Raw genomic sequence first — 57671 nt, 5'->3', positions numbered from 1 at the left:
ACTCGCGAGTAATCCACAGATTCCCGTTCGCCCCGGTCATCACCACCCCTCACGGAGCAACCTGGACCAGCACACCCGCGACCTGGAGGCGAACCCGATGTCCTGGAATTCCACCGTGATCACCGTCGTTGGAACTGTCAGCAGCGACGTCACCTACAAGCACGGCGAGGACGGGAAGACGAACGCGTACTTCCGCGTCATGTCGACCGAACGTCGCTACAACACGGCGATCGGCGACTGGGAGGACGGCGAGTCGGTCTGGTTCGGCATCTCCTGCTGGCGCAGGCTCGCCGACAGCGTCAAGACCACGCTCTCCAAAGGTGATCCGGTGATCGTCCAGGGCAAGCTGCGCATGCGCTACTACGAGAAGGACGAGGCGAAACGGCTGTCGGTCACCCTCGACGCGCAGAACGTCGGGCTGGATCTGAGCCGGGTGCAGTCACTGGGGTCCGCCGCCGTCGTTGAACCGCGGGTCGGCGAAGATCTCGTCGAAGAGGCGATCCCGTTCTGATCTTGCGACGTTCGGGGCAACCCCGCCTCAGAGTTCGGGAACCCGCCCGATCCGGCGGTGCCGCCGGAGAAGATGTACGCACCGCAATCCACGAAGGAGGGAAAGTCGTAGATCGGGGCCGCTGAGGCCCGGTCGCCGAGAGTCGTTCACGTTCGAACGGAACGGGCTGGTCACCGAGTCGCGTGACGCTCGATCCGGGGGTGGACGCGGGCTTGTCGGCGACCGAGGTCAGGAGCCTCTGAGCACCGCTCTACGATCGCCGCCATGGCCGAGTTCATCTACACCATGAAAAAGGTGCGCAAGGCGCACGGTGACAAGGTCATCCTCGATGACGTCACGATCATGTTCTACCCCGGCGCGAAGATCGGTGTGGTCGGTCCCAACGGCGCCGGCAAGTCGAGCGTGCTCAAGATCATGGCGGGGCTGGACCAGCCCAACAACGGCGAGGCGTACCTGTCTCCCGGTTACACCGTGGGGATCCTGCAGCAGGAACCGCCGCTCAACGAGGAGAAGACCGTCCTCGGCAACGTCCAGGAGGGCCTGGGCGAGATCAAGGTGAAGCTCGACCGCTTCAACGAGATCGCCGAGCTGATGGCGACCGACTACTCCGACGAGCTGATGGAGGAGATGGGCAAGCTCCAGGAGGAGCTCGACCACGCCGACGCGTGGGACCTCGACTCCCAGCTGGAGCAGGCGATGGACGCCCTGCGCTGCCCGCCGCCGGACGCCGACGTCACCAAGCTCTCCGGTGGTGAGCGCCGCCGCGTCGCGCTGTGCAAGCTGCTGCTGAGCAAGCCCGACCTGCTGCTGCTCGACGAGCCCACCAACCACCTGGACGCGGAGAGCGTCCTGTGGCTGGAGCAGCACCTCGCGCAGTACACCGGCGCTGTCCTCGCCGTCACCCACGACAGGTACTTCCTCGACAACCTCGCCGAGTGGATCCTCGAGATCGACCGGGGCCGCACCCACCCGTACGAGGGCAACTACTCGACCTACCTGGAGAAGAAGGCCGAGCGGCTGGCCGTCCAGGGCAAGAAGGACCAGAAGCTCCAGAAGCGCCTCAAGGACGAGCTGGACTGGGTGCGTTCCGGCGCCAAGGCCCGCCAGGCCAAGTCCAAGGCGCGTCTCGACCGCTACGAGGAGATGGCGGCCGAGGCGGAGAAGACCCGCAAGCTCGACTTCGAGGAGATCCAGATCCCGCCGGGCCCGCGTCTGGGCAGCGTCGTGGTCGAGGTCGACAAGCTGAAGAAGGGCTTCGGCGACCGCGTGCTGATCGACGGGCTGTCGTTCACGTTGCCGCGCAACGGCATCGTGGGCGTCATCGGCCCGAACGGCGTCGGCAAGACCACGCTGTTCAAGACGATCGTCGGTCTCGAGCAGCCGGACGCCGGTGGCGTGAAGGTCGGCGAGACGGTGCTGCTGTCGTACGTCGACCAGAACCGCGGCGGCATCGACCCGAAGAAGAACGTGTGGGAGGTCGTGTCCGGCGGACTCGACTACATCCACGTCGGCAACGTCGAGATGCCCTCGCGCGCGTACGTCAGCGCGTTCGGCTTCAAGGGCCCGGACCAGCAGAAGCCCGCTGGTGTGCTGTCCGGTGGTGAGCGCAACCGCCTGAACCTCGCGCTCACGCTCAAGCTCGGCGGCAACCTGATCCTGCTGGACGAGCCGACGAACGACCTGGACGTCGAGACCCTGGGCTCGCTGGAGAACGCTCTCGAGCAGTTCCCCGGCTGTGCCGTCGTGATCTCCCACGACCGGTGGTTCCTCGACCGCGTCGCCACGCACATCCTCGCGTGGGAGGGCACGGACGAGGACCCGTCGAAGTGGTACTGGTTCGAGGGCAACTTCGAGGGCTACGAGAAGAACAAGCTCGAGCGCCTCGGTGCCGAAGCGGCCCGCCCGCACCGCGTCACGTACCGCAAGCTGACACGGGACTGAGAGGGCAACGGCGACGTCGTGGCGGCGAGGGGCGAGACGCAGGCGAACGTCGAGGTGAGCACGCTGGTCGTGCCCGCCTGGCGGCTGCGTTGGCGGGCACCGGAGCTCGCTCTGGTGCTGGGTGAGCGCGCACTCGCGCTCGCCTCCGCCCGTCACGACGAAGCCGACCGGCTCCGTGCCGAGTCGCTGGTGGTCTTCGCGGGCAACCGCGTGGGCCGCGGCGTCCGCATCGCCGACAGGGCGATCGACGCGCTGAAGGCGGCCGAGGCCGCCGGTGAGCACGAGACCGCGTGGCTGCTGCGAGTCGAGCTCGCGGCGTGCGCGCGGTCCGTGGGCGCCCCTCTGACGGGCTTCGCCGCGGTGACGCCCGTGCTGGAAGCCCAGGACGTGCCCGCGGAACTGCGGGCGTCGGCTCTGGTGCAGGCCAGCGAATGCCTCGTCACGGTGGGCCGCGGCGACGAGCCCACGCTCGCGCTCGCCGAGGCGGACCAGCTCTACGTCGCCGACACGACGCTCGACGAGGACACCCGCCTGCTGCTGCGCGGCCTGATCCGCGCGGTGCAGGCGGCGCAGCACCGCCGGTGGGGCGACATCGCCGCTGCCATCGGTGCCGCGCGCGAAGGCCTCGACCTGCTCAGCAGGTTCGCCGACCCGTCGGCGGACAGCGGCCAGGGCATGGGCCGACTCACGCTGGAGCTGGTGCTGGCGTTGATGGACGCGAACCGTCTGCTCGACGCGAGCGAGGTCGGCACCCCGATGCTCGACCGCCCGGTGCGCGCCCCGTCGGCCTCCACCACGGGCTGGCTGCGGCTGGCTCTGGCGACACGCGTCCACCTCCCGGCGGGCCGTGTCGCGCTCGCCCGCGAGATGCTGCGCGAGGCCGCCGCGAGTGCCGAACGCCATCAGCTCGACACGCTGCTGGCGGAAAGCCTGCTGGCGCTGGCGCACGTGCACGAGGTGTCCGGCGAACTGGCCGACGCGCTGACGAACCTGCGTTCCGCGCACGCCGCCGAACGCCGCAGAGCCCGCGCCGTCTACGCGGTGCGCGCCAGGCTTGCGGCCGAGTTCTCCGGCGTCCACCGCCAGCCCGCTGATCTGCACCAGCAGCTGGCGAGCCTGCTCCGCCCGGTCGAGGGCATGCAGATCGTGACCGACGGCGTCCTGTCCGCCGCTTTGAAACAACAGCTCCGCACGTGGCGCCCGGTCCAGGTTCGCAAGGGCGATGGCCTGAAGGTCAAGCGCGTCCGCAGAGCTGCCGAAGACATGACCGTGGAGGGTTTGTCCGCGGCACGCCAGCACGCCGCCGAGAGGTGGCGCACGGTCCAGCCGTTCGGCGAACCAGACGAGAAGACCCCGGAACCCTTGGAACCCCCACCTCCTGCCGTGCCTTCTTCCGACCGCACAGTCCCCGCCTCAGGTCTGATCGCCTCCGCCGGCGCCATGGTGAGCGGCCGCCGTCGCGCGGCTCGCGTGGCCGCGGGCGAGATCGACGAGGACCAGCCGACCTCCACCCCCGCCGACCCTCCCTCAGCCCCTGAACCCGAGGTGCTGAGCCCGGAACAAGAACGCAAGCGCAAGGTCGAAGCCCAGCTCATGGAGCTGCAGCGCGAGGCCCGCCGCCAGATCGAGGCCGAGCGCCAGGCCCGTGCCGAGCAACGCGCCCAAGCCGAACGCGAGGCGGCCGAGGAAGCCGCGCGCCAAGCCGCGGCTCGCCAGGAAGCCGAGCGCCAGGAGGCGGCCCGCCAGGCCGCGGAACGTGAAGCCGCCGCTCGTGAGGCTGCCGCCCGCGAGGCGATGGCCCGCGAAGCCGCCGCCCGCGAGGCTCTGGAACGCGAGGCCGCCGCCCGCGAGGAAGCGTCGCGCAGAGAAGCCGCCGCCCGTGACGAGGCATCGAGAGCCCAGCCGGAAAGCGTGCTGGACATGCTCAAGGCCCTGGGCCTGAGAGCAGGCGGCCGCCGTCGAGCCCCGGACGCCGAGACGTCGTCGGATGCTCCCTCCTGGCGAGTGGAACCGCCGTCCCGTCTCCGTCAGGACGAGCCGGCCCCGCAGTCCTACTTCAGCGGCCAGGACCACCCGGACGCCCCGAACTACTTCGCCGACCCGAGCAGTCCGGACGCGCCGTCCCGCTCAGGCCTCGCGGCAGCGTTCTCGCGCCCTCCCGCCGCCCCGGACTTCGGCCCGCACCTGGACGACCCGGCCCCGGCCTACCCGCTCCACACCCCGGCCGCGGGCTTCCCCGCGGCCCCGGCCGACGAGCGCAAGCTCCCCGAACGCGACTACACGAGCCTCGACCTGGCCGCCCAGCAGTGGTCAACGGCCTCGATCCCGACGCCGGAACCGGAACCGTCTCCTTCGCCTGAACGCGAGCCGGAACCCAAGCCACTCCCGCCGATCCCGGACCCGATCCCGTCGGTGCCGACCCCGGACGAGATCCCGCACCCCGCGGAGCCGGACCTGCTCTCGACGTCGTTCCTCAGCTCCGCCGACGTGGAGCCTGAGGACGTCCCCACCACCCCGGTCCAGCTGGACCACCTCGGCACCGGCTTCAACCAGCCGACGTTCGGCACGCAGACCAGCTTCGGCACCCAGACCTTCGGAACCCAGAGCTTCGGCACCCAGCCCACGTTCGGCACCCAGACGGGCTTCGGCACCCAGCCCGACCCGTCCCCGGCGGCCGACCCCGACTCCACCCGCCCGCCCGAGCCCGAAACCCGCCCAGACCCGGCGGGCTGGGCCAACTTCGACATGGGCCCGGACTTCGACGTCGACCCCATCGTCCGGATGTCCACGCCTCCACCGGCCGAAGACCTCGACCAGCCGACCCCGGCCTCGGACCCCGACTCGACCCCGCAGTACGACTTCTTCGCGACGGAACCAACCCAGGAAGAAGAAGCCCTGGCCGTCGCAGAACCGGCCCCCGCCCCACTGACCGACTACGAGGCCGCGGGCATCGTCAGCCCCTCCGAGCCCAAGGACGAGCCCGGCACCCGATCCGGCCGCCCGAGCAGCCGCCGCAAGCCCAGCGACCTGAGCCTCGCCGACCTGCTCGCCGAAGCCCTCGTCGCCTACGAAACGGGCCGCCGCTCCGACGAGGAGCAACTGGACGCCACCGTCCTGGCAGTCCCGGACTGGTCAGCCACCGACACCGAACAGCCACCGCCGGCCCGAGCAGCAGAGGACCAGTCCAGCGCGGACGCCCTCTTTCAGCCAGGCCAGCCCTTCGGCGCGCAGCCAAGCTCGGACGCGGACTCGTTCGGCTCGCCCCAACGACCCGACGCGGACACCCGCATCGAGCCGGGTCAGCCCTTCGGCGTGGCGTCGGCAGACCTGGCGGGCGAGGGCCGCACCAGCACGGACGCTCTCTTCGATCCGAGCCAGTCGTTCGGTCCGTCGCAGCCATCGGCAGGCCTGACCGGAGAGGGCCAGTCCAGCGCGGACACCTTCTTTCAGCCCGGCCAGTCGTTCGGTACCCAGCAACCCAGCACGGACTCGCAGCCGAGCACGTACTTCGGTTCGCCCCAGGCCTCCGAAAGCCAGAGTGCGGAGTCGGCCTTCACACCAGGCCAGTCGTTCGGCACTCAGCAGCCTGTTGCCGCTGCCCAGCCCGGCACGGATGCACAGCCGAGCACGTTCTTCGGCTCGCCTCAGGTCCCCGAAGGCGCGCCGAACGCCGAGTCGGCCTTCACCCCAGGCCAGTCGTTCGGGATCCAGCAGCCTGGTGCCGGTGCGGACTCGCAGGCGAGCTCCTACTTCGGCTTGTCCCAGGCCTCTGAAGGCCAGAGCGCGGAGTCGGCCTTCGTCACGGGCCAGGCGTTCGGCACCCAGCAGCCCGATGCCGGAGCCCAGCCCAGCGCGAACTCGCAACTGAGCCCCTCGTTCGGCTTGCCTCAGACCTCCGAAAGCCAGAGCACGGAGTCGGCTTTCGCCCCAGGCCAATCGTTCGGCACCCAGCAGCGCCCCACCACGGAGTCCACGGACCTCCCGGCCTCCTACTTCCTCCCAGACCCGCCCTTCACCCCGGACCGGCCCTTCACCGCGGACTCGTCCTTCACCCTGCAGCCACCCTCCGCAGACCCGACCCCGGAGCGGCCGCAGGAGAAGACCGGCCCCATCAAGCCGGTAGGCACCGCGCCGGACAGCGAGACCACCGGCCCCATCCGGGCTGTCCCGTCGGACGGCTGGACGTTGCCCGGCGGGTGATGGTGGCCAGCGCCACACCTCAAGCCTTCCCCAACCCGTCCGCCCGTGCGACGCGGCGACCGCGCCGGGTCGGGCGGGGAAGCGGCCGGGGAGAGGCAGCGCTTGTGCGCCATGCGATCGCGGATCGGACCGGGCGGAACTCGAGGAGCGCTCGGTGCGTCCACGATGCGGAATGCGTTGGAACCACTGATGATGTGTCTCGATTCAGCCCACGATTCAGTGGTCTGTCAGTGCCCCTCCCGTTGCCGGTGACGGCCGCCACCCCATCTAGGGTGGGGGCGGACCCGGCACACAGAGGTGCCGGATAGCGTGGAGTCGCCTGAAGATGACCTCGACTGGAGCCCCGACCCGTACCGACGCCACCGATGCGGCCCCGACCGCGGATGGTGGAAGTCGACCGGCCAGTCCTGAGCAGGTCCGTGACGAGCTGATCGAACGGGCCGCCGCCAATGCACCCGAACTCGCTGATCTGATCCACCTCTTCTACCGGCACGTGCCCGCCGAGGAAGTCAACGACGACGACCCGGTGGACCTGGTCGGAGCGGTGCGGTCGAACTACGAACTGGCCGCGAGCCGCGTTCCCGGACGGGCCGCGGTGCGCATCCTGAATCCGACCCGCGGGGCCGATGGCTGGCAGTGTCCGGTCACGGTCGTGCAGGTCGTGACCGACGACATGCCGTACCTCGTGGACTCGGTCGCGTCCGAGCTCACGCGTGGTGGCGTGCAGGTGCAGCGCGTTGTGCACCCCATCGTCGTCGTGCGCCGCGACCCGGTGACGGGTGAGCGCACCGAGGTGCTGCCGACCGCCGACCCGGCCGACCCGCCCGCCGACGCGCTGGCGGAGTCGTGGATGAACATCGAGGTCGACCTCATCACGGACGCCGACAGGGCGCGTGAGCTGGAGACCCGGCTGCTGACGGTGCTGACCGACGTCCGCGAGGTCGTCGAGGACACCGACCGCATGACCACCACGGCGACGCAGCTCGCCGAGGAGCTCGAGAAGGACTCGTCCGAGGCCAGCACGGACGCCGCGAAGCTCCTCAAGTGGCTCGCGGACGGGCACTTCACGTTCATGGGCTACCGGCAGTACGAGCTCGTCAACGAGGACGGCGAACCCGCGCTGCGGGCCGTGCTCGCGAGCGGTCTCGGCGTGCTGCGCCAGGACAGCCTCGCGGCGCGCAGCCTCACCGCCGGGCCGGACAACGGCGCGCAGGCGCTCAGCCCCGAGCTGCTCGTGCTGACCCAGGCGAGCGCGCAGAGCAGCGTGCACCGCAGCGTCTACCCCTACTACGTGGGCGTGAAGACGTTCGACGCCGAGGGCAACGTCTCCGGCGAGCACCGGTTCCTGGGCATCTTCAGCACCACGGCGCTGCACGAGGACGTGCTCGACATCCCGGTGATCGAGCGCCGGGTGCGCGACGTGATCCACCGCGCCGGCTTCCCGCTGCAGTCCTACTCGGGGCAGCGGATGCTCGAGGTGATCCAGAACTACCCGCGCACCGAGCTGTTCTCGGTCGACGGCGACACGCTCTACCAGACCACGACAGGCGTCATCGCCCTCGCGGAACGGCGCCGGCTGCGGTTGTTCCTGCGTCAGGACCCGTACGGCCGCTTCTTCTCGTGCCTGGTCTACCTGCCGCGCGACCGCTACACGACGACGAGCCGTCTCGCGATGCAGGAGGTGCTGCTCGCCGAGCTCGGCGGCCTGAACCTCGAGTACAGCGCGCGCATCGGCGAGTCCGCGCTCGCCCGCGTGCACTTCATGGTGCACACGGACCCGGCGCGCACCCTGGACCCGGACACCAACGCGATCCAGCAGAAGCTCGCCGAGGCGATCCGCAGCTGGGACGACCGCATGGTCGAGGCCGTCGTCGGCGACAGCGGCGACCTGGGTGCCGAGTCGGCCACCGAGCAGGGCCAGCGGTTCGCCGCCGTGTTCCCGGAGGCCTACAAGGAGGACTTCCCGGCGAGCATCGGTCTCGGCGACTTCCGCCGGATCGAGGCGCTCGCCGAGGGCGACCTCGACATGGTGTTCTACGTGCCCGAGGACGCCGAGCCGGGGGAGCGGCGCTTCAAGCTGTTCGTGACCGGCGACGGCATCACCTTGTCGGACGTGCTGCCGATGCTGCAGCGCATGGGCGTGATCGTGGTCGACGAGCGGCCGTACGAGATCACCCGCGAAGACGGCGTGCAGTGCTGGATCTACGACTTCGGCCTGCGCATCGACCAGAAGGCGCTCGAGCAGCTGTCGGAGTCCGACCTCGAGCACGTGCGCGAGCGGTTCCAGAACGCGTTCGCCGCCGTCTGGCGCGGTGAGGCCGAGGTCGACCGCTTCAACTCGCTGGTGCTGCAGGCCGGGCTCACCTGGCAGCAGGCCGCGATGCTGCGCGCGTACGCGAAGTACCTGCGGCAGGCGGGCACGCCGTACTCGCAGGACTACATCGAGGACGCGGTGCTCGGCCACACGAGCGTCGCGATCGCGCTGGTCGCGTTGTTCGAGGCCCGGTTCAACCCGGTGCTCGACGAGACGACCCGTGCCGCGCACACCGAGACCATGGTCACCGAGATCGGCAAGCTGATCGACGACGTGACGAGCCTCGACGCGGACCGGATCCTGCGCAGCCTGCTCACGCTGATCAACGCGACGCTGCGGACGAACTACTTCTTCCGCGACGCCGACGGCAACGGCCGCCCGTACCTGTCGGTCAAGCTCGACCCGCAGGCGATCCCGGACCTGCCCGCGCCGCGGCCGAAGTTCGAGATCTTCGTGTACTCGCCGCGGGTCGAGGGCGTGCACCTGCGCTTCGGTTCCGTCGCGCGTGGTGGTCTGCGCTGGTCCGACCGCCGCGAGGACTTCCGCACGGAGATCCTCGGCCTGGTCAAGGCGCAGGCGGTCAAGAACGCGGTGATCGTGCCGGTCGGCGCCAAGGGCGGCTTCGTCGTCAAGCGCCCGATCGCGCCGACGGGTGACCCGGGGATCGACCGCGAGAACTTCATGTCCGAGGGCATCGCCTGCTACAAGATGTTCATCTCGGGCCTGCTCGACCTCACCGACAACCTGATCAACAACGAGGTCGTGCCCGCGCCGCAGGTCGTGCGTTACGACGGCGACGACACGTACCTGGTCGTGGCCGCGGACAAGGGCACCGCGACGTTCTCGGACATCGCGAACGGCGTGAGCCAGAGCTACGGCTTCTGGCTCGGCGACGCGTTCGCCTCCGGTGGCTCGATCGGCTACGACCACAAGGCCATGGGCATCACGGCCAAGGGCGCGTGGGAGAGCGTGAAGCGCTCGTTCCGCGAGCTCGGGGTGGACACGCAGACCGAGGAGTTCACGGTCGTCGGCATCGGCGACATGTCCGGTGACGTGTTCGGCAACGGCATGATGCTGTCCGAGCACATCCGGCTCGTGGCCGCGTTCGACCACCGGCACATCTTCATCGACCCGAACCCGGTCGCGGCGAGCTCGTTCGCCGAGCGCGTGCGGTTGTTCAACGTGCCGCGTTCGTCGTGGGACGACTACGACCGCACGCTGATCAGCGAGGGCGGCGGCATCTTCCCGTTGTCCGCCAAGTCGATCCCGCTGTCCGAGCAGGCCCGCGTCGCGCTCGGGCTGGACGAGGGCGTCGACAAGCTGTCCCCGCCGGAGCTCAAGAAGGCGATCCTGCTCGCGCCGGTCGACCTGCTCTGGAACGGCGGCATCGGCACGTACGTGAAGTCGTCGGCCGAGACGCACGCCGACGTCGGTGACAAGGCGAACGACTCGATCCGCGTCGACGGTGCCGACCTCCGGGTCAAGGTCGTCGGCGAGGGCGGCAACCTGGGCCTGACCCAGCGCGGCCGCATCGAGTTCGCGCGCGCCGGCGGCAAGGTCAACACCGACGCGCTCGACAACTCCGCCGGCGTCGACTGCTCCGACCACGAGGTCAACATCAAGATCCTGCTGGACCACCTGGTCCGGGAGGGCTCGGTGGAGCAGCAGCAGCGCAACGAGGTCCTCGCCGAGATGACCGACGAGGTCGGCGAGCTCGTCCTGGCGGACAACTACTCGCAGAACAACGTCCTCGGCGTCAGCCGGGCGCACGCGGCCCCGATGCTCTCGGTGCACGCGCGCCTCACGGCCGATCTCGAAGCTCGCGGTGCTCTCAACCGCAAGCTGGAGGCGTTGCCGAGCGCGGTGGAGTTCAAGACGCTGGAGAAGAACGGCGAGGGCCTCACCTCACCGGAGCTGGCGACGCTGCTCGCGTTCACCAAGCTCACGCTCAAGGAAGAGCTCCTCCAGAGCGACATCCCGACGATCGACACGTTCAAGAACAAGCTGCCGGACTACTTCCCGACGCTGCTGCGCGAACGTTTCGGCGCCGCGATCCCGAACCACCCGCTGGCGAAGCAGATCATCACGACCGTCGTGGTGAACGAGGTCGTCGACGGTGGTGGCGTGTCCTTCGCCTTCCGCCTCGCGGAGGAGATGAGCGCGTCGGCCACCGACGCGGTCCGCGCGTACGCCGTCGTCACGCAGGTGTTCGACCTGCCGGCGATCTGGCGTGAGATCGAGACGCTGGACAACGTGGTGTCGACGGCGGTCCAGGACAACCTGGTGCTGGAGACCCGCCGCCTGCTGGACCGCGCGTCCCGCTGGCTGCTGTCGAACCGCCCGCAGCCGCTGGCGGTGGGCTCGACGATCAACCGCTTCCGCGGCGTGGTCGAGGAGCTCAGCCCCTTCGCCTTCGAACTGTTGAAGGGCAAGGAGCTCTACGTGGTCGCCGGCAAGGCGGACACCTTCGTCGAGCAGGGTGTCCCGGCCGAGCTCGCCCGCAAGGTCGCGGCGCTGCTCTACATGTACGGCCTGCTCGACGTCACCGAGATCGCCGAGCTGGCCGAACGCGAGATCGGCCCGGCCGGTGGCATGGGCCCGGAGCGTTCGCACCGGGAGACCGCCGAGCTGTACTTCGCGCTGTCCGACCACCTCGACATCGACCACATGCTGGACTCGGTGACGAGCCTGGAACGCGGCAACCGCTGGCACGCCCTGGCCCGCCTGGCCCTCCGCGACGACTTCTACTCGTCGTTGCGGGCCATCACGATCGACGTGATGCGGGCGAGCGACGAGGGCGACACGCCGGCCGAGAAGATCTCCAAGTGGGAGCAGGCCAACGCCTCCCGCCTGGCGCGCTCCCGCGGCGCGCTGGACGAGATCAACCGGGTCCACCAGCTGGACCTCGCCACCCTGTCCGTCGCCGCCCGCCAGGTGCGGAGCATGGTCAGGTAAGTGCCCGACGAGCTGGAGCAGGTCAGACGACCTGCTCCAGCTCGGCACGCTGCCCGATCGCGCGCCGCAGCCACTGCCGCCCGATCACCAGCAGCAGCACCACACCGATCGCCGCGACGGTGCCGACCGCGGACCCCATCCACAGCCCGATGGTCTCCATGCCGTCGGCGGGCGAGGGAATGTCGGCGAACGTCACATACACGAACAGCCAAGCGAGCACCACAGCCGCGGCAGCGACCGCGCCGATCGCGATGTTCGTCCACGTGAGCGCGCCGGACTCGAACACGGTCCCGTTCGCCGCCCGCTGCAGCACACCCCACAGCGCCACCAACATCAGCTGGCAGCACGCGATGAAGACGATCGCGGACGTCACGAACGGCACCCGCACGGACTCGTAGGGCGGGAAGAGCGCGACCTCGTCCGCCGCGGTCGTCGGGATCACCACGACCTGGGCGAACAGCCCGCCGAGGAACGCGAACGCGAGCAGGGCCTGCAGAACGATCACCAGGACACGAGACATAGATCGAGTATCGACAGCTGCCTATCGACTTTCAATCGGCTTGGCGTGGAGATCCTGTGAAGGTTCGGGCCCACAACACCAGCACCACGGTCATCCCCGCGAGCGTCACGAACATCGAGCGCTCGACCAACCCGATCGCGAGACCCGCGAACCGGTCCGTGCCACTTCGAGTCGTGAAGGCGATCACGAACGGAATCAGCATCACGGCCACGATGACCGCGAACGCACCGATGGTGTGTGCCCACGCCCGCCTCAACGGGTCTGTCCGATGGCGCCACCACAGCACACAGGCCAGCGCGAGCTGACTCGTGCACGTCAGCACCGTGCACACCTGATGCACGATGCCGTACCAGGTTGTCCGGGCGCCCATCGGATCCTTGAGGAAGACGGTCAGTCCGAGCAGGCTCACCAACGACACCACGAACAGCGACACCGGCAGCCGGCCGCGCAGCAGCCCCGCGCGCATCATGAAGTTCCCCGCGAGCGCCGCCGCCGCGTTCGCGCTCAACAACGCCAGCACGTACGGCACGCCGACGAGGTGCGACCGCACCGGGTACTCCGACAGCAGCTGGTTGACCGGGTCGACCCCACCCGCTCCCGGTAACAGGTGCAGCAGGACCAGCGTGACGAAGCTGAGTCCGCCGAGTGCCGCCGCCACGGGCGTGTTCCCCATGTGCCCCGACGCTAGGCGGCGGCGACGGCGTGGACGATCGGGGCAGCAAGAGGGTTCGGGGTGGGGATGGCCCTACCGCTACGGGTGGGTAGGGTCCCTGCATGGGTGTCTTCGTCACGGGTGTGCGGCCGCGTTGGTCGGACATGGATGCGTTCGGCCACGTCAACCACGCGAACACGGTGACGTTGCTGGAAGAGGCCCGGATCGAGCTGCTGTTCACCGAGGCTGCCCGCCACGGCGTGAAGGAGATGGCCGAGGGGATGGTCGTGGCGAAGCTCTTCGTCGACTACCTCGCGCCGATCGTGTTCACCGGCGAGCACATCGTCGTCGAGATGTCGGTGCGGGAGCTCAAGTCCGCGTCGTTCACGCTCGACTACGTCGTGCGCGGCAGCCGTGAGGCGGACAGCCCCGTGGTCACCAAGGCGGAGACGCTGATGGTGCCCTACAACGTGACGACCGCGCGGCCACGTCGTCTTACCGAGGCCGAGCGCGATTTCCTCGCCGGGTGGCGAGCAGGGGGTAATGGTGCCTGAGCTGGTGCTGGCCGACGCGGCCGAGAGAGACGACCTCGGCGCGTTCGCCGCGCGTGCGGTGCGGCTGGACGGGCAGTCGGTGGTCCGGCTGCGCAACCGCAACGAGGAGTTGCTGGACGCGTGGGTGGCCACGCCGTTCGACACGCTCGCGACGCGAACCGTTGCGGGGCAGGCGAATCCGGCCGACGTCACGGTGTCGGGCTCGGAGCTGCTGACGGGGCTCGCGGTCATGCGCGACGAACGCATCGACCCCGGTCCGGCCAAGGATCTGATGTGGCGCTCGGCCCTGCCGCCCTGGGAGGGGTGGCTCATGGTCGACATGCTGCCCGTCGAGGTGATCTCGAAGCTCGCCGACGAGGGTGTCGCGGTGGCGCGGGAGAACACCGGGCCGCAGGGCACGCCGCCGGCGTCGTTGCTCGACCAGACGGTGCTCACGGTGAGCGGGTCCGGATTGGACGTGAAGATCCCGCTGCGGTGCCTGTTCGCGTTGTCGGGCATGGGTTTCCTCGGTGAGGACGGCGAGGTGCGGGTGACCGCGACCGACTCGTGGCTGCGGATCGACGCCAAGTACGGCGCGGTGGTGCGGCGCCGGCACTCGATGCTGCCGCTGCTCGTCTGACCTGGAGTTAGGTCCAGGTCGGTTCGGGGAATTCGGGGCGCCGCAAGCGGATGCGCGTGGCACGATGTCGCGCGTGTCCGCTGAAACGCCGCAAACACACGAAGAGACCGAGTACCGGGTCTCGACGCTGGAGCTGTTCTTCGACCTGGTCTTCGTCTTCACCATCACGCAGCTGACGAGCACGCTGGCCGACGACACGTCGCCGCTCGGGTTCGGGCAGGTCGTGATCATGCTGTTCGTGATCCTGTGGATGTACTTCGGGTACGTCTGGCTCACGAACTCCGTGCCGCCGCACACCACCCTGCGCAGATTGCTGCTCATGGCGGGCATGGGCGGGTTCCTGGTGATCGCGCTGGCGATCCCGAACGCGTTCGACGAGGCCGGGGTCGCGTTCGGCATCGGCTACCTGATCGTGAACCTGGTGCACTCCGGCCTGTTCATCTCGGCGGGCGGACCGGGCTCCGCGGCGGCCATGGCGCGCCTGGCGCCGTTCAACCTCGGCTCGGCGGGCCTCGTGTTCGTCGGCGGGTTCCTGCCGAGCACGTGGCGTGCGGCGGCGTGGACCGCGGCGGTCGTGCTCATGATCGTGTCGCCGTACGTGAACCGGCGGCAGGGCGAGTTCCGCATCAGGTCGGCGCACTTCGTGGAGCGGCACGGCCTGGTGGTCATCGTGGCGCTCGGCGAGTCGATCATCGCGATCGGCATCGGCGCGGCGGGCCTGCCGCTCAACCTGCAGCTGGTCGTGGCCGCGCTGCTCGGTCTCGCACTCGTCTACCAGCTCTGGTGGTGCTACTTCGGCGCGGAACAGGACCTGCGCGCCGAGCACAGCATGGCGGCCATGACGCCGTCGGATCGGGCGAGGGCCGCCCTGTCCGCGTTCGGGTGGGCCCACGCGCCGATCCTGCTGGGCATCGTGGTCGTGGCGGTCGGCGTGAAGAAGACGATCGGGCACGCGACCGACCACCTGTACCTCAGCGGAGCGCTGGCGTTGGGTGGCGGCGCGGCGATCTTCCTCGCAGGACAGATCTTCTTCCGCTACCGCTTGAAGATCGGCAGCAACAAGTGGCGGATCATCGCGGCCCTGGCGGCTCTCGCGACGGTGCCGGTCGGACTGTGGGTGGCGATCGCTCAGCTCGCCGCGCTCGTGGTCGTGTTCGGCGTGCTGCTCGCCGCGGACGACAAGCAGCACGCATAGAACGTCAGACCAGCCAGACGGCCGTGTCGGGCGGCAGCTGGTCGCCGTCCATCGGACCGGACGACAGCAGCACCTGACCGGGCGGCAGCGGCACGGAAGCCCCGGACGTGTTCAGCGCGCAGATCAGGCCGCCACCCTTGCGCCGGAACGCGAAGCAGCCCGCCGGGGCGCCGTACCACTCGAGCTCGTCGCCGGCAAAGCCAGAGTTGGACTTGCGGTGCTCCAACGCCTCCCGGTACAGCGACAGCATCGAACCGGGGTCCTCCAGCTGGGCCTCGGCCGTGAGGTGGTCCCACTCGTTCGGCTGCGGCAGCCAGGTGTTCGCGGAGGTGGAGAACCCGAACGGCGGCGTCGTGCCCTCCCACGGGATCGGCACGCGGCAGCCGTCGCGTCCGCGCTCGGTGTGGCCGGAGCGCTCCCAGGTCGGGTCCTGCAGGGCCCAGTCCGGCAGCTCCACGTTCGGCAGGCCGAGCTCCTCGCCGTTGTAGAGGTAGATCACGCCCGGCAGCGCCAGCTCGACCAGCGTCATCGCGCGGGCCCGCTGCTCGCCCAGCGCGCCGCCGCCGTAACGGGTCACGTGGCGCGCGACGTCGTGGTTCGACAGCGTCCACGTCGCCGAGGTGCCCGCCAGCGCCACCGCGCCCAGCGAGTGCTCGATCGCCGAACGGACGGCGTCGGCGTCGAACTCGGCCTCGACCAGGCGGAAGTTGAAGCCCAGGTGCAGCTCGTCGGGGCGGACGTAGGCGGCGAAGCGCTCGTCGTCCTTCACCCAGATCTCGCCGACGGCCATCGTGCCGGGGTAGCCGTCCATGACCTTGCGGATCATGCGGTGGATGTCGTGCACGCCGTCGTTGTCGAAGCGCGGGTCGTGCGCGTCGTCGGACAGCACACCCGGCGCCTGGGCGTGGATCTCCATGTCCGGCAGGCCTTCCGGCTTGGCCATGCCGTGCGCCACGTCGATGCGGAAGCCGTCGACACCGCGATCCAGCCAGAAGCGCAGCGTGTGCTCCAGGTCGGCGCGGACCTCCGGGTGCTCCCAGTTGAGGTCGGGCTGCTCCGGCGCGAACAGGTGCAGGTACCACTGGCCGTCGGGCACGCGGGTCCACGCGGGGCCGCCGAAGACGGAGACCCAGTTGTTCGGCGGCTGCGAGCCGTCGAAGCCGCGGCCCTCGCGGAAGATGTAGCGGGCGCGCTCCATGCTGTTCGGCCCGGCGTGCAGGGCCTCCTGGAACCACTCGTGCAGGTCGCTCGTGTGGTTCGGGACCAGGTCGACCGTCACGCGGATGTTGTGCTCGTGCGCGTCCGCCACCAGCCGGTCGAACGCGGCCAGGTCGCCGAACAGCGGGTCCACGTCGCGCGGGTCGGCGACGTCGTAGCCGTGGTCGGCCATGGGCGAGCGGTAGAACGGGGTGAGCCACAGGGCGTCGACCCCGAGCAGCTCCAGGTAACCGAGACGGGAGCGGATGCCCTCGAGGTCGCCGACGCCGTCGCCGTTGGAGTCGGCGAACGAACGCACGTAGACCTGGTAGAAGACGGCGTCACGCCACCAGGCGGACTCTTCGGCGATCTCGGGGGTGAGGTCGGAGGATCGGCGCACGGGGGGTCATCCTGCCTTACGTCTCGCTGCGAAAGGACCCGAACGGGTGATGGGCGCTCACGACCAGCTGTTCATCAGACTGTTCGCGGCCATCTCCAGGTACTCCCAGAGCTGCTTGCGGTGGGGCTCGTCCAGGCCGGCCTCGTCGACGGCGATCCGCATGCAGCGCAGCCACGCGTCGCGCTCGATCGGTCCGATCTTGAACGGCACGTGGCGCATCCGCAGCCTCGGGTGGCCCCGGTTCTCCGAGTAGGTGTGGGGGCCGCCCCAGTACTGCATGAGGAACAGCCGCAGCCGTTCCTCCGCAGGTCCGAGGTCTTCCTCCGGGTACAGGGGCAGGAGGATCTCGTCGGCCTTCACCTCTTTGTAGAAGCGCGCGACGATGCGGTGGAACGTCTCCTCGCCACCGACCTGTTCGAAGAAGCTCACGGGGTTGCCCACACACCCATCCTGACTCACGCGAGCCGGGTAGTGCAGGCCGCCCCGCTGATTGGGCGTCTCGAATGGGTGTTCGACGTCACTTGGCCGTGAAGCCGGCTTCCTCCAGAGCCGCCACGAGCTGCGCACGAAGGTTGCGCTGCACCGCCCACTGGCGGCCGGGCCGCGTTTTGACGGTCACTCGCAGCGTGATGTTGTCCGGTGTGAACTTCTCCACACCGAGAACCTCGGGCTTGGCCGTGATGTCCGTCTTGACCGGATCCATCTCGGCGACCTGGGCGACCTTGTGCTCCAGCACCTTGGTCGCCTCGGCGAGGTTCGCGCCGTAGCTCAGCGGCAGGTCGACGACCGCGACCGCGAAGCCCTGCGACGAGTTGCCGACGCGCAGGATCTCGCCGTTGCGGACGTACCAGACCGTTCCGCCGGTGTCGCGGATCGTCGTGGTGCGCAGCGCGACCGCCTCGACCGTGCCGGTGATCGACGGGCCGAGGTCGACGACGTCGCCGACGCCGTACTGGTCCTCCAGCAGCATGAACATGCCGGACAGGAAGTCCTTCACCAGGTTCTGGGCGCCGAAGCCGATGGCGACGCCCAGGATGCCCGCCGACGTCAGCACCGGCGTGATGTCCAGGCCGACCACGATCATGATCTCCAGGAACGCGATTCCGAAGATCAGGATCGTGACGATGGACTTCAGCACCGAGCCGATCGTCTTCGCCCGCTGCTCGCGGCGCTCGGAGATCAGGTTGCCGAGCGCCTGCGGAGCACGTTCGCGAAGCGGCTTGAGCAGGCCGGGCTTCTTGCCTTCCTTGCCCGGGATCGTGATCCGGTCGATGACCTTGCGCAGCAGAGCCCTGATCACGAAGGCGGCGATCAGGATCACGACGATCTTGATCGCGCCCGCGAGGATCATCGGGCCGTACTTGTCCACGAAGTTGACCGCCTCGGCGGCCTTGTTCGTGACGTCATCCACGGGACTGGTCGCCTGCACGTGGTCGTGCCCTCCTACAACTCCATGCCGGTGGCATTCGCGAGAAACGTCAGCTGGTCCACGGCGAGAGCGACCGTCCGGCTGACCGACCTGCCCGCGTGACCGACCTCGGTCTCGCGGCGGATCAGCACCGGGTGCTTGGTCGGATCACTTGACGAAGCGTGCTGCAGTGCCGCGCACATCTTCCTGGCGTGGTTGGGGTCCACACGAGAATCCGACTCGAACACCGTGAACAACACAGAAGGGTACTCAACGTCCGTTACCACTTGGTGATAAGGAGAGTAGGACAGCAGCCAGCCGAGCTCCTCGGAAACGCTTGCGCTGCCGTACTCGTCGGCCCACAAGCGTCCGAGCAGGAAGTTCTCGTAGCGCACCATGTCGAGCAGTGGCGCTGAGCACACCACGGCGGCGTAGAGCTCCGGGCGTTGCGTCAGCGCGGCTCCCACGAGCAGGCCGCCGTTCGAGCCGCCCATGATCGCCAGCTGCTGCGGCGTGGTCCAGCCGTCGCGCACCAGGCGTTCCGCGGCGGCGTGGAAGTCGTCGAACACGTTCTGCTTGTTGGCACGCATGCCCGCGACGTGCCACTCCTCGCCTTCCTCGTCGCCGCCGCGCAACGACACGTGCACCCACACGCCGCCTGCTTCGACCCACGCCAGCGTCGTCGCGCTGTAGCCGGGGCCGCGGCCGATCGCGAAGCCGCCGTAGCCGGTGAGCAGCGCCGGACGGGGCAGGTCGGGCTTCTGCTCGCCGCTCACGACGAACATGCGGACCGTCGTGCCGTCCTTGGACGTGTACGCGATCTGCTGCGTGGTGACGGCCGGCAGTTCGACGTGACCGGGAGCGGCCTCGTGCAACACGGTCTCGCCGGAGGTCTTCGAGAACTTGAACACCGACTGCGGCGTCACGAAGTCCGTCCACCCGAACCACACCGCGTCCCGATCGCGGTCCGTCTGGGCGTCCACAACGGACATGCCGTGCAGCGAACCCGTGCCGGGCAGCGGAATCTCCTGCTGGTGCGCGCCGGTCGCGGCGTCGTGCAGGTGCAGCTCGGACACCGCGTGCCTGGTCCTGAGCACCACGAGGTCGCCGTCGAGCCAGCGCACGCCGTCGAGCACCGAGTCCGGCTCCTCGCCGATCAGCTCGGTCCACTCGGTGGGGTTCGCCGGGTCGGCGACGCAGAGGCGCTGCCGGGGCGCGTTGTGGTTGGTGTGCAGGTAGAGCCTGCCGTCGCGGGCGACGGACGCCGAGCACTGCACACCGGCCTCGGTCAGGATCACCGGCTTGAGCGCGCCGTCGCCGTGCAGGTCCGCGATCCACACCGAGTCGTGCTTCATCGTGCTGGGGGCGCCGCTCACGACCAGCCAGCGGCCGTCGTGCGAGACGTTCAGCGTGTAGTAGAAGGTGTGCGCCTGGCCGTCGCCGTGCACGTTGAGGTCCGTCTCCGGATCCGTGCCGACGCGGTGGCGCCACACGCGGCGGTGGAACAGCTTCTCGTCCTCGGGCAGCAGGGCCGGGTCGAGCTGCCGCACGTAGAAGAACTCCTCGCCGCCGGGCAGCCAGCCGATCGAGGAGTAGCGGCACCGGTCGATCGGGCCCTCGATGAGCTCGCCCGAGTCGACGTCCATGACGTGCAGCAGCGAGTGTTCGTTGCCGCCCACGGACACCTGGTACGCCAGGCGCGTGCCTTCGAGGCTCGGGGACCAGCCGTCCAGAGTGGTCCTGCCCGACGGGTCGAGCGAGCTCACGTCGAGCAGCACGCGCTCGGTGCCGTCGATCTCGCGCACCAGGACGACGGGATGGTCCTGCTCGGGACCGCGGCGGGTGAAGAACGCCCTGCCCGCGCGCCAGGCCGGCGTGGACACCGAACCCGTGCGCATCAGCTCCTTCATGCGCTCGCCCAGGCGCTCGCGGCCGGGCATCGCGTCCAACCAGGAGCGTGCGAGCACGTCCTGAGCCTGCGACCACTCCGCGGTGCGGGGGTCTGCCGTGTCCTCGAGCCAGCGGTACGGATCGGCGATGTCACGACCGTGAATCCGCTCGACGAGGTTTAGCCGCTCGGCGACCGGGTAAGAGATCGTCGCAGGCAGCGGAGTGGAAGGAGCCTCTGTCACCTTGTCAAGAGTAGCGGGCGATGAAAACCATCTCCGTTAGGGAGCTGGTTAACCCCAGGTTTGATCACACATCCATGACGCGTCACTTATCACACGTGATTTTTTCCTGGTAAGTGTGGTCTCCTATGGCTGAACCGGTGGAGGTGGTCGCGTGCCAGACCGACAACCGACCCCTATCGGCGCCTCGCCACCAGGCGAGATGGTGCCGACGGTCCCCCCATGCCGAAATCAGCCCGAGCTCCGGGCGGTACCGGATGGGGATCGAGATGGGGGAGGTTCCGGTCCGACGCCGGCGGTTTTCCCCTGGGGAAGACGCAAAGTTCTGCTGCTGAACGCCACGTTCGAGCCGCTCACGGCCTTGTCACTGCGCCGGGCGGTCGTGCTGGTGGTGTGCGGCAAGGCCGAAGTCGTGCACGGGGACGCCTCCGGGCTGGTGCTGCACTCGTCGAAGTCCGAGGTGCTCGTGCCGTCCGTGATCCGGCTGAGCACCTACGTTCGCGTGCCTTATCGCGGTCGCGTGCCGATGACCCGTGCCGGGCTCATGCACCGCGACCGTTATCGCTGCGCCTACTGCGGCGGGCGGGCCGAGACGATCGACCACGTCGTGCCGCGCTCGCGTGGCGGACCTCACACCTGGACCAACTGCGTCGCCTGCTGCGCGAAGTGCAACCACCGCAAGGCGGACAAACTGCTGTCCGAACTGGGGTGGCGGCTGCGCGTCGTGCCCGCGGCGCCGCGTGGACCGCACTGGCGGCTGCTCGCCGGGGTGGCCGAGGCTGATCCGCAGTGGTTGCCGTACCTGGGTGAACCCGCGGCCTGATCTGCCGGTGTGGGTCAGGCCGCGAGGGAGAAGTCGTCCTGGCGCGCGGTGATGCGGACGGAGTCGTCCATCGTGATGCGCACCGAGTCGTCGTGCGCGGTGATGCGAACGCTGTCGTCGTGGGCCGTGATGCGGACGGAGTCGTCCATGGTGATCCGGACCGAGTCGTCGTGAGCCGTGATGCGCACGGAGTCGTCGTGAGCCGTGATGCGCACGGAGTCGTCGTGGGCCGTGATGCGGACCGAGTCGTCCATGGTGATCCGGACCGAGTCGTCGTGCGCGGTGATGCGGACCGAGTCGTCGTGGGCCGTGATCCGGACCGAGTCGTCCATCGTGATCCGCACGGAGTCCTCACGCGCCGTGATCCTGACGGAATCCTGCTGAGCGGTGATCCGAACGGAGTCCTCACGGGCAGTGATACGCACCGAATCGGACATCGTGATCCTGACCGAATCGCTCGCCGTGATGCGGACCGAGTCTGCCATCGTGATGCGCACCGAGTCCGAGGCAGTGATGCGCACCGAATCGGCCGCAGTGATCCGAACGGAGTCACGCGCCGTGATGCGAACGGAGTCACTTGCCGTGATACGCACTGAATCGTCCTTGTAGCTCGGAAGAGTGATGGACAGTGCCTGGGGGCGGGTCGTCGTAAGCATGGTGTGTCCTCCAGGACGCTCGGGACGGCTGCGCAAGAGCCGTATAGGTGAAAAGCTAAGAGGTGGGTGTTCCGGGAACAAGACCCCAAACCGGCACCCGTTCGCATCCGACCGGGTGAGGCCTGACCGGGTGTAACCGCTGCGCCGCACGAGAGCACTCATTGCCCTTACTGGCCGGTATGGACACGCTCTGTAGCGTTCAATCTGATGGAACGTGACGTGCGTCATACCGCAGAAGGCCTGCACGGACGTGGTTTCCGAGCGCTTACCGGAGCGTGGGCGGTGTCGCTCGTCGGGGACGGCGTGCGCATCGTCGCGCTGCCCTTGTTCACGGCCGCGAGCACTCGCAGCCCGCTCGCGGTGTCCGCGGTGGCCGTCGCGACGACTCTGCCGTGGTTGCTCATCGCGCTGCCCGCCGGCGCGCTCGTGGACCGCTGGAGGCCGCGAACCGTTGTCGTGGTGGCACATTGGCTGCGTGCCGGGGTGACCGGACTGCTCGCTCTCGCGGTCCACACCGGACACGCCACGGTCGTCGTCTTGTGCGCCACGGCTTTCGTGCTGACCTCCGCAGAGACGTTCGCGGACTCGGCGTCGCAGGTGCTCCTGGTCGAGCTGGCGGGGCCGGACGAGCTGGAGGCGGCGAACGGCAGGTTCGTCACGGTCGAGACGGTCGGCATGGACCTCGCCGGGCCGCTGGCCGCCGCGGTGCTGTTCTGGTGGGCTCCGGCGGCCTGTTTCGCGCTGGACGCGGCGTCGTTCGTGGTCGCGGCGGTGCTGGTGTCCCGCGTGCCAGACGTGGCACCGGAACGATCAGGGGGCGATCTTCGGGGGCAGCTCGTCGAGGGCGCGCGGTTCCTCGTCACCACCCCTGGCCTGCGGTCACTGGTAGTTGCCGTGGCAATCACAGCTGTCTGTGCGGCCGCGATCAACGCCATGCTGGCCCTCTACTCCATCCAGGTGCTGGGCCTCGCCGAACCGGTGGTTCCCGGTCTTGTCGTGTGCATGGCGGCCGGTGCTCTGCTAGGCGCGTGGTCGTCCCCGAGGCTCGCGTCGCGCTGGGGTCCGGGACGGGTGATGGTCGGCTTCCTGGCGTTGCTGGGGGCGGCGTTCGCGTTGTTCGGCCTGGTGCCGTGGCTCGTCGTCGCGGTGGTGGCCTGCGTGCTGTTCGGCGTCGCGTCCGCAGGGTGGAACGTGCTGTCCGCGACCCGCCGTCAACGCCTCACGCCAGGACCGATGATGGGCCGCGTGACCAGCGCGTACAGGGTGCTCGCGTGGGGCCTCTCGCCACTGGGCGCGGGGCTCGCCGGACCACTGGCGGCGGCGACGTCGCTGGGGACCGTGTACGTCGTGGCGGGCACGATCGTGGGATTGACCGCGATCTTGCTGGCCCGGCCTCTCACACGCGCGTGAGTTCGGCTACCGTACCCGCCGTGACCATCGTGGAGACCGTCCTCGTCTTCGCGCTGATCCCGCTGGCTCTGTACGGCGTGATCGCGCTGCTGACGGTGAGGCCAAAGGCCACCCGGATTCCCCGGTACCGGCCCGGCCAGGAGTGGGGCTACGCCCCGGTGTGGTGGAGCGCGAACCCCGGCGGGTTGAGCTCGGACCACCACAGCACCACCGAGCCCGCAGTCTCGGGCTCGACGGCCAAGGGAGGCGCTCGTGGCAGCTGGTAAGGCCATCGAGGCCGTCGACCCGTCGACGTTGCCGCTCGGCGCCGTCGTGACGAACAGCGGCCGGGTCTCCGCCGCGAAGATGTACGAGCCGCACGCGCCGGAGCTGCCGTTCACGCCGACCCAGCTCGCGCAGCTGGACGAGGCGCTGACGCTCTCCAGCCGCACCACGGGCCTCGACTTCAGCGTGTACCTGGGGGAGCTGGGCTCCTCCTCGCGCGAGCGCGCCGAGGAGCTGCACGGCGCCACCGAGCGCCCGTCGCACCACGTGCTGGTGGCCGTGTCGCCGGGTGAGCGCGTCGTCGAGATCGTGACGGGCGAGGAGTCGCACCGCCGCGTCGCGGACCGCGGCACCAAGCTCGCCGTGATGAGCATGGTGGCGTCCTTCAAGGAGGGCGACCTCGCGGGCGGGATCGTGTCGGGACTGCGCATGCTGACCGACCAGGCGGGCAACCGCTCCTGATTTCTCGGCTGTCGAACGCCCCCAGGTCGCTGACCTGGGGGCGTTTTCTACGCGCTGACGTCGTTGCGCGCCACCACGAGGTCGGAGATCTTCTCCCAGCCGAGCTTGCGGTACAGGTGCACGCCTTCGGTCGACGAGAACAACAACCCGGTCTTCGCGCCGTCCTTCACCGCCTCGCGCGCCAGCACGCCCATCACGACGCTGCCGAGCCCACGCCGCCGATGCGCCTCCGCGGTCTCGATGCGGTGCGCCACAGCGTCTTCGCCGACCACGGCCATCAGTCCGCTCGCCGCCTGCTCGCCGTCCTTCAGCACGCGCACCCCGATGACCTCGTTCCTGGTCACCTCCACGGCATAGCCCCCATGGAGGTCCGGCAGCGGGTGCCCGGCCAGCGCGCACCGCATGAACGTCTCGTCCGGCCTGGCCACGACGAGTCCGGCCGCCTCGATCTCCGCGACCACCTTCTCGGGGTCGTTCGTCGGGACGCTCAGCCAGTTCGGTTCCCCGGACGCGGCCACGATCCGCGCCATGGCACCGGTTTCCGCGTCGTCCGTGGCGACCCACTCGTACTTGCGGCGCGACCTGTTCACGTCGACGACCAGGTAGCCGTCGCGGTACTCGGACGTCAGCCCGTCGGCCGCGATCCAGCCGCGGTGCCAGCGCTCCACCAGTTCACCGATCATGCTTCCCCCTTGGTGTTGGACGCGATCACCACGTCCGAAACGACTTCCCAGCCCAGCTTCCGGTACAGCTGCAGGCCGTCCGCGGTCGCGAACAACAGCCCGTCGACCGCACCCGCCTCGACCGCCTCCCGCGCCAGCACCCCCATCACGACGCTGCCGAGCCCGCGCCGCTGGTGCGCGGGCGACGTCCGGATGCGGTGCGGCACAGCGTCTTCCCCGACGACGGCGATGAGCCCGCCCGCGGCCTCCTCGCCGCCGGCGGTCACCACGACCTCGATCACGTCGCCCCGCGTCACCCGCACCTCGTAGCCCTCAGGTGCTTGCGGCACCGGGTGATCCGCGAGAGCACGCCGCATGAACGTCTCCCGCGGCTCCGGTCTCAGCCCTGCGCCGGTGAGGATCGAGGTCACGTCGTCCGGAGTGGTCGTCGGCACGGTGATCCAGTCGTTCTCCAGAACCTGCGTCGTGCACCAGACCGCCGCGCGCTCGTCGACCAGAACGTGCTCGATCCGTCTCTCCGGCTTGTTCACGAGAACCTTCCTGGACTTGTGGAACGGTTCCGCGGTCACGCCGGCGGCTTTGGTCCAGCCCTCGACCCAGCGTTCCGTGAGCGCCGCCAGCATCATGCGCCTGTCCAGCTCGCGCACGCCGTCCAAAGTGGAGGACGACCTCAGCACGACGGTGACGCCGAACTTCCGCAGCAGCTCGAGGACGTCCAGGAAGTAGTCGCGGATCGCGTCATGAGCCACCTGTGCGTCGTTCCACACCAACGTGAAGCCGGGTTTGACGCCCCAACCCCCGTGGAGGCAGTCCTTGAACCCGTTGAACTCCCGGCCGAAGTAACCGCCCGGTCCGACCAGCGCTTCGCTCATCGCGAGGTGCAGGCCCGGCTCGTCGGTGACGTACCGGCCGTCGAGTTCGTACGTACCGCCCATGTGGTCAGTGTCGAACTCCGTGCGTGCGAGAAAGGTGAGGTCCTTCCAGTCCCTGCGGCTGTCGGTGTCGAACCGGGCCCACAGGTTGCGTTCGGTGGGCACTCCCTCGCGCCACACGTCCCACACCGCCTGTGCCGAGGGCGCCGGGCGTTCGCGGAAACGGGGAGGGGTGTGCGAGGGCGGTTGATCGAGCACGACGTCGAAGAGCCCGTTTCCCGACGCCGACGGTGTCACCGAGCTGATCTCCAGGTGGATCGGCACCTCGGCCATGACCCGGCCGTGCCGGTCGAGTGCGCGCAACCCTCCTTCGTGCGCCCATCTGCGCACCTGCTGGATGCGTTCCGGATGCTCGACACCGATCAACGTCACCGGTGGCCACTCGTGGCCGGGCCACGGCCGCGGAAGTCCCTCGGCCGAGACCAGGTCACCCACCATCAGGTTGTCCTGGAAGAGGATGCATCGTGGTACCGGTCCGAGGGCGGGGCCGTCCTCGGACAGTCGCAGCGCGGCACTGGCCACCACGTCGACCAGGTCTCCGTTCGGCACAGTGCCGTGCACGACCAGGCCGGTCAGATCCCACCACTGGGTTACATCGCTCCCGGACACTTCGAGCTGGAAGTCCCCAGCGAGTGCGGCGAACTCGGGCGGGCAGCCGCGCAGCACGACGCGCTCGCGTTCGACCGGCACCGGGTCGCTGAACAACCCGTCGGCGTCCACGGCACGGGTCAGGACCTCCGTGACGTCCTCGTGGTCTTCGGTCACGTACCGGTGCACAACCTCGTAACGCACTCGTCCCCCCAAGAGACGGGAAGGCCCCGTGCCGCCATCAAAGCGCCACGGGGCCTTCACCACCAAGCGATTTCAGGAGCGGTCGAACTCCTGAGCCGCCAGCGCGCGCACGATGCCCGCGCGCCCCTCGGAAACCAAGCGGCGCAACGCCGGCGGGTGCTCGTCGGCGAGCCACGCGTCGGCAGCCTCCACAGTGGACCGCGCGATCGACCACGCCGGGAACATGCCCACCACCATGGACTGCGCGCGCTCGGACGTGCGGCGGTCCCACACGCCCTTCACGTCGGCGAAGTAGCGCTCGACGTACGGCGCGAGCAGCTCCTTCTGGCCGGGGTGCGAGATGCCCGCGATGATCGCCTCGCTGACCGCGTTCGGCAGGTCGTCGTCGTTCACCGCCCTGTCCCACGCCTCGTCCTTGGCGGCGACGGTCGGGCGCAGCGCACGGGCCGACTGCGCGCGGCGGTGGCCGGTGGAGGTCGGGTCGCGCTCCTCCTCGGCGGTGATCTCCGCCAGGTCCGCCCTGCCGTGTGCCACCAGGGCCTGCAGCAGGCGCCAGCGCAGGTCGGTGTCTACGTCGAGGCCTTCGAGAACCGCCGAACCGTCGAACCAGCCCTGCAGCACGTCCAAAGTGGACTCGTCCAGAACGGACGACGCCAGCGCGTTCACGAACGCCAGCTGGTGGTCCGAACCGGGCTCGGCCGCCTGGGCCAGCCCCAGCGTCGTGGCCACGAACCGGCGCCAGCCCTCGGCACGCCACGAGTCGTCCGCGTAGGACGACAGCGAGGTCTGCGCCTGGAGCAGAAGCCGTTGCACCACACCGACCTCGGACTCGGCGTGCAGTCCGCCGAGCACCAGGTTCACGAAGTCGCGGGCCTTCAGCTCGGCCTCGCGCGTCATCTCCCACGCGGCCGACCAGCACAGCGTGCGCGGCAGCGGCTCGGCGATGTCGGAGATGTGGTCGATCAGCGCGGCCAGCGAGTCCGGGTCGAGACGCATCGTGCAGTACGTGAGGTCGTCGTCGTTGACCAGCACGATCTTGCCGCGGTGCACGCCGACGAGCTCCGGCACCTCGGTGCGGTCGCCTGTCACGTCCAGCTCATGACGGTGCGTGCGAACGAGCTTGCCCGAACCGTCGTCGTCGTACACACCGATGGCGATGCGGTGCGTGCGCAGTTCGCCCGCGCCCGGACGCGCGCCGCCCTGCAGCACGGCGAACTCGGTGAACTTCCCGTCCGCGTCAACGGTGAACTTGGGGCGCAACAGGTTCAGGCCGGTCGTCTCCAGCCACTGCGCGCTCCACCACGACAGGTCGCGGCCGGACGCCTCCTCCAGCGCGCCGAGCAGGTCGGCCAGCGTCGCGTTGCCCCACGCGTGCTTGGCGAAGTAGACCCGCAGGCCTGCCAGGAAGTTCTCCAGGCCGACGTACGCGACGAGCTGCTTCAGCACGGAAGCGCCCTTGGCGTAGGTGATGCCGTCGAAGTTGACCTCGACCGCCTGCACGTCGGAGATGTCCGCGGCCACGGGGTGCGTCGAGGGAAGCTGGTCTTGCCGGTACGCCCACGACTTCTCGATCTTCGCGAACGTCGTCCACGCCTGGCGGTACTCGGTGGCCTCCGCCTGCGCGAGCACCGACGCCCAGGTGGCGAACGACTCGTTCAGCCACAGGTCGTCCCACCAGCGCATCGTCACGAGGTCGCCGAACCACATGTGCGCCATCTCGTGCAGCACGGTCTCGGCGCGGCGCTCGTAGAGGTAGCGGGTGACGCGGCTGCGGAAGACGTAGTCCTCGAGGAACGTGACGCAGCCCGCGTTCTCCATCGCACCGGCGTTGAACTCCGGCACGAAGCACTGGTCGTACTTGCCGAACGGGTACTGCACCCCGAACGCCTTGTGGAAGAACCCGAAGCCCTGCTTGGTCTCCGTGAACAGCCGCTCGGCGTCCATGTGCGGGGCGAGCGAGGCACGGCAGTAGATGCCGAGCGGGATCTTGAAGTCACCCTCGACGAACTCGTCGCGCCACTCCGCGTACGGGCCGGCCACGAGCGCCACGATGTAGGTCGACATCGGCTTGGTGGTGGCGAACGTGTGCACGTCCGCGCCGCCCTCGCCGTCCTCGGTGGCGATGATCTCGCCGTTCGAGATGACCTTCCAGTCGTGCGGTGCCGTCACCTTCATGGAGTAGACGGACTTCAGGTCGGGCTGGTCGAAGCACGCGAACATGCGCTTGGCGTCCGCGGTCTCGAACTGCGAGTACAGGTACACGCCGCCGTCGACCGGGTCGACGAACCGGTGCAGGCCCTCGCCGGTGTTCATGTACCGGCAGTCGGCCTCGATGGTGAGCTCGTTGGTCTCCGCGAGGTCCGGCAGCCTGACGCCGTCCTCCTCGCGGTATCCGGACACGTCGAGCTCGCTGCCGTTGAGGACAGCGCGGTGCACGGTCGCCGCCACGATGTCGATCCACGAGGAAGCACCCGGAGTCCTGCTCCGGAACACCACGGTGGTGGTGGAGCGGAACGTGTCCGAACCGGGCTTTCCGCCGCCGTCGGTCAGGTCCAGCTCGATCCGGTAGGACTCCACTTCCAGCAGCTCAGCACGTTCCTGAGCCTGGTCGCGGGTGAGGTTGGGCGCGGCCACTGGTCACCTCGTCTGCCGCGCGTGTGGTTACGCGCTGACGTCGTCGGGAATGGTTATGACTCCCGCATCCAATCACGGAACCGCCGTACGGGAAGAGATGAGCGGGTGATCTGGTTGGTCTGATGGGGCGATAACCCCACCCACTGTGACTGAAGGGGCACGCATGGCCGACAAGGCGAAGGTCGACTTCTACTTCGACCCTCTTTGTCCGTTCGCCTGGATCACCTCGCGGTGGATCCTGGAGGTGGAGAAGGTCCGCGACATCGACCTCAGCTTCCACGTGATGAGCCTTTCCGTGCTGAACGAGGGTCGTGACCTGCCCGAGCAGTACAAGGAGCTCATGACCAAGGGCTGGGGCCCGGTCCGCGTCGCGATCGCCGCCGAGCAGAAGTTCGGCAACGAGGTGCTGCCGCGCCTCTACGCGGCGATGGGCACGCGCATCCACAACGAGGGCAACAAGGACTTCGACGAGATCATCAAGCTGTCGCTGGCCGACGCCGAGCTGCCGGCCGAGCTGGCCGAGGCGGCCACGTCGACCGAGTACGACGAGGAGCTGCGGGCGTCGCACCACCGCGGTATGGACCCGGTCGGCATGGACGTCGGCACCCCGACGATCCACATCGACGGCGTCGCGTTCTTCGGCCCGGTGCTGACGAAGATCCCGCGGGGCGAGGAGGCGGGCACGGTCTTCGACGGCGCTCGCATGCTGGCCGGCTTCCCGTACTTCTTCGAGCTGAAGCGGACGCGGTCGGGAGACCTCGACTTCAGCTGACGATTTTTTGTCGGTGGTGCTCGCTAACGTCCTGTGACATGAGCCACCACCTCGTCGAAGTCGCCGTTCAGGGTCCTTGGTCGCTGGGCATGTCCCGTGCGTTCTGGGAGGGCTTCACGCCGTTCCGGTTGCCGCAGCACGCGGGAGATGCCCTGCGGGCGTCGTTCCTGACGGAAGGTGAGTGGCGCCGCGCTGAGGTCTCCGTGACCCAGCGCGGCGCCACTGCTGTTCTGGAGCTGTCCGGGCCTGGTGATCTGGAGCTGGCGGCGGCGCAGGTGTGCCGGTTTCTCGCGCTGGACGTCGACGGTCGGAGCTGGCCCGGCGTCGGGGCGCGAGATCCGGTGATCGCGGCTGCCCAAGCCGAGCTGCCTGGGTTGCGGCCGTGCGGTTTCTACTCGCCGTACGAGGCGGCGGCGTGGGGCGTGCTGTCGCAGCGGATCAGCATGGTGCAGGCGGCGCGGCTGAAGGCCGGGCTGTTGCGGGATGGCGTGTTCCCCTCACCCTGGGAGTTGAGGTCTCTTGATCTCGACTTACCCGGTCGCAAACCCGAATACCTGCGTGCGGTGGCCGAGGCGGCGCTGGACGGGCTGCTCGACGGCGTGACGTTGCGCGCGATGAAGCCCGCCGCGGCGGTGCTGGCGGTGCAGCAGATCAAAGGACTGGGGCCGTTCGGGGCGGAGCTGGTCGTGCTGCGCGGGGCGAACGCGCCGGATGCCGTGCCGCACAACGAAGCCAGGCTCACCGACGAGGTCGCGCACCGGTACGGCCGGCCGCTGGCGGAGGTGTCCGAGGCGTGGCGGCCTTATCGGACTTGGGCGGCTGTGCACCTGCGCGTGCTGCGCGAGCGGCGGCTGGGAGGTGCGATGGCAGCTGTAGGCGGGTGAGCGCTGACAGGGCCGCGGCGTCGCTACCCGCACCTGCTCACCTCGCGCCCTCACCCCATCGCGGACGTGACCTCCGCCCACCGATGTGACAGGCTGACCCACAATCAGTCGTTGGGTGTCACATCCGCCTGGAGGGCCGTCGTGATCGAGGTCGTCAACCCCGCCACCGAGGAAGTCATCGGCACGCTCGCCGAAGGCGCCCCGGCCGACGTCGACACGGCCGTGGCCGCCGCGGTTGCCGCCTTCCCGGCGTGGTCGCAGACCTCGGTGGACGAGCGCGCGAAGGTCGTCCGGGCGATCATCGACGGCCTGCGCGACCGGTCCGACGAGCTCGCGCGAGCCATGACGGCCGAGATGGGCACGCCGCTCACGTTCAGCCAGAAGGTGCAGGTCGCGAACCCGATCGCCATCGCGGAGGGCGTTGCGGCCGTGCTGGAGTCCGGCTACTTCGAACCGGAGGAGATCGGCAACTCGCTGGTCCTCAAAGAGCCGGTCGGGGTGGTCGCCGCCATCACGCCGTGGAACTTCCCGCTGCAGCAGATGGTCGCGAAGGTCGTGCCGGCGCTCGCCGCGGGCAACACCGTCGTGCTCAAGCCGAGCGAACTGGCGCCTCGCACCGCGGACCTCCTCTCCGAGATCATCTCCGCGGTCACCCCCGAGGGTGTGTTCCACCTCGTCCACGGCACCGGGCCGGTGGTCGGCGAGGCGCTCGCGAAACACCCGGACGTGGACATGGTGTCGTTCACCGGGTCGACGCGGGCGGGGCGGCAGGTGTCCAAAGTGGCGTCCGAGACGGTCAAACGGGTCGCGCTGGAGTTGGGTGGCAAGTCGGCGTGCATCGTCCTCGACGACGCCGATCTCGGGCGTGCGGTGAAGATCGCGGTCGCGAACGCGTTCATGAACAACGGCCAGGCGTGCAGCGCCTGGACGCGCTTGCTGGTGCCCGCGGACCGTCACGACGAGGCCGTCGAACTGGCCGCTCAAGCCGCTGCCAAGTACACGTCGGCCGACCCGAGCGAGCCGTCGACGCGCATCGGCCCGGCGGTGTCGAAGGCGCAGCGCGACCGCGTCGTCGGCTACATCCGCAAGGGCGTCGAGGACGGGGCCCAGCTCGCCGCCGGTGGGCCGGAAGCGCCGTTGGAACAAGGCTTCTACGTCAAGCCGACGGTGTTCGGCGGCGTCACGCCGGAGATGACGATCGCCCAGGAGGAGATCTTCGGGCCGGTCCTCGCCGTCATGCCGTACGCGGACGAGGACGACGCGGTGCGCATCGCCAACTCCACGATCTACGGCCTCGCGGGCGGCGTGTTCTCGGCTGATGCCGACCGGGCGATGCGGGTGGCACGGCGCCTGCGCACCGGCCAGGTCGACATCAACGCCGCCGCGTTCAACACGAGCGCGCCGTTCGGCGGTTACCGCCAGTCCGGCAACGGTCGTGAGTTCGGGAAGTTCGGCCTGGACGAGTTCTGCGAAATCAAGTCGATTCAGCGTTAAACAATGCGCACTGAATTGTGCGCGGTGGCCGGGCCGTAATCCGCGGTCCCGGTCACCACGGCGTCGAACCCGAGCAGCAGCACGAGCACGAGCTGCGTCTGGTCGACCTCGGCGTCGCAGGACGCCTTGCCACCGCTGTCGGTGTGGTCGGTGCACAGCACGTTGCCGGTCGTCGTGCGGAACGAGACCAGCACGTTGTTCATGTTGGCGCCGTTGGTGGCGTTGCGGGCGAACGCCTCCATGTGGATCTCGATCGGCGTGGGGATCACCTTCGCGGTGCCGGTCTCGGCGACCAGCTGCACGGGGACGGGTGCGGCCGAGGCCGTGGAGGAGGTGGCGAAAAGAATTGTCGCGGTGGCCAAGAAAGCGATGAAAGCTCTCATTTCTGCTCCTTTGTGGGGGCTGGCGCGGCGATTTTTCGCTTTTTCTACGGCTGATCGCCACCTGTGAACGTTCCCGATGAAAACGATTGTTTTCGAGGTCGGCTGGACTGGGAGGCCGGAAACTGAGCTGCGAAGCGAGCTGCGACGGCGTATCACTGCTGCCATGGCCGACTCAGCGCTGAGCATCAGGACCGTCGACGAGTCCGACCTCCCCGAGTTCCAGCGGGTGATGGCGTGGGCGTTCCTCGACGACTACGAGGGCGTCGACAGCAAGTGGCTCAAGGTGCTCGAGCGCGACCGGACGCACGTGGTCGTCGACGGCGCCGAGATCGTCGGCACCGGCGGGGTTCTCAGCCGGGAGATCACCGTTCCGGGTGGTCTCCAGGTACCGGCCGGCGCGGTCACGGTGATCACCGTCAAACCTGGGCACAGGCGGCGTGGCGTCGCGTCGTTGCTGATGAAGACGCAGCTGCACGGCCTGCACGAGTCGGGTGAGCCGCTCGCGATCCTCTGGGCGTCCGAGGGCTCGATCTACCGCCGGTTCGGCTACGGCGAGATGGCCTCCAGCCTCAACCGGATGACGATGCCGACGCGGATGCCGTTCCACCCCGGTGTCTCGGTGAGCGACGCGCGGATCCGGCAGGTGACCCGCGAGGAGGCGCTGCCGTTCATGCGCGAGATGCACGACAGGGTGCGGCGCACGCGGATCGGCTGGCTGAGCAGGGTCGACGCGACGTGGGACGTGCAGCTGGCGGACCGCGAGGTCGACCGCGACGGCCTCACGTCCTACCGCTACTGCCTGCATCCCGAGGGGTACGTCGTGTTCCGGGTCAAGGGCAGCGGCAGTTCGCGCGGACCGGCCGACGAGCTGCACGTGCGGGAGCTGGTGTGCGAGACCGAACAGGCGTACGTCGACCTGTACCGGTTCCTGCTGGACATCGACCTCGCGGCGGAGATCTCCTTCTACACCGCCACCGACGACCCGATCGTGCACATGGTCGACAACCCGCGGAAGGTGGGGCGTGACTTCGGCGACGCGCTGTGGCTGCGGATCGTCGACGTCGACCGCGCGCTGCCGTCACGCCGCTACTCGTCCGATGTGGACAGTGTGATCGAGGTCGAGGACTCCTTCTGTCCGTGGAACTCCGGCCGCTGGCGCTTCACCGTGAAGGACGGGGAAGCGGTGGTGACGCGCACCGAGGACGCCGCGGACGTGTCGCTCGACGCCGCCTCACTCGGGTCGGTTTTCCTCGGTGGCGTACGGCTTTCCGTGCTCAAGCGCGCACACCGCGTGGTCGAGCACACGCCTGGTCATGTCGACGCGCTCTCGTTGGCGTTCATCGGCGAGCACGAGCCCCATTGCCCGGAAGTGTTCTGACGGAACTACGGCCGTCGTTCACTCGTTGACGGTTTACCTGGTGTGGGAGGTAAGCCGTGGGCGCCATCGTGTGGGTGGTTGTACTTGTACTGCTGGTCGCAGGGGTGTTCTACCTGGTCAACCAGAGCAACGCGCGCAAGGCGCGGGAGCTCGACGACGCCAAGGCGGAGGCTCGCCGGTGGGTCGAGCGGCTCGGCGGGCAGGTGATGAGCCTCACCGGGTCGAACGCCGCGTCCACGCAGGCCATGGCCGACGCGTCCGAGCGCTTCACCGCGGCCGGGTCGCAGATGGAGCAGGCGCGCACGATTCCGCAGGCGCGGCTGGTCACCGAGACCGCCATGGAGGGGCTGCACTACGTCCGCGCGGCGCGTGAGGCGATGGGCATGGACCCCGGACCCGCGCTGCCCGAGAGCGCCGGCCAGAAGCAGGCGGGTGCCGTCAGCGAGGACCGCCAGGTCAGCGTCGAGGGTCACGCCTACGCCGCGTCGCCGCACTCCGGTTCCGGCACGCCCTACTACTACCCCGGTGGCATGGTCGCCGGACGTCCGGTGCCGCGTGGCTGGTACTCCGAGCCGTGGTGGAAGCCCGCGCTCGTGGCCGGTGCATGGGGCGTGGGCACGTTCCTGCTGATGGACGCCATGTTCTCCGGCATGCACGGCATCGGCGACTACGGGATGGCCGACATGGGTGCCGCTGACTTCGGTGGCGGCGACATGGGCGGCGGCGACTTCGGCGGTGGCGACGTGGGCGACGCCGGTGGCTTCGACTTCGGTGACATGGGCGGATTCGACTTCTAGTCGATCTTGCGGCGGAAAGGTGCTCATCAACTGAGCACTTTCCAGCCGCACCCCAAAAGCTACCGACCAATTTTTTTCAGGGCTGGCAGCCGGGGCACCAGAAGAGGTTGCGACCAGCCAGTTCCGCGGTCATGACCTCGGTGCCGCACACCAGGCACGGCTCCCCGGCGCGGCGGTAGACGTACACCTCACCTCCGTGCCGGTCGACGCGCGGCGCACGTCCCATGGCTTTGGGCATGTGCTCACGGCGGACGGTGTTGATCTGGCCGACCTTCACGCCGTCCTTCATCAGCACGACCAGGTCGTCCCAGATCGTGTCCCAGAGCTCGCGGCTGACCTTGTTGCCGACCAACGTCGGGTTCACGTTGTGCCGGAACAGGACTTCGGCGCGGTAGACGTTGCCGACGCCCGCGAGGATCTTCTGGTCCATCAGCAGCTCGGCCAGCGACTTCTTCGACCGGAGGATGCGTTCGTAGGCCAGGTCCGGGACGGCGTCCCTGCGCAACGGGTCGGGGCCGAGCCGCTTCCGGATCGCCGCGACCTCGTCTTTGTTGAGCACATCGCACTGGGTCGGGCCGCGCAGGTCCGTCCAGTGGGTCTCGCCGACCATGCGCATCCGGACCTGGCCGATCGGGAGCAGTACCGGGAGCGGTGACTCGGTGAAGGTCCCGATCAGGCCGAGGTGGACGTGCACGATCGCGTCCGGGCCGTAGACGTGGAAGAGGTGCTTGCCGTGCGCTTCGGCGCGGACCAGCTTCCGTCCGTCCACAAGGGACGCCGCCGCGGCGAAACGTCCCTGTGGACTGGTGACGGACACGGGCTTGCCCGCGTACCGGCGCTGGTGCAGCCGCGCGAGGCGGTGCAGTGTGTGGCCCTCAGGCACGGTTCTCGTAGGCGCTGACCTGGTCGATTCGGCGCTGGTGCCGCGGCTCGCCCGAGAACGGCGTCTCCACGAACGCGGTGACGATCGCCGTCGCCTCGTCGGTGGTGTGCTGGCGGGCACCGATGCCGACGAGGTTGGCGTCGTTGTGCTGACGAGCGAGCTGCGCGGTGTCGATGTTCCAGGCGAGTGCGGCGCGAGCGCCCTTCACCTTGTTCGCGGCGATCTGCTCGCCGTTGCCCGAACCGCCGATGACGACGCCGAGGCTGCCGGGATTCGCGACGACCTGCTCGGCGGCGTCGACGCAGAACGACACGTAGTCGTCCTGGGCGTCGTAGGTGTGGGCGCCGACGTCGACGACCTCGTGACCCTGCTCGGTCAGAGCCTTGGACAGGTGGGACTTCAGCTCGAAGCCCGCGTGGTCTGCTGCCAGATAAACGCGCACGTCCGGGAGTCTGACACGCTGGCAGGCATGTTTGCTCAGGAGGGGTACCAGCTGAAGCTGGAGTGGGGGCCTGAGGGCGTCGACGCGCTGCGGGGCTGTGACGTGCTGGTTGTCGTGGACGTGCTGTCGTTCACGACGTCCGTCGACCTGGTGGTGGGCAACGGCGGCCAGGTGCGGCCGTCGCGGTGGAAGCCTTCGTCGGGCAAGACGCTGCGACCAGCATCACTCGTCGAGGCCACGGGATTGGTCGAGCTGCCGTCGCCGAACGGGTCCAATCTCTGCTTCCTCGCCGCCGAGACAGGGGCTCACGTGCTCGCTGCCTGTCTGCGCAACGCAGGGGCTGTCGCCAAGCGTGCCGCTGAGCTCGGGGAGACGATCGGCGTGATTCCCGGTGGTGAGCGGTGGGGGCTCGACATCCTCAAGTCCGGCCCGCGGCAGTTCGGCCCGTCGCGCCCGTGCGTCGAGGACTACCTCGGTGCCGGTGCGGTGCTCGCGGCCCTGCTGGAGATGGGGCTGCCCGGCAAGGCTTCCCCCGAGGCGGCGCTCGCTGCCACCGCGTTCGCGAACACCGACGTCGCGGCTGCCGTGCGGGAGTGCGGATCAGGACGGGAGCTGATCGAGAACGGCCACCGGGCGGACGTGGACCTGGCACTGCAGCTCGGGGTCAGCAACGCGGTGCCCGTGCTCGTTGACGGGGTACTGCGGTGATCGAGATCGCGGACTGCGTGTTCATCAAGCGGCACACTGAGCTCGACCTGACGCTCGGGTACATCGTCGGCGCCGGTGACTCGCTGCTGGTGGACTCCGGCATGGATCTGTCGCTGGCCGAGGCGGTTCGGCCGTCGCGAATCGTGTTGACGCACAACCACTTCGACCACGTGCTGGCCACCGAGGCATTCCTGCCGTGCGAGGTGTGGGCGCACGAGGACTGCGTGATCGACGAGACCCTGCTCGAAAGCCGCGCCAGGTACTACAGCGACCCGTTCGAGGGCACCTTGGTTCCGCCCACGCACACGTTCCGCGACACCGTCACGTTGGACGTGGGCGGGCGACGTGTCGATCTGCACCACTTCGGTCCCGCGCACAGCTCGCACGACGTGATCGTGCACGTGCCGGACGTCGGAGTGGTGTTCGCGGGCGACCTCGTCGAGGAAGGTGCTCCGGCCCAAGCGGGTTCGGACGCGACGCCGTCGAACTGGCGCCACGTCCTGGACCTGATGCTCGAGCTGAACCCGCGCATCGTCGTGCCGGGGCACGGCGCTCCGGTCGACGCCGCGTTCGTCAGGGAGATGGCGATCCCGGGGACCTAGCCGGGAGGCCAGGTGAGGCCGCGGCCGCCGAGGACGTGGCAGTGGACGTGGAAGACGGTCTGGCCGCCATCCTTGCCCGTGTTGAACACGAGCCGGTAGCCGGACTCGTCCACGCCTTCGGACTTCGCGACCTGGTGCGCGGTCGCGAGGATCTCGCCCGCGAGCACCGGGTCGACGTCGCCGATCGTCCGGTGGTGCTCCTTGGGGATCACCAGCACGTGCGTGGGCGCCTTGGGGTCGATGTCGCGGAAAGCGAGCGTCGTGTCGGTCTCCGTCACGACGGTCGCCGGGATCTCACCCGCGACGATGCGGCAAAACAGGCAATCGGTCACGCCGGCATCGTATTGGGTGCGGTATTGGTTCCGTTGGGCTCTGTTGTGCCGGCCCCGCAGCGATAAACGATGGCGGGGTGAAGGGCGCCAAACTGCTGGTCATCGTTCGGTGCCTCATCAGTTTCGCGATCGGCGTGCTGCTGGTGATCCTCGCGATCCGCTTCGGTGAGGCGCTGTGGCGGGCCGTCCAGTAGTAGTTCCCCAGTGGACGAAGCAGTGGACGCATCAGCGGACGAAGCAGAACTCGTTGCCCTCGGGGTCGCGCATCACCTGGAAGCTGCCCTTCTCGTCGGTGTGGACCACGCCCTCGCGGGTCGCGCCGAGGTTCACGGCCTTCACGACCGCGGCCTCGATGTCGTCGACCTCGAAGTCGAGGTGCAGCCGGTTCTTCACGTCCTTGCGCTCGGGCACCGGCTGGAACGACATCCGCGGCCCGTCCGGCGGCTCGACGTGCGCCCAGCCGTGCGCGCGGTTCACCGGCTCCCCGCCCAGCAACTCGGCCCAGAACCGCACGAGCCGGCTCGGGTCGTTGCTGTCGACGACGATCTGCTCAAGCCTCACTGTGTTCCACCAGGTTCTCTCGTGCCCAGTCGCAGCAGAGGTCGAGCAGCCCCAGCAGCTTGTGCCCCTGCTCGGTCAGCTCGTACTCGACGCGCGGCGGGTTCTCGTCGTACTCGGTGCGCGCCACCGTGCCCTCGCGCTCCATGGCCCGCAACGTCTCGGTGAGCACTTTGGGCGTCACCGCGGGCATCTCGGCGCGCAGTTCGGTGAACCGTCGGCGGTCGTGGTGCAGTGCCCGCAGCACGTGGGCGGTCCACTTGTCACCGATGCGGTAGGGCAGGTTCACCAGCAGGTCGGACGGAACGCATTCCACCTGGTCACCCCCGATATCGTTGCGGAAACCGGCTACCCCGAGCCTACCTTCGCGCTCATGACGAAGATCGTTGTGTTCGGCGCCTCCGGGCGAGCGGGAAAGCAGATCGCGGCGGTCGCCGAGGCGCGCGGCCACGAGGTCCTGAGGGTCGGCAGGAACCCCGGCGTGCACAAGGCCGCCGAAGTGGCCGAGGGCTACGACGTGGCGGTGAGCGCGGTGGCCGACCTGTCCCGCGATGCGGCTGACTTCTACACCGAGGCGGCCCGCGCACTGGTGGCGTCCGGTGTCGGCCGCATCATCGTGGTGGGCGTGTTCCCGCTGCTGGAGGCCTCGCCAGGGGTGCGGATGATCGACCTCCCGGACTTCCCGGAGGAGAACCGCGCGTTCATGGAGGGCCACGCCGCCGGAGTCGAGGTGCTGGCCGGCTCGGACGCCGACTGGCTGGTGATCAGTCCGGTGGGGATGTTCGGCGGCACGAGTTCAGGCAAGTACCGCATCGGTGGGCTCGACCCGTCAGACGAACTGACCTACGAGGACTTCGCCCTGGCCGTCGTGGACGAAATCGAACGCCCGACCTGCCGCCTGACCCAGATCGGGGTGGCTTCGGCGGGTTAGTTGTGATCTCGATCACGAAAAAGGACCGAGCGCTTGTGCACTCGGCCCTTTCGGAGAGCGGGCGACGGGAATCGAACCCGCGTAGCTAGTTTGGAAGACTAGGGCTCTACCATTGAGCTACGCCCGCGTTGCCGCCCTTGAGGGGCTGCGGTTAATACCTTAGCCGAGAGCGGTAAGCTGGTTGCAACCGGGGCGTGGCGCAGTTTGGTAGCGCACCCGCTTTGGGAGCGGGGGGTCGCAGGTTCAAATCCTGTCGCCCCGACGGTTGGTGAAACCCGCAGCGATGAGTCGCTGCGGGTTTTCGCATCTAGGGGACCAGGTAGCGGCTGGCCCAGGCCGCCAGCACCTCGGCCACGTAGGCGGCGTCCGCGCGGTTGGTCAGCAGGTGGTCGGCGCCGTCGAGTGAGACGAACGACTTGGGGTGGCGGGCCGCGTCGAAGATGATCCTGGCGTTGTCGATGCCGACCAGGTCGTCCTGCGGTGAGTGCATGACCAGCAGGGCGCGGTCGAGGCCCGCGATGCAGGCGGTCTGGTTCTGCTGCTTGATGTCGACGAGGAAGTCCTTGCTGATCCGGAACGGGCGTCCGGCCAGCACAACCTCGGCGACGCCGTGGGTTTCGATGTCGGCGCGCGAGGGGCCGATCAGGTGCTCGACGTGCGCGGTGTCGGCCGGGGCGCCGATGGTGACGACGGCGCGGACCTCCGGGACGCGGTGGGCCGCGGCGAGGACGGCGGCGCCGCCGAGAGAGTGTCCGATGAGGACGCTCGGGGCGCCGGTGGTGTCGCGCAGGTGGTTGGCGGCGCAGACGAGGTCGTCGACGTTGGACGTGAAGGTCGTGTTGGCGAAGTCGCCGTCGGACTGGCCGAGGCCGGTGAAGTCGAAGCGCAGCACCGCGACACCGCGGGCGGCGAGCTCGCGGCAGATGCGGGAGGCGGCCACGGAGTCCTTGCCGCAGGTGAAGCAGTGGGCGAAGACGGCCGTCGCGACGATCTCCCCGGCCGGCAGGTCGAGCTTGCCCGCGAGTGCCTGCCCGTGCTTGCCCGCGAAGACGGCTTTCCGGTTGTCCATGTTTTTCATTGTGGGCCCTCTATGGTGCGTCAAGTGCGCTACCAGTACCTGGACGCCCGGCTGCGGCAGGCGTTCGACGACGCCGGGCTCGACCGCGGGCAACGAGCGTTGTTGCAGGGTGTGTTGCGCGCGCTCGACCCCGATGCGCACCTCGGTGAGCACGTGGCGGGCCTCAACAGCGCGTTCCTGGCCGTCACCCGTGCGCAGACCGCGTTGGAGAGCCACGCCGCCGAGGACCAGCCCCGGTGGAACCTGTTGCGCCGCATCGTCACCACCTCGCTCGCGTGCGTGGACGCCGCTGCGCCCGCCTACGCGCACGGTGGCGCGCTGGAACTCGCTGCGGCGCGTCAGACGCTCGTCGAGGTCGACGCGGCCATCGCGGCCGACGGGCAGAGGTTCGACCCGCAGGTGGCGGCGAAGGCGGCGCAGAAGCTGGATCCGCACGCCCTGGAGACAGCGGTCAAGCAGTGGATCACTCCACTGTGGAGCGGCGTCGAACTTCCGGTGCGCGCCAGGATGATCGCCGAGGTCGCGGTCGTCGTGGCGGTGCACGGGCGCGACGGCAGGCACCTCCGGTCGGACCTGCTGAGGTGGCTGAAGAAGCCGACGGATCTGCACGAGGTGCTCCTGCCGGAACCGTGCAGGCACGTCGTCGCGCTGGTGGTGCGGGGCGCGCGAGTGCTGCGGCACTTGGACCAGCTGCTGCCCGAGGCGCGGCAGGAGTCGTTGCACCGCAACAGGTTGCCGAAGGACGACTTCCTGAAGGACGCCGTGGACGGGTCGTCGGTGCTGGTGCGGTTGCCGGTCACCGCGGCGGACGCGCACACGGCGGCGTTGCGGGGCAGGCGAATCCTCAGCGAGGTGCTCGACCAGTACGCGGCGGGGGAGCGGCTCACCGAGCTGAACATCGCGCCGTTGTGGCAGGTCAGCGGTCCGGGTGGACGGGTCACGCGCGGCACCGAGCACCAGCGCACGTTGAACAACGCCTACCCGCTCACCGCCTACTGGCCGGCGGAGCTGCGCAGTGCGATGCGGGTGGCGAACCTGGCGCGCCAGGTGGACGCGCCGATGGCCAGCGCCGGGCTCGCGTGGAGTGCGCTGGAGGCGACCGGGCTGGACCCGAGCCGGATCGCGTGGCTCGCCAAGGCGTGCGCGCTGCAGATGTTGCGGCAGCACCTGATCAGCCTGCACGTCGTCGTCACCAACCACGACAAGGAGCTGCGCGCGCCGTTGGACGCGCACGTGCCCACGACCGGGGTGAAGCACCATCTGAGGTCCGTGGACGCGTGGCTGGAGGTGCTGATCAAGCACAACCGGCCGCGGGAGGGGCTCAAGGCCGCGCAGGACGCCGTCACCGCTCTCGCCACGAACGAGGGCGGTCTGGTGCAGGACCTGGTCGAGATCTGGCGAACCAGGCTCACGGACTCCACGGCGCTGGCGGGCTGGCTGGCCGAGCAGGAGGACACCGCGGCCGCGTTGCTGGAGTGGCTTTACGTCACGAGGAACCTGGCGTTCCACGCGGGACGGTTCGCGACGCCGGCGGACGAGCTCACCGCGCACGCCGGGCAGGCCGTCGCCGACCTGACGCTCGAGTTCCTCGGCAACTGGCGGACCGTGGAACGACAGCAGGGTTTGCCCGAGACCTCCGCCCTGGAGATCTACCGCAGGCTCGCCCAGCGCTCCGACCAGCTGGTGGCCCGGCTCAAACGGGCGGGGTCCGTGCGCAGGTTGAGCGTCGAGGACATCTCCGGCCCCGACGAGAAGTGGTGGTCCCGCGGCACTGGCACCGGCAACGGTCAAGGCGCCAGTTGAGACGGATGCCCCACAGCGAAAAGGCCCTGCACCACCCGAAGCTGGTGCAGGGCCTGATGAACGTCAGGGCTAGGGCTTGGCCTTGGTCAGCCAGTCCTCGACCCGGTCAGGGTTCGCCTCGACCCACCGCTTCGCCGCCTCTTCGGCGGACATCTTGTACTTCGCGATGAACGACGCGACCGTGTCCTGTTCGTCGTTGCTCCACTGGAAGTTCTGGATCAGCCGGGCGGCGGGGCCGCCCTTCTCGATGAACTTCTTGGAGGCGATCTTGTCCAGCTCGTAGCGCGGGTAGTCGCAGGCGACCTTGGCCGCGTCCGCGTCACAGCCGGCCTTGTACTCGGGCAGCTCGATCTTGACCAGTTCGATGTCGAGGTGCAGCCACTGCGGCTCGAAGAAGTAGCCGATCAGCGGCGCCTTCTTCTCCTCCGCCTGGCGGAAGGCCTTGATCGAGGCCTGCTCGCTGCCCGCGTAGACGACCTTGTAGTTGAGGTTCAGGTTCTTCACCAGAGCCTCGTCGTTGGTCACGTACGAGGGGTCGCCGTCGAGCACCTGGCCCTTGCCCTCGGACTGCGGGGTGACGAACAGGTTCGCGTACTTGTTGAGGTTCTGCCAGTTCGTGATGTCCGGGTAGGTCTTCTTCATCCACGGCGGGACGTACCAGCCGATCACGCCCTTGTTGCCGGACGGGCCGACCCGCACGGCGGTGTGCTTCTCCTCGATGTACTTCTGCTTCAGGTCCTCGTGACCCCAGTTCTCCAGGATCACGTCGATCTCGCCGGAGTCGAGACCCTGCCAGGCCGTCTGTTCGTCGACTTCCTTCTTCGTCACCTTGCAGCCGAGCCGCTTCTCGGCGAGGTACGCGACGACCGCCGCGTTGGCCTCGTAGCCGACCCACGGGTTGACCGCGATGGTGATGGATCCGCAGGGCTCGCTGGGCGCCGTAGAGCTGGAGCGTGGTGACGACGATGTCGATCCGCTGCCACAACCGGCAATTGTCAACACGAACGCCATTGCCAGAGCGATTCTGGGGGCTTGCACGAACAGCTCCTCGTCGGGGGGAAGAGCGATGCAGGAGACCGCTCAGTTCAGCTTTTCCCGATCGATCGACGGCAGTCAAGTCATGGGATGATTGGTTGTCCACAAAGGACCGAATTTGTATCAGCCCTTGACCGTACTCGTGCGAAGGTCAATGCTGTCGCGCATCGAGAAACGGTGTGCGCAGTCCGCAACAGCCCGCAACAAGTTCCGCAACAGGTTCGGAGTGGTTTGGCGTGGATCCCGTGATTTCGGTCAGGGACCTGTGGAAGGTGTTCGGCCCCAACGCGTCTCAAGTGGTGGCATCGGACGAGCTGAAATCGTTGTCACGGTCGGAGCTGATGGACCGCACAGGTGCCGTCGCCGCCGTGCGCGGAGTGGACTTCGACGTCGCTCCGGGTGAGATGTTCGTGGTCATGGGACTGTCCGGGTCGGGCAAGTCCACTCTGGTCCGCTGTCTAACGAGACTCGTGGAGCCGACGGCGGGTGCCATCACGTTCGAGGGTGAGAACATTCTCGAGGCGGACCCGAAACGGCTGCGTGACCTGCGCCGGAACAAGTTCTCCATGGTGTTCCAGCACTTCGGTCTGCTGCCTCATCGGACGGTCGCGGACAACGTCGGTTACGGGCTGGAAATCCGCGGGGTACCGCGGGCGAAACGTGGGGAACGATCACAGGAAGTGATCGACCTCGTGGGGCTCACCGGTTACGAGAAGTCCTATCCGGACCAGCTTTCCGGCGGTATGCAGCAGCGCGTCGGACTCGCGCGCGCACTTGCCGGAGATCCCGATGTTTTGTTCTTCGACGAACCTTTCTCGGCGCTCGACCCGCTGATCCGGCGCGACATGCAGTCCGAGGTCATCAGGCTGCACCGCGAGGTCGGCAAGACGATGGTCTTCATCACCCACGACCTGAGCGAGGCGCTGAAGCTCGGCGACCGGATCCTGATCATGCGGGACGGCCAGGTCGTGCAGGTCGGCACCGGTGACGAGCTGGTCGGCGCGCCCGCGGACGACTACGTGCGCGACTTCGTGAAGGACGTGCCGCGGTCGCACGTGCTGACGTTGAAGTGGATCATGCGGCCGCCGCGTCCCGAGGACGAGCTGGACGGGCCTGAGCTGCCGCCCGAGACCGTGGTGCGCGAGGCCGTGCGCAGCGTGCTCAGCGCGGACAAGCCGGTGAAGGTCGTGCGGGACGGCGAGCTGCTCGGCGTCGTGGCGGACGAGGAGATCCTCGGGGTCGTGGCCGGGGAGGCGTGACATGGTTGCCGTCGCCGCCCCTCGGCAGCTTCCGCGCAAGACGCTGGTTTTCGGCGGGATCGTCGTCGCCTGGCTGGTGCTGTGGATGGCGTTCCGCAACGTCGGGACGCTGCCGCTGGACGCCTCCGCGCTGACGCCGCTGCACCGGTGGGTCAACGAGCTCAACGACGCCGTTGGCGCGTCGCGGAACTCCAACCCGGTGTTCCTGTACTTCTTCAACGAGATCCGGCTCGTCATCGACGAGTTCGTGACGTTCGTGCAGGCGTTGATCGCGCAGCCGTCGTTCGGCCGCCCGGTGCCGGTGATCGGCTGGCTCGGCGTGGTCGCGATCGCGGGTTTCGTCAGCTTCGTGGTCGCCGGCTGGCGGATCGCGTTGCTGTCGATCGCGGGCTTCGTGTTCCTCGGCCTGCAGGGTTTGTGGCAGGAGAGCATGGACACGCTCTCACTGACGCTGGCCGCTGTCGTGATCTCGTTGCTGTTCGGCATTCCACTCGGGATCTGGGCGGGACTGTCCGATCGGGCCAACCGGGTCATGCAGCCGGTGCTCGACTTCATGCAGACCATGCCGACGTTCGTCTACCTGGCGCCGCTGACGTTGTTCTTCCTGATCGGTCCGGCGTCGGCGACGATCGCGACGCTGATCTACGCCGCGCCGCCGGCGATCCGGATCACCGCGCACGCCATCCGGTCGGTGCCGCACAACACCGTCGAGGCGTCGGAGTCCCTGGGCGCGACCAAGAAGCAGACGCTGGTGAAGGTGCTGCTGCCGTCCGCGCGCAAGACGATCGTGCTCGGCATCAACCAGACGATCATGGCCGCGCTGTCGATGGTCACGATCGCGGCGCTGATCGACGCGCCCGGTCTCGGCAAGACCGTCGTGAAAGCGTTGCAGACGCTGGACGTCGGCACAGCGTTCAACGCGGGTCTGGCGATCGTGGTGCTGGCGATCGTGCTGGACCGCGTGACGACCGCCGCGACCGAACGCCGGAAGCTGCCGCGCTGGGCGTTGTACAGCGGGCTCGGCGTCACGGGTGTCGCGGTGTACTTCTCGTACACCTACCTGTGGGCGGCGGAGTTCCCGTCGGACGTGGAGATCGGCAGCTCGATCCGCAAGGGCGCGACCGCGGTGACGGAGTGGGCGCAGGACTCGCTGCCGCTGATCACCAACGGTTTCAAGGACTTCGTGACGTTCGCGTTGATCAACCCGTTGCAGGCGCTGCTGGCCGAGTCGCCGTGGTTCCTGGTGGCGCTGGTGATCGTGGCGCTGTCGTTCATGATCGGCGGCGTGCGCTGCGCGATCGTGTCCGCCGTTTGCCTGGGACTGCTGATCGCGACCGGGTTGTGGCAGGACGCGATGATCACGCTGGCGTCCACTCTGGTCGCCACGATCCTGGTGATGATCCTTGGCATCGTGGTCGGTGTGTGGATGGGGCGCAGCAGGCGAGCCGACCGGTTCATCCGGCCGATCCTCGACGCCGGTCAGGTCATGCCGGCGTTCGTTTACCTGGTGCCCTTCCTGGCGTTGTTCTCCGCGTCACGATTCACGGCGATCATCGCGGCCGTGGTGTTCGCGGCGCCGGTCGCCATCAAGATCATCGCCGACGGCATCCGGGCGGTGTCGCCCGCGACGGTCGAGGCGTCCACGGCGCTGGGATCCAGCTCGTGGCAGACGATCGTGAAGGTGCAGCTGCCCATGGCTCGCGGGGCGTTGACGCTCGCCGCCAACCAGGGGCTGATCTACGTGCTCTCGATGGTCGTCGTCGGCGGCCTCGTGGGCGCCGGTGCTCTCGGCTACGACGTGGTGGCCGGGTTCTCGCAGAGCAATTTGTACGGCAAGGGGCTCGCGGCCGGTGTCGCGATCGTCGTGCTGGGCGTGATGCTCGACCGCCTCACCCAGGCGGCCGCCAAGCGGTGGACCAACTAGGAGGTCTGGAAAGTGGCAAGGCACAGCGTGCTGGGAGCGGTGCTCGTGGGAGCACTCGCACTGGCTGGTTGCGGTGGCGCCAAGGTCGGTGACACCTCCTCGGGTGCGACCGGCGACTGCGGCACGTTCAACCTCGCGGTCAACCCGTGGGTCGGTTACGAGGCGAACGCGGCAGTGCTCGCGTACGTGGCCGAGAAGGAGCTCAAGTGCAAGGTCACCAAGAAGGAGCTCAAGGAAGAGGTGGCCTGGCAGGGCTTCGGCACCGGTGAGGTCGACGCCGTCGTCGAGAACTGGGGTCACGACGACCTGCGCAGGAAGTACATCGACGAGCAGAAGACGGCCGTCAGCGCGGGCTCGACGGGTGTGAAGGGCCAGATCGGCTGGTACGTGCCGCCGTGGCTCGCCAAGGAGCACCCGGACATCCTGGACTGGAACAACCTCAACAAGTACGCGGACCAGTTCAAGACGTCCGAGTCCGGCGACAAGGGCCAGCTGCTCGACGGCGACCCGTCGTTCGTGACCAACGACGAGGCTCTGGTGAAGAACCTGAACCTCAACTACAAGGTCGTCTACGGCGGCTCCGAGACCGCTCTGATCCAGGCCTTCCGCCAGGCGGAGAAGGACAAGAAGTGGGTCATCGGCTACTTCTACTCGCCGCAGTGGCTGCTCAACGAGATCAAGCTCGAGAAGGTGAAGCTGCCCGAGTACAAGGCGGGCTGTGACGCCGACGCCGAGAAGGTCGCCTGCGACTACCCGGACTACGACCTCGACAAGATCGTGTCCAAGAAGTTCGCCGACGCCAACGGTCCTGCGTTCAACCTGGTCAAGAACTTCAAGTGGACCAACGAGGACCAGAACACCGTGGCGAAGTACATCGCCGAGGACAAGATGAAGCCCGAGGACGCGGCCAAGAAGTGGGTCGAGGCCAACGCCGACAAGATCAAGGCGTGGACCGCGAAGGCCTAGGTCTTCCTGAGCGCTGAAACAGCAGGGGTGGTTCCCGGACGAGCGGAACCACCCCTGCTGCTTACCCCCGGCATCACGCAGCCTGTTGCCCGTTGGGAACCTCAGGCTCGTGGCGGTGCGTCATCCGGTGCCACCACGACCGCGGCTGCCCGCCGTTGCGGTAGTACTCCTGGACGCGGCGGGCGTCCTCCCGCAGAGCTGCCTGCCGGTAGTCCATCTCCGCCTTGATCGCTTCGGGCGTCCACTCCATCAGACTCACTCCTCAGTTCGTCTCTCTGTTGACGATGAGATTGCTGCTGAGGGGTGGCCCCTTACATCGGACGATCACCTAAGGCCGCGCCGCGAGACCCCTTACCCCGCGTTCCGCTGGCCGGATCAGAAGCTGCCCGCGGGCGGGGTAAGGCCTCACCATCAGGCGCATGACTGCCGCTCAACTACCCGCGCGAGCTGCGCGTTTCTTCGATCCCGCCACGCCGGTCCACTTCGACGACCTGCTGGACACGTGGAGCGCTTACTCCTACGCGGACGTGCTGAGGGTGCTGACCGACGTCGAGCACTTCTCGTCCGGCTATGGCCTCACCGACGAGACCAGGCCGTTCGCGAGCCCCATCCTCACCGGCATGTGGGCGGCGGACGGGCAGCGTCACCGCGACCTCAGGGCCGCCGTGACCGACCCGTTCCGGCCGGGCGTGATGACCCGCCTGGAGACCCAGGTCCGCTCGATCGTCGTCGACCTGCTCGCCCCGCTTCCGCCGGACGGGTTCGATCTGGTGCAGCAGGTCTCGCAGCAGCTGCCGGCACAGGTGATCTGCCACCTGCTCGGGCTCGACCTGTCGGCGGCGCCGCGGATGAACGGGTGGGTGGACGAGGCGTACCAGGTCTCGGTGTCCACGAACACCATCCCGGTGCAGGCCGACATGGCCGAGTTCTTCGCCGAGGTGCTCGCCGCGCGCCGGGTGACGCCGCGGGACGGGCTCATCGACGATCTGCTGGCCGCGCAGGACGCCGGGTACCAGGTGGACGGCCGGACGATGACCGACTGGGACATCATCGGCTACTGCGCGATGTTGCTGTCCGCGGGCATCGACACGACGGCGACGAGCCTGTCGAACGCGGTGCTGTTCCTGACCGAGCACGACTGCTGGGCCGAGTTGGGCGCTGACCCGTCGCTGATTCCCGGCGCGGTCGAGGAGTCGATGCGCTGGTATCCGGCCTTTCCCGGGGTGCGCAGGCTGGTCGTGCGGGACACGACTGTTGCCGGGCATGAGATCAACGCGGGCCAGTGGATCACTGGCTGGCTCAGCGCGGCGAACCGCGACCCGGCTCGATTCGCGGAGCCCTCCCGGTTCGACATCCGGCGCACGACGCGCAGCCTGACGTTCGGGCACGGCCTGCACCACTGCCTCGGCGCCGGGCTCGCGCGCCTTGAGCAACGGGTGCTGCTCGAGGAGGCGGTGCGGCGGCTTCCCTTGTTGCGCAGGGAAACCACCGCACCGGTCGTCCGTCGTGAGTGGATGATCGACGGTCTGCTGGAGGCGACCTTCCGCTTCGACTAGCGGCGGATCAGGTACGTCTCGCCGGGCGTCGCGTTGAACACCGCGTAGGAGTGGTAGACGTAGAAGCTCAGACAGTCCACTTCGGACAGATCCGACGCGCGGTAGGCGGCGATCGCGCCCCAGTTGGTCTTCGCGGCCATGGAATTCCGGGAAGGCATGCGAAAACTCCCCTAGCTGTCCTCACACCTTTGTGAGGCTCCCACCTCCACAAGAGGAAGGGGCGGGGCACGACTACCGTGCCCCGCCCGTCTCGTTCCGAAACAACCCGTTCAGCCGAGTGATCAGTCCCTGGTGAAGCGCAGGGTGATCACCTGGAACGGGCGCAGGACGATCTCCTCGGAGGCGTCGTTCTGCGGCCGTTCGAGGAGGTCGGTTTCCTTGATCCCCTGGTAGGAGAACGACGTGCTGAGCGTGGCGCGGGCTCGGCCGCCGTGCGCTTCGTAGAGCCGGACGACGACGTCGCCTGACCTGTCGTCGGCGAGTTTGACGGCCTCGACCCTGATCGCCGGGTTGTCGGTGCGCACCAACGTTTCCGGTGCTTGCGAGCCACGGACGGACTGCGGTGGCAGGTTGATGCGGTAGCCCGCGTCGATGGCCTCCGGGATGCCCGCGCCGACCACGAGCGCGTAGCGGAAGCGGTGCTCGCCCTGGTCGGTCTCGGGGTCGGGGAACCTCGGCGCGCGCAGCAACGACAGGCGGACCGTCGTGGTGGTGCCGCCGTCCTCGCGGGTGGTGCGGGTGACCTCGTGGCCGTAGGTCGAGTCGTTGACCACCGCGACGCCGTAGCCGGGCTCGCCGACGTGCAGGAAGCGGTGGGCGCAGATCTCGAACTTGGCCGCCTCCCACGAGGTGTTGGTGTGCACCGGGCGGTGCAGGTGGCCGAACTGGGTCTCGGCGGTGGAGACCTCGGCGCGCACGTCGAGCGGGAAGGCGATCTTGAGCAGTTTCTCGCGTTCCTGCCAGTCGACCTCGGTGTCGAAGTCGACCTGCTTCGCGCCTTCCCTCAGCCGGATCGTCTGGGTGAGCACCGAGTTGCCGAACTTCGCCCGGACCACGACGCCTTCGGAGGTGTCGATGCGCTCGGACGGGATCAGGTCGGCCTTCCAGTTGCGGTAGAAGGGGTCGATGTCCCAGGCGTCCCACTGGTTCGGGTTGTCGCGGTGCAGCTGCGGCATGCCGGCGAACCCGTGCGGGGGCAGGACCTCGCGGTCGTTCTCCAGGTCCAGGATCGACAGAACGATGCCGTCAGGGTCGATCGTGACGCGCAGCCTGCCGTTGTCCAGCACGCCGTTTTCCGGTGCCACGAAAGGTTTCGGAGCCTCGCCGCCGAGCACGTCGAACGTGAGCTCGTCGTCGCCGTCGCCCTTGATCGCGTCGATCGCCTGCGCGGTGAGGGCTTTCAGCTCGGAGGCCACGCGCGCGTAGGTGGCTTCGGCCTCGCGGTGCACCCAGGCGATCGAGCTGCCCGGCAGGATGTCGTGGAACTGGTGCAGCAGAACGGTTTTCCACAACCGGTCGAGCTCTTCGTACGGGTACTCGTGACCCTGGAGCGCGGCCGCGGTGGCCCAGTGCTCGGCCTCGCGCAGCAGGTGTTCGCTGCGGCGGTTGCCCTGCTTGGTCTTGGCCTGCGTCGTGTAGGTGGCGCGGTGCTTCTCCAGGTACAGCTCACCCGCCCACACCGGGGCGTCCGGGTACTCGTCCTGCGCGGCCTGGAAGAAGTCGCGCGGCGGTTCGACCTTGACCGTCGGCGAGCCTTCGAGGTTCGCGACGCGGTGCGCGGTCTCCATCATCTCGCGGGTGGGGCCGCCACCGCCGTCGCCGTAGCCGAACGGCACCAGCGAGCGCGAGGCCTTGGCGTGCTCGGCGAACTGGCGGGAGGCGCGCGCGAGCTCCTCGCCGGACAGCGACGAGTTGTAGGTGTCGACGGGCGGGAAGTGCGTGAAGATCCGGGTGCCGTCGATGCCCTCCCACCAGAAGGTGTGGTGCGGGAACTTGTTGATCTGGTTCCACGACAGCTTCTGGGTGAGGAACCAGCGCGACCCGCTCAGCTTGATCAGCTGGGGGAGTGCGGCGCTGTAGCCGAAGGAGTCCGGCAGCCACACCTCCTCGGTCTCCACGCCGAAGTTGTCGAGGAAGAAGCGCTTGCCGTGCACCAGCTGGCGGGCCATCGCCTCGCCGCCGGGCATGTTCGTGTCGGACTCGACCCACATGCCGCCGACCGGGACGAACTGTCCACTCCGGACCTTCTCGCGGACCCGGTCCCAGACGTGCGGGTGGTGGTCCTTCATCCACGCGTACTGCTGGGCCTGGGAGCACGCGAAGTAGAAGTCCGGGTACTCGTCCATCAGCTTGGTGACGTTCGAGAACGTGCGCGCGCACTTGCGGACTGTTTCTCGGAGCGGCCACAACCAGGCGCTGTCGATGTGCGCGTGGCCGATCGCGGAGACCTTGTGCGCGGAGGCGTTGGCGGGCAACGACAGCACCCCGGCCAGCTCTTCACGTGCGAGGTCGGCGGTGGCGGCTACCTCGTTGAGATCCAGCGCGTCCATCGCCCGGTCGAGCGCGTGCAGGATCTTGTGGCGGCGCGGGTCGTGGTCCGGCAGTTCCTTCATCAGCGACTGGAGCACCTCGATGTCGAGCATGAGGTGCCAGACCTGCGGCTGGAACACCGCGAGCTCGGCCTTGAGGATCTTGTACAACGGCTCGGTGCCCGCGGTTTCCTTGTCGCCCAACAAGGTCGGCAGGAACGGGTGGAAGTCGAGGATCGTCGGGTTGCCCGCGGCTTCGAGGTAGAAGAGGACCTCGGTGCCGTCGACGGGCAGGTAGGTGTTGCGCGGTTCGATGCCCTTGATGGGCTCGCCCTGCGCGTTGTAGGCGAGGCCCTCGGACTGGAAACCGGGGCCGGGGTGGGTGAAGCCGAGGTCGAGCACGACCTCGACCTGCTTGCCCTGCCACGCTTCGGGAACGCTGCCGGTGAGCCGGAACCAGCTCGTGCTCCACGGCGCGCCCCAGGCGTCGCCGACCGCGGCCGGTGCGTAGGTGGCGGCGAGGGCTTCGGCGACCGGGACGGGCTCGTCCGGCACGGTCCACACGGCCAGTTCGAGGGGTGCGGTCTCGCCGTAGATCGCCGGGCGGATGCGTTCCTTCAGCGTGCGGTTGAGTCGTTCTTCCAGCAGCGCGCGTTCGTCGTGCACGTGTTCACCCCAGCTCGATCGAGGCCCGCACGCCGTCGCGTGCGAGGGTCATCCACTCTTCGAAGAAAGCTCCGCCCGGTCCCCACGAGGGCCGGTCGCCGTGCAGCTTGATCGGCGTGCGCTCGGCCGGCGCCGGCGTCGCCTCTCGCACGATCCTGGCGATCGCCTCCCCGAGCGGCTTGACCTTGCGTTCCGTCGTCAACAACCCCAACTCGTACTCGCGTTCGGGGAAGTCCACCAACGCACGGTCGACGTCGTGCGAGCACCACCACGTCACGCCCCAGAGGTTCGAGCAGGTCAGCACGTTCGCAAGCGTTTGCTCGGCGAACTCCGGGGCCTGTTCCGCGCTGATCTCGGGCTGGGCGGCGCCGACCTCCTGCAGCCACACGGGCCGGTTCGGGTCCTTCGCGTGCGCCTTGGCCAGCTCGACGAGGTATTCGGCGTGGTGGAGGCTCTCCGTGGACATCGGGCCGTAGCGCTGCGCGGTGCCGTTGAAGACCCACGAGTGCACGGTGGTCATCGCGCCCTTGTTGGCCGCGTGTTCGGGCAGGAACTCGTGTTCGCTCTCGTACCAGACGGCGTCGTACTCGGAGTGCACGTGCGGGAGTCCGGGCGCGGACCGGTCGCACTCGGCGAGCAGCGCGTCGATCCACTCGCCGGCTTGCTCCGGCGTGCAGGGGTTGGACTCGGTGAGCAGGTTGACCTCGTTGCCCAGGGTGAAGCCGAGGAAGTTCGGCTTGTCCTTGAGCGCCTCGGCGAGCGTGCGGATGTAGAACTTCTGCCCGCTGATCACGTCCGGGTCGATGAAGATGTTGCGCTTGTGCCAGGTCTGCACCCACGACGGGTAGAAGTCGAAGCTCGACAGGTGGCCCTGCAGCACGTCGACCTGCACGTCCAGGCCGGTTTCGCGGGCCGCGTCGAGCATCTGGGCCAGCTGCTCGACGGCTTTCGGGCGGACCAGGCCGCGGTTGGGCTGGAACACCGGCCACAGCGGGAAGATCCGCACGTGGTCGAGGCCGAGGCCCGCGATGGACTCGAAGTCGGCTTTGACGTCGTCGAGGGAGAAGTCGAGCCAGTGGTGGAACCAGCCGGTCGACGGGGTGTAGTTCACGCCGAAACGCAAGGTTGAGCTCCTCGGGGTCTAGCCCTTGATCGCGCCTTCTCCCACTCCGCGGAAGAAGTGCTTTTGCAGCAACAGGAACAGCAGGATCAGCGGGAGGACGGCGATGATCGTGCCCGCCGCCACCAGCCGCTGGTTCTGCACGAACGTGCCCTGGAGGTACGCGAGGCCGATGGTGAGCGTGTACTTCTCCTGGTCGCTCAGCACGACGAGCGGCCAGAGGAAGTCGTCCCAGCTGAACATGAACGAGAACAGCGCCACCACGACCAGCGTGCCCTTCACCGACGGCAGCGCGAGGCGGGTGAAGCGCTGCCAGGCGTTGGCGCCGTCGATGATCGCGGCTTCCTCGACTTCGGCGGGGAGTGCGAGGAAGGCGTTGCGCAGCAACAGGATGTTGAGCGGGGCGATCGCGCCGGGCAGCACGACCGCGGTGAGCGTGTTGTTGAGCTCGAGGCCGCGCATCACCAGGAACAGCGAGATGAGGATGGCCTCGAACGGGACGAGGATGCTGCTGGCGAAGATCACGCCCGCGAACCTGCGGCCCCTGAACTTCAGCCGTGACAGGGCATAGCCGGCCATCGCGGCGCCCAGGCAGTTCGTGAGGACGTTGACGCTCGCGACGCCCAGCGAGTTCAGCGCGAACGTCCAGACGGGCACGACGTCGGCTACAGCCGCGTAGTTGCTGAACGTCGGGTCGTTGGGGATGAAGTCGGGGACGAAGACGTCCTCGGTGGGGCCCTTGATGCTGGTCACGAACTGCCACAGGAACGGCCCGATGCTGATCGCGAGGATGCTCAGCAGGCCGAGGTACCGGAGGGCGAGTTTCACAGCTGGTCCTCCCTGCGGTTGAGCTTGAGCGTGATCAGCAGCAGCCCCAGCAGGATCACGAACAGCACGAGGCTGAGCGCCGAGGCGTACCCGACCTCACCGGTGAGGCCGCGGCCGACGGACTGGATGAGCATCACCATCGTCGTGCTCGCCCCGCCCGGCCCGCCGGTGCCGCCGGAGAGCAGGTAGATCTCGGAGAACACGCGGAACCCGTTGACCGCGCTCAAGGCCGCGATGAGCACCATGGTGGGGCGCAGTGAGGGCACGGTGACCGACCAGAACCTCCTGACCGGTCCCGCGCCGTCGACCATCGCGGCCTCGTGCAGGTCCTTCGGCACGTTCGCGAGCGCGGCCAGGTAGATGACCATGTAGTAGCCGAGGCCGCGCCAGACCGTCACGAGCATGGAGCTGAAGAGCAGCAGCGTCGAGTCGGTCAGGAACGGAATCCTGGTGCCGCCCAACGCTTCCACGACGCTGTTCACCAGGCCGCGGCTGTCGAGCAGCCACGTCCAGATGAGCCCGACCACGACCGCGGACGCGATCACGGGCGTGAAGAACGCCGTGCGGAAGATCCCGATGCCCGGCACGATCTTCTGCGCCAGCATCGCGATCAGCAGCGGCAACAGCACCAGTGGCGGCACGACGCACACCATGTAGAGCAGGCTGTTGCGCGCGGCCACCCAGAACTTCGGGTCCTGGGCCATCCGCACGAAGTTGTCCACACCGGTGAACTGGCCGCCGCCCAGCGCGCTCGCGTCGGTGAACGCGAGCACGATCATGTTCAGGAACGGGAAGATCGTGAACATGAGGCAGACGGCCAGTCCTGGCAACAGGAACAGCCACGGCGTGTACGGGCGGTGCGTCACTTAAGCAGCCTGTTGCACTCTGCGACCGCGTCGTCCAGTGCCTGTTTCGGCGACTTCTTGCCGAGCATCGCGTCGGCCAGCTGCTGCAGCAGTGCTTCGCGCATCTGGTCGCTGAACTGCACGGGCGTGTAGTTCACCGCGGTCTGGAGCTGCTTGGCCGCCGCGACGCGCACGCGTGCCTCGTCGCTGCCGTCGTCCGTGGTGAAGTACGGGTCGTCGCCGCCCTTGCTGGTGCTCGGGAAGATCGAGGCGAGCTTGGCGAACTTCACCTGGTTCTCGGCGTTGGTGACGAACCGGCCGAACGCGAGCGCCGTCGCCTGGTTCTTGCTGCTCTTCGGCACGCTCACGCCGTGCAGGAACATGTTGGCGCTGCCCGTGTTCGTGATGGGCTTGGTGATGCCGATGTTCGCGTAGAGGCTCGGCGCGTCGGTCTTGAACTTGCCGAGGTCGTACGCGCTGCCGGGGTTGAGCGCGGTCTGCTGCGCCATGAACTTCGTGCCGGCGCCGGTGTAGTTCTGCGTGAGCGCCTCGGGGATGAGCGCGCCCGCGTCGTACATGCGCTTGTAGCTCTCGACGAACTCGATGCCCTTGGGCTCGTTGAAGGTGAACTTGTCCGCGTCGAACACCTTCACGCCGTAGAGCCCGAAGTCGGCGATGGACGGCGTCTGGCCGAGCATCGCGATCTTCTTGCTCTGGGCGAGCTTCAGTGCTTGCTCTTCGAGTTCCTTGAACGTCGTCGGCGGCTTCTCCGGGTCCAGGCCGGCTTCCCGGAACAGCGCCTTGTTGTAGAAGATCGGCCCGGTGTTGAGGTACCAGGGGAAGCCGTAGCAGCCGCCCTTGCCCGGGATCTCGAACGCCTGCCACGCGTTCGCCAGGTACTCCGGCTTGGCCTCCTTGAGCGCCTGGTCCAGGTCGACCAGCTGCCCGGCCTTGGCCAGCGGGAAGCTGAGGTCCGGCGGCACGTTGATCACGTCGGGCAGGCTGCCCGCGCTCGCGTCGGCCATGACCTTGGCCAGGTACCCGTCCGCGGGCTGGTCGACCCACTTCACCGAGGTGCCCTGGTGCTGCTTCTGGAACGCGTCGATGACACCGTTGACGTAGTCGGTGTACTTGGGCTTCAACGACCACGTCTGGAACGTGATCTCGCCGGTCACCTGCCCGCCCGCCGACGAGTTGCTCGCGGTGTTGCCGGACAGTCCGCAGCTCGCGAGGGCTCCGCTGACAGGCACCGCCGCCAGGCCTGCGAGGAACGTGCGCCTCTTCATTGACACCCACCTCCTTGGTCGCGGACCCTAGCTAAACCGGTTTATCTCCGGCTAGCCTCCGAACGTCTTGTTGTCTCGTTCCGGACAGGACGAGGATGCGCGGGTCGAAGGGTGCGCTGGGTGAAAAGGCCGACCATCAAGGACATCGCGGCTGCGGCCGGGGTGTCGAAGGGGGCTGTGTCGCTCGCGCTGAACGGGCGGTCCGGCGTGTCGGACGCGACCCGTGCTCGGGTGCTGGAGGTGGCCTCCGGACTGGGGTACCGGCCGTCGGTCACCGCACGGGCGTTGTCGTCCGCCTCCGCCGACGCGGTGGGGCTGGTGCTGGTGCGGCCGCCTCGGGCGCTGGGGGACGAGGCGTTCTTCTTCCAGCTGATCGCCGGGATGCAGTCGTCGATGTCGTCCGCGCTGCTGTTGCAGGTGGTGTCTTCTCGGTCCGACGAGATCGAGCTGTACCGGCGGTGGTGGGCCGAGCACCGGGTCGACGGGGTGTTCCTGGTGGATCTGCTGGTGTCGGATCCACGGGTCGAGCTGATGTCATCGCTGGGGTTGCCGGCCGTTGTTGTCGGCGGGGCTGGGCATCACGGGTCGCTGGCGTCGGTGTGGGCTGATGACTACGCGGCCATGACTTCTGTGGTCGAGTATCTGAAGTCGTTGGGGCATCGGCGGATTGCCCGGGTCGCTGGGCTGTCTTCGTTGTTGCACACGGTTCGTCGGGATCAGGCGTTTCTCGCGTCTGTTGTGGACGGTGTGATCGTTGCCGGGGACTACACGGCTGAGGCTGGGGCGGTGGCTACTCGGTCGCTGTTGTCTTCTGCGGATGCGCCTTCGGCGATTGTTTATGACAACGACGTTATGGCTGTTGCTGGGGCTGAAGTGGCTGCTTCGCTCGGGGTTGCGGTGCCGTCGGAGTTGTCGATCGTGGCTTGGGATGACTCGGTGCTTTGTCAGCACGGGCGGTTGACTGCTTTGTCTCGGGATACTTTTGCGTTTGGGGCTCGGGCTGCTCGGGCGTTGTTGGCTGTGGTGGAGGGGGCTTCGCCTACTGACGTCGAGGATGTGTTGCCTGAGTTGGTGGTTCGGGGGAGTACTGGGGGTGCGCCTTCGGCGCGCGGGTAGGACCTTGCGAGTCGCGACCTTGCGGGTGGTCGGGTTGCGTTGGGCGTGTTCCTGTTGCGAGTCCGTAGGTGGTCCCGTGCCGTGCGGCTGTCGCCTTGCGAGTCGCGGCCTTGCGGGTGGTCGGGCTGCGTTGGGCGTGTTCCTGTTGCGAGTCCGTGCCGTTCCCCTGTTGCGTAGTCAGAGTTCCGGTTGCGTGCTTCCCCTTGGGAGCTCTGCCCCAAACCCCGCCAATCTGATCAGGGGGCC

General features: G+C 68.4%; 50 protein-coding genes and 2 tRNA genes. 26 read left to right on the top strand and 26 right to left on the bottom strand.

Going from position 1 to position 57671, the window contains the following annotated elements; all coding sequences use genetic code 11:
• Positions 1 to 115: 115 nt before the first annotated feature.
• The 4 genes from ssb (at position 116) to AB0M24_RS41755 (ending at position 11921) form a co-directional block, all read left to right on the top strand.
• Positions 116 to 511 carry a single-stranded DNA-binding protein gene (gene ssb, locus AB0M24_RS41770; RefSeq protein ID WP_363779599.1) on the top strand — a complete coding sequence of 132 codons (396 nt, stop codon included), beginning with the start codon at positions 116 to 118 and terminating at the stop codon, positions 509 to 511.
• 264 nt (positions 512 to 775) lie between these two features.
• The gene (gene ettA, locus AB0M24_RS41765) at positions 776 to 2452 is read left to right on the top strand and encodes an energy-dependent translational throttle protein EttA (RefSeq protein ID WP_363779597.1); all 1677 of its coding nucleotides are present in this window, start codon (positions 776 to 778) and stop codon (positions 2450 to 2452) included.
• An 18-nt stretch (positions 2453 to 2470) separates the two neighbouring features.
• Positions 2471 to 6652 (top strand): hypothetical protein, encoded by a 4182-nt coding sequence (locus AB0M24_RS41760; protein WP_363779595.1) that lies wholly within the window; start codon positions 2471 to 2473, stop codon positions 6650 to 6652.
• A 325-nt stretch (positions 6653 to 6977) separates the two neighbouring features.
• Positions 6978 to 11921, top strand: a complete 4944-nt coding sequence (locus AB0M24_RS41755; RefSeq protein WP_363779593.1) for an NAD-glutamate dehydrogenase — start codon at positions 6978 to 6980, stop codon at positions 11919 to 11921.
• A gap of 22 nt (positions 11922 to 11943) precedes the next feature.
• Here AB0M24_RS41755 and AB0M24_RS41750 read toward each other — a convergent pair whose 3' ends face one another.
• Both AB0M24_RS41750 and AB0M24_RS41745 read right to left on the bottom strand, forming a co-directional pair.
• Positions 11944 to 12441 carry a DUF2975 domain-containing protein gene (locus AB0M24_RS41750; protein ID WP_363779591.1) on the bottom strand — a complete coding sequence of 166 codons (498 nt, stop codon included), beginning with the start codon at positions 12439 to 12441 and terminating at the stop codon, positions 11944 to 11946.
• 31 nt (positions 12442 to 12472) lie between these two features.
• Complete coding sequence (locus tag AB0M24_RS41745; protein ID WP_363779589.1) at positions 12473 to 13114, bottom strand: DUF998 domain-containing protein; 642 nt, start codon at positions 13112 to 13114, stop codon at positions 12473 to 12475.
• A gap of 101 nt (positions 13115 to 13215) precedes the next feature.
• On the opposite strand from AB0M24_RS41745, the gene AB0M24_RS41740 reads away from it, so the two are divergent.
• The 3 genes from AB0M24_RS41740 (at position 13216) to AB0M24_RS41730 (ending at position 15461) form a co-directional block, all read left to right on the top strand.
• The gene (locus AB0M24_RS41740) at positions 13216 to 13647 is read left to right on the top strand and encodes a thioesterase family protein (RefSeq protein ID WP_363779587.1); all 432 of its coding nucleotides are present in this window, start codon (positions 13216 to 13218) and stop codon (positions 13645 to 13647) included.
• Positions 13640 to 14266 (top strand): hypothetical protein, encoded by a 627-nt coding sequence (locus tag AB0M24_RS41735; RefSeq protein WP_363779661.1) that lies wholly within the window; start codon positions 13640 to 13642, stop codon positions 14264 to 14266. Before AB0M24_RS41740 ends, AB0M24_RS41735 begins: the two co-directional genes overlap by 8 nt.
• Before the next feature lie 73 nt (positions 14267 to 14339).
• Positions 14340 to 15461: a low temperature requirement protein A gene (locus AB0M24_RS41730; protein ID WP_363779585.1), complete on the top strand. Its 1122-nt coding sequence runs from the start codon at positions 14340 to 14342 to the stop codon at positions 15459 to 15461.
• Positions 15462 to 15465: 4 nt separating this feature from the next.
• Here AB0M24_RS41730 and AB0M24_RS41725 read toward each other — a convergent pair whose 3' ends face one another.
• The 4 genes from AB0M24_RS41725 to AB0M24_RS41710 form a co-directional block, all read right to left on the bottom strand.
• Positions 15466 to 17058 carry an alpha-amylase family glycosyl hydrolase gene (locus AB0M24_RS41725; protein WP_363779583.1) on the bottom strand — a complete coding sequence of 531 codons (1593 nt, stop codon included), beginning with the start codon at positions 17056 to 17058 and terminating at the stop codon, positions 15466 to 15468.
• A gap of 57 nt (positions 17059 to 17115) precedes the next feature.
• Positions 17116 to 17499 carry a globin gene (locus AB0M24_RS41720; protein WP_363779581.1) on the bottom strand — a complete coding sequence of 128 codons (384 nt, stop codon included), beginning with the start codon at positions 17497 to 17499 and terminating at the stop codon, positions 17116 to 17118.
• A 76-nt stretch (positions 17500 to 17575) separates the two neighbouring features.
• A complete protein-coding gene (locus tag AB0M24_RS41715; protein ID WP_363779659.1) occupies positions 17576 to 18409 on the bottom strand; it encodes a mechanosensitive ion channel domain-containing protein in 834 nt (277 codons plus the stop codon).
• A 92-nt stretch (positions 18410 to 18501) separates the two neighbouring features.
• Positions 18502 to 20598, bottom strand: a complete 2097-nt coding sequence (locus AB0M24_RS41710; RefSeq protein ID WP_363779579.1) for a prolyl oligopeptidase family serine peptidase — start codon at positions 20596 to 20598, stop codon at positions 18502 to 18504.
• A 151-nt stretch (positions 20599 to 20749) separates the two neighbouring features.
• Here AB0M24_RS41710 and AB0M24_RS41705 point away from each other — a divergent pair, with 151 nt between their 5' ends.
• Positions 20750 to 21418, top strand: a complete 669-nt coding sequence (locus tag AB0M24_RS41705; protein WP_363779577.1) for an HNH endonuclease — start codon at positions 20750 to 20752, stop codon at positions 21416 to 21418.
• Between the two features lie 14 nt (positions 21419 to 21432).
• Here AB0M24_RS41705 and AB0M24_RS41700 read toward each other — a convergent pair whose 3' ends face one another.
• On the bottom strand, positions 21433 to 22074 hold the full coding sequence (locus AB0M24_RS41700; protein WP_363779575.1) for a DUF2345 domain-containing protein: 642 nt from the start codon (positions 22072 to 22074) through the stop codon (positions 21433 to 21435).
• A gap of 207 nt (positions 22075 to 22281) precedes the next feature.
• Here AB0M24_RS41700 and AB0M24_RS41695 point away from each other — a divergent pair, with 207 nt between their 5' ends.
• The 3 genes from AB0M24_RS41695 to AB0M24_RS41685 are packed head-to-tail and all read left to right on the top strand — an operon-like array spanning position 22282 to position 24210.
• Entirely contained in the window at positions 22282 to 23484 is a 1203-nt protein-coding gene (locus tag AB0M24_RS41695; RefSeq protein ID WP_363779573.1) for an MFS transporter, read from the top strand.
• A 20-nt stretch (positions 23485 to 23504) separates the two neighbouring features.
• Positions 23505 to 23750 carry a hypothetical protein gene (locus AB0M24_RS41690; RefSeq protein WP_363779571.1) on the top strand — a complete coding sequence of 82 codons (246 nt, stop codon included), beginning with the start codon at positions 23505 to 23507 and terminating at the stop codon, positions 23748 to 23750.
• A complete protein-coding gene (locus AB0M24_RS41685; RefSeq protein ID WP_363779569.1) occupies positions 23737 to 24210 on the top strand; it encodes a DUF5130 family protein in 474 nt (157 codons plus the stop codon). Before AB0M24_RS41690 ends, AB0M24_RS41685 begins: the two co-directional genes overlap by 14 nt.
• A gap of 47 nt (positions 24211 to 24257) precedes the next feature.
• On the opposite strand, the gene AB0M24_RS41680 is transcribed toward AB0M24_RS41685, so the two are convergent.
• The 3 genes from AB0M24_RS41680 to pepN form a co-directional block, all read right to left on the bottom strand.
• Positions 24258 to 24893, bottom strand: a complete 636-nt coding sequence (locus AB0M24_RS41680; RefSeq protein WP_363779567.1) for a GNAT family N-acetyltransferase — start codon at positions 24891 to 24893, stop codon at positions 24258 to 24260.
• Positions 24890 to 26617: a barstar family protein gene (locus AB0M24_RS41675; protein ID WP_363779565.1), complete on the bottom strand. Its 1728-nt coding sequence runs from the start codon at positions 26615 to 26617 to the stop codon at positions 24890 to 24892. The genes AB0M24_RS41680 and AB0M24_RS41675 overlap by 4 nt, the downstream gene beginning before the upstream one ends.
• A 72-nt stretch (positions 26618 to 26689) precedes the next feature.
• Positions 26690 to 29251 carry an aminopeptidase N gene (gene pepN, locus AB0M24_RS41670; RefSeq protein WP_363779563.1) on the bottom strand — a complete coding sequence of 854 codons (2562 nt, stop codon included), beginning with the start codon at positions 29249 to 29251 and terminating at the stop codon, positions 26690 to 26692.
• A gap of 163 nt (positions 29252 to 29414) precedes the next feature.
• Between pepN and AB0M24_RS41665 the strand changes: the two genes are divergently transcribed.
• The 3 genes from AB0M24_RS41665 (at position 29415) to AB0M24_RS41655 (ending at position 32401) form a co-directional block, all read left to right on the top strand.
• Entirely contained in the window at positions 29415 to 30023 is a 609-nt protein-coding gene (locus AB0M24_RS41665) for a disulfide bond formation protein DsbA (protein WP_363779561.1), read from the top strand.
• A 38-nt stretch (positions 30024 to 30061) separates the two neighbouring features.
• Positions 30062 to 30907, top strand: coding sequence for a DNA-3-methyladenine glycosylase 2 family protein (locus AB0M24_RS41660; protein WP_363779559.1), 846 nt, complete (start codon positions 30062 to 30064; stop codon positions 30905 to 30907).
• Positions 30908 to 31018: 111 nt separating this feature from the next.
• Positions 31019 to 32401, top strand: coding sequence for an aldehyde dehydrogenase family protein (locus tag AB0M24_RS41655; RefSeq protein ID WP_363779557.1), 1383 nt, complete (start codon positions 31019 to 31021; stop codon positions 32399 to 32401).
• Here the strand turns inward: AB0M24_RS41655 and AB0M24_RS41650 are convergent.
• Entirely contained in the window at positions 32398 to 32784 is a 387-nt protein-coding gene (locus AB0M24_RS41650) for a hypothetical protein (protein ID WP_363779555.1), read from the bottom strand. The genes AB0M24_RS41655 and AB0M24_RS41650 overlap by 4 nt on opposite strands.
• Before the next feature lie 163 nt (positions 32785 to 32947).
• Here AB0M24_RS41650 and AB0M24_RS41645 point away from each other — a divergent pair, with 163 nt between their 5' ends.
• The gene (locus AB0M24_RS41645; RefSeq protein WP_363779553.1) at positions 32948 to 34162 is read left to right on the top strand and encodes a GNAT family N-acetyltransferase; all 1215 of its coding nucleotides are present in this window, start codon (positions 32948 to 32950) and stop codon (positions 34160 to 34162) included.
• A 56-nt stretch (positions 34163 to 34218) separates the two neighbouring features.
• Complete coding sequence (locus tag AB0M24_RS41640) at positions 34219 to 34959, top strand: hypothetical protein (protein ID WP_363779551.1); 741 nt, start codon at positions 34219 to 34221, stop codon at positions 34957 to 34959.
• Between the two features lie 76 nt (positions 34960 to 35035).
• Here the strand turns inward: AB0M24_RS41640 and AB0M24_RS41635 are convergent, their stop codons facing one another.
• Positions 35036 to 35842 (bottom strand): DNA-formamidopyrimidine glycosylase family protein, encoded by an 807-nt coding sequence (locus AB0M24_RS41635; protein ID WP_363779549.1) that lies wholly within the window; start codon positions 35840 to 35842, stop codon positions 35036 to 35038.
• Complete coding sequence (locus AB0M24_RS41630) at positions 35835 to 36284, bottom strand: ribose-5-phosphate isomerase (RefSeq protein WP_363779547.1); 450 nt, start codon at positions 36282 to 36284, stop codon at positions 35835 to 35837. The genes AB0M24_RS41635 and AB0M24_RS41630 overlap by 8 nt, the downstream gene beginning before the upstream one ends.
• Positions 36285 to 36311: 27 nt before the next feature.
• On the opposite strand from AB0M24_RS41630, the gene AB0M24_RS41625 reads away from it, so the two are divergent.
• The gene (locus AB0M24_RS41625; protein WP_363779545.1) at positions 36312 to 36992 is read left to right on the top strand and encodes a 2-phosphosulfolactate phosphatase; all 681 of its coding nucleotides are present in this window, start codon (positions 36312 to 36314) and stop codon (positions 36990 to 36992) included.
• A complete protein-coding gene (locus AB0M24_RS41620) occupies positions 36989 to 37594 on the top strand; it encodes an MBL fold metallo-hydrolase (protein ID WP_363779543.1) in 606 nt (201 codons plus the stop codon). The genes AB0M24_RS41625 and AB0M24_RS41620 overlap by 4 nt, the downstream gene beginning before the upstream one ends.
• Here AB0M24_RS41620 and AB0M24_RS41615 read toward each other — a convergent pair.
• The 3 genes from AB0M24_RS41615 to AB0M24_RS41605 form a co-directional block, all read right to left on the bottom strand.
• Positions 37591 to 37926, bottom strand: coding sequence for a histidine triad nucleotide-binding protein (locus AB0M24_RS41615; RefSeq protein ID WP_363779541.1), 336 nt, complete (start codon positions 37924 to 37926; stop codon positions 37591 to 37593). The genes AB0M24_RS41620 and AB0M24_RS41615 overlap by 4 nt on opposite strands.
• 225 nt (positions 37927 to 38151) lie before the next feature.
• Positions 38152 to 38487 (bottom strand): VOC family protein, encoded by a 336-nt coding sequence (locus tag AB0M24_RS41610; RefSeq protein ID WP_363779539.1) that lies wholly within the window; start codon positions 38485 to 38487, stop codon positions 38152 to 38154.
• On the bottom strand, positions 38477 to 38800 hold the full coding sequence (locus tag AB0M24_RS41605) for a helix-turn-helix domain-containing protein (RefSeq protein ID WP_363779537.1): 324 nt from the start codon (positions 38798 to 38800) through the stop codon (positions 38477 to 38479). Before AB0M24_RS41605 ends, AB0M24_RS41610 begins: the two co-directional genes overlap by 11 nt.
• A 57-nt stretch (positions 38801 to 38857) precedes the next feature.
• On the opposite strand from AB0M24_RS41605, the gene AB0M24_RS41600 reads away from it, so the two are divergent.
• Positions 38858 to 39415, top strand: coding sequence for an NAD(P)H-binding protein (locus AB0M24_RS41600; RefSeq protein ID WP_363779535.1), 558 nt, complete (start codon positions 38858 to 38860; stop codon positions 39413 to 39415).
• Between the two features lie 56 nt (positions 39416 to 39471).
• Here the strand turns inward: AB0M24_RS41600 and AB0M24_RS41595 are convergent.
• Positions 39472 to 39542 (bottom strand) — tRNA-Gly (locus AB0M24_RS41595).
• Positions 39543 to 39603: 61 nt separating this feature from the next.
• Here AB0M24_RS41595 and AB0M24_RS41590 point away from each other — a divergent pair.
• Positions 39604 to 39677, top strand: a tRNA-Pro gene (locus tag AB0M24_RS41590).
• A gap of 45 nt (positions 39678 to 39722) precedes the next feature.
• Here AB0M24_RS41590 and AB0M24_RS41585 read toward each other — a convergent pair.
• Complete coding sequence (locus tag AB0M24_RS41585; RefSeq protein WP_363779533.1) at positions 39723 to 40484, bottom strand: alpha/beta hydrolase; 762 nt, start codon at positions 40482 to 40484, stop codon at positions 39723 to 39725.
• A gap of 33 nt (positions 40485 to 40517) precedes the next feature.
• On the opposite strand from AB0M24_RS41585, the gene AB0M24_RS41580 reads away from it, so the two are divergent.
• Positions 40518 to 42296, top strand: a complete 1779-nt coding sequence (locus AB0M24_RS41580) for a hypothetical protein (RefSeq protein WP_363779531.1) — start codon at positions 40518 to 40520, stop codon at positions 42294 to 42296.
• 69 nt (positions 42297 to 42365) lie between these two features.
• Here AB0M24_RS41580 and AB0M24_RS41575 read toward each other — a convergent pair whose 3' ends face one another.
• Positions 42366 to 43334: an ABC transporter substrate-binding protein gene (locus AB0M24_RS41575; protein WP_363779529.1), complete on the bottom strand. Its 969-nt coding sequence runs from the start codon at positions 43332 to 43334 to the stop codon at positions 42366 to 42368.
• Between the two features lie 233 nt (positions 43335 to 43567).
• Here AB0M24_RS41575 and AB0M24_RS41570 point away from each other — a divergent pair, with 233 nt between their 5' ends.
• The 3 genes from AB0M24_RS41570 to AB0M24_RS41560 are packed head-to-tail and all read left to right on the top strand — an operon-like array spanning position 43568 to position 47480.
• Positions 43568 to 44590 carry a betaine/proline/choline family ABC transporter ATP-binding protein gene (locus tag AB0M24_RS41570; RefSeq protein WP_363779527.1) on the top strand — a complete coding sequence of 341 codons (1023 nt, stop codon included), beginning with the start codon at positions 43568 to 43570 and terminating at the stop codon, positions 44588 to 44590.
• Position 44591: 1 nt separating this feature from the next.
• Positions 44592 to 46514, top strand: a complete 1923-nt coding sequence (locus AB0M24_RS41565; RefSeq protein ID WP_363779525.1) for an ABC transporter permease subunit — start codon at positions 44592 to 44594, stop codon at positions 46512 to 46514.
• 12 nt (positions 46515 to 46526) lie between these two features.
• Positions 46527 to 47480: an ABC transporter substrate-binding protein gene (locus AB0M24_RS41560; protein WP_363779523.1), complete on the top strand. Its 954-nt coding sequence runs from the start codon at positions 46527 to 46529 to the stop codon at positions 47478 to 47480.
• A 73-nt stretch (positions 47481 to 47553) separates the two neighbouring features.
• On the opposite strand, the gene AB0M24_RS41555 is transcribed toward AB0M24_RS41560, so the two are convergent.
• Entirely contained in the window at positions 47554 to 47730 is a 177-nt protein-coding gene (locus tag AB0M24_RS41555; protein WP_363779521.1) for a hypothetical protein, read from the bottom strand.
• Positions 47731 to 47899: 169 nt separating this feature from the next.
• On the opposite strand from AB0M24_RS41555, the gene AB0M24_RS41550 reads away from it, so the two are divergent.
• Entirely contained in the window at positions 47900 to 49036 is a 1137-nt protein-coding gene (locus tag AB0M24_RS41550) for a cytochrome P450 (RefSeq protein ID WP_363779519.1), read from the top strand.
• On the opposite strand, the gene AB0M24_RS41545 is transcribed toward AB0M24_RS41550, so the two are convergent.
• From AB0M24_RS41545 to AB0M24_RS41520, 6 genes are all read right to left on the bottom strand, one after another.
• Positions 49033 to 49194, bottom strand: coding sequence for a hypothetical protein (locus AB0M24_RS41545; protein ID WP_363779517.1), 162 nt, complete (start codon positions 49192 to 49194; stop codon positions 49033 to 49035). The genes AB0M24_RS41550 and AB0M24_RS41545 overlap by 4 nt on opposite strands.
• A gap of 123 nt (positions 49195 to 49317) precedes the next feature.
• On the bottom strand, positions 49318 to 52230 hold the full coding sequence (locus AB0M24_RS41540) for a glycoside hydrolase family 38 C-terminal domain-containing protein (RefSeq protein WP_363779515.1): 2913 nt from the start codon (positions 52228 to 52230) through the stop codon (positions 49318 to 49320).
• Between the two features lie 4 nt (positions 52231 to 52234).
• Positions 52235 to 53353 carry a cellulase family glycosylhydrolase gene (locus AB0M24_RS41535; protein ID WP_363779513.1) on the bottom strand — a complete coding sequence of 373 codons (1119 nt, stop codon included), beginning with the start codon at positions 53351 to 53353 and terminating at the stop codon, positions 52235 to 52237.
• A gap of 18 nt (positions 53354 to 53371) precedes the next feature.
• Complete coding sequence (locus tag AB0M24_RS41530) at positions 53372 to 54178, bottom strand: carbohydrate ABC transporter permease (RefSeq protein WP_363779511.1); 807 nt, start codon at positions 54176 to 54178, stop codon at positions 53372 to 53374.
• A complete protein-coding gene (locus AB0M24_RS41525; RefSeq protein WP_363779509.1) occupies positions 54175 to 55044 on the bottom strand; it encodes a sugar ABC transporter permease in 870 nt (289 codons plus the stop codon). The genes AB0M24_RS41530 and AB0M24_RS41525 overlap by 4 nt, the downstream gene beginning before the upstream one ends.
• Positions 55041 to 56309, bottom strand: coding sequence for a sugar ABC transporter substrate-binding protein (locus AB0M24_RS41520; protein ID WP_363779507.1), 1269 nt, complete (start codon positions 56307 to 56309; stop codon positions 55041 to 55043). The genes AB0M24_RS41525 and AB0M24_RS41520 overlap by 4 nt, the downstream gene beginning before the upstream one ends.
• Before the next feature lie 120 nt (positions 56310 to 56429).
• Between AB0M24_RS41520 and AB0M24_RS41515 the strand changes: the two genes are divergently transcribed.
• Entirely contained in the window at positions 56430 to 57425 is a 996-nt protein-coding gene (locus AB0M24_RS41515; protein ID WP_363779505.1) for a LacI family DNA-binding transcriptional regulator, read from the top strand.
• Positions 57426 to 57671: the final 246 nt, after the last annotated feature.

It is taken from the genome of Lentzea sp. NPDC051838 (genome assembly GCF_040681245.1).
In the GTDB taxonomy this organism is placed as follows: Bacteria; Actinomycetota; Actinomycetes; order Mycobacteriales; family Pseudonocardiaceae; genus Lentzea.
Note: the sequence above shows the minus strand (reverse complement) of the source record. Positions and strands in the feature narration are given on the sequence as shown.

Bases quoted from the DNA above. Each gene is read 5' to 3' on its own strand.
- AB0M24_RS41660 (WP_363779559.1), top strand. From the start codon at position 30,062: ATGAGCCACCACCTCGTCGAAGTCGCCGTTCAGGGTCCTTGGTCGCTG.
- AB0M24_RS41600 (WP_363779535.1), top strand. From the start codon at position 38,858: ATGACGAAGATCGTTGTGTTCGGCGCCTCCGGGCGAGCGGGAAAGCAG.
- ettA (WP_363779597.1), top strand. From the start codon at position 776: ATGGCCGAGTTCATCTACACCATGAAAAAGGTGCGCAAGGCGCACGGT.
- AB0M24_RS41665 (WP_363779561.1), top strand. From the start codon at position 29,415: ATGGCCGACAAGGCGAAGGTCGACTTCTACTTCGACCCTCTTTGTCCG.
- AB0M24_RS41520 (WP_363779507.1), bottom strand. From the start codon at position 56,309: ATGAAGAGGCGCACGTTCCTCGCAGGCCTGGCGGCGGTGCCTGTCAGC.
- AB0M24_RS41745 (WP_363779589.1), bottom strand. From the start codon at position 13,114: ATGGGGAACACGCCCGTGGCGGCGGCACTCGGCGGACTCAGCTTCGTC.
- AB0M24_RS41625 (WP_363779545.1), top strand. From the start codon at position 36,312: ATGTTTGCTCAGGAGGGGTACCAGCTGAAGCTGGAGTGGGGGCCTGAG.
- AB0M24_RS41650 (WP_363779555.1), bottom strand. From the start codon at position 32,784: ATGAGAGCTTTCATCGCTTTCTTGGCCACCGCGACAATTCTTTTCGCC.
- AB0M24_RS41585 (WP_363779533.1), bottom strand. From the start codon at position 40,484: ATGGACAACCGGAAAGCCGTCTTCGCGGGCAAGCACGGGCAGGCACTC.
- AB0M24_RS41550 (WP_363779519.1), top strand. From the start codon at position 47,900: ATGACTGCCGCTCAACTACCCGCGCGAGCTGCGCGTTTCTTCGATCCC.
- AB0M24_RS41645 (WP_363779553.1), top strand. From the start codon at position 32,948: ATGGCCGACTCAGCGCTGAGCATCAGGACCGTCGACGAGTCCGACCTC.
- AB0M24_RS41740 (WP_363779587.1), top strand. From the start codon at position 13,216: ATGGGTGTCTTCGTCACGGGTGTGCGGCCGCGTTGGTCGGACATGGAT.
- AB0M24_RS41680 (WP_363779567.1), bottom strand. From the start codon at position 24,893: ATGATCGGTGAACTGGTGGAGCGCTGGCACCGCGGCTGGATCGCGGCC.
- AB0M24_RS41695 (WP_363779573.1), top strand. From the start codon at position 22,282: ATGGAACGTGACGTGCGTCATACCGCAGAAGGCCTGCACGGACGTGGT.
- AB0M24_RS41750 (WP_363779591.1), bottom strand. From the start codon at position 12,441: ATGTCTCGTGTCCTGGTGATCGTTCTGCAGGCCCTGCTCGCGTTCGCG.
- AB0M24_RS41700 (WP_363779575.1), bottom strand. From the start codon at position 22,074: ATGCTTACGACGACCCGCCCCCAGGCACTGTCCATCACTCTTCCGAGC.
- AB0M24_RS41555 (WP_363779521.1), bottom strand. From the start codon at position 47,730: ATGGAGTGGACGCCCGAAGCGATCAAGGCGGAGATGGACTACCGGCAG.
- AB0M24_RS41755 (WP_363779593.1), top strand. From the start codon at position 6,978: ATGACCTCGACTGGAGCCCCGACCCGTACCGACGCCACCGATGCGGCC.
- AB0M24_RS41565 (WP_363779525.1), top strand. From the start codon at position 44,592: ATGGTTGCCGTCGCCGCCCCTCGGCAGCTTCCGCGCAAGACGCTGGTT.
- AB0M24_RS41715 (WP_363779659.1), bottom strand. From the start codon at position 18,409: ATGATCCTCGCGGGCGCGATCAAGATCGTCGTGATCCTGATCGCCGCC.
- AB0M24_RS41545 (WP_363779517.1), bottom strand. From the start codon at position 49,194: ATGCCTTCCCGGAATTCCATGGCCGCGAAGACCAACTGGGGCGCGATC.